Source organism: Tritonibacter horizontis (assembly GCF_001518015.1).
GTDB lineage: Bacteria > Pseudomonadota > Alphaproteobacteria > Rhodobacterales > Rhodobacteraceae > Epibacterium > Epibacterium horizontis.
Map to the genome: position 1 here is coordinate 56999 of NZ_LPUY01000065.1, position 56560 is coordinate 113558.

50 protein-coding genes and 7 pseudogenes (1 of these 57 only partly in view) are annotated in these 56560 nt (G+C 59.1%); 27 read left to right on the forward strand and 30 right to left on the reverse strand.

From position 1 onward, the window contains the following. The first annotated feature begins 87 nt into the window (after positions 1 to 87). The 7 genes from TRIHO_RS11410 (at position 88) to TRIHO_RS11440 (ending at position 7564) form a co-directional block, all read left to right on the forward strand. Positions 88 to 603 carry a DUF1643 domain-containing protein gene (locus TRIHO_RS11410; RefSeq protein ID WP_068243438.1) on the forward strand — a complete coding sequence of 172 codons (516 nt, stop codon included), beginning with the start codon at positions 88 to 90 and terminating at the stop codon, positions 601 to 603. A 107-nt stretch (positions 604 to 710) separates the two neighbouring features. Continuing rightward, positions 711 to 1796: a calcium-binding protein gene (locus tag TRIHO_RS11415; RefSeq protein WP_068243439.1), complete on the forward strand. Its 1086-nt coding sequence runs from the start codon at positions 711 to 713 to the stop codon at positions 1794 to 1796. Positions 1797 to 2201: 405 nt separating this feature from the next. Next, a complete protein-coding gene (rpsO, locus tag TRIHO_RS11420) occupies positions 2202 to 2471 on the forward strand; it encodes a 30S ribosomal protein S15 (RefSeq protein WP_068243441.1) in 270 nt (89 codons plus the stop codon). Positions 2472 to 2674: 203 nt separating this feature from the next. Beyond that, positions 2675 to 3889, forward strand: a complete 1215-nt coding sequence (locus TRIHO_RS11425) for a GTP-binding protein (protein ID WP_068243445.1) — start codon at positions 2675 to 2677, stop codon at positions 3887 to 3889. Positions 3890 to 3891: 2 nt separating this feature from the next. Beyond that, positions 3892 to 4185, forward strand: a complete 294-nt coding sequence (locus tag TRIHO_RS11430) for a DUF6525 family protein (RefSeq protein WP_232367772.1) — start codon at positions 3892 to 3894, stop codon at positions 4183 to 4185. Between the two features lie 171 nt (positions 4186 to 4356). Then, positions 4357 to 6498, forward strand: coding sequence for a polyribonucleotide nucleotidyltransferase (pnp, locus tag TRIHO_RS11435; protein WP_068243450.1), 2142 nt, complete (start codon positions 4357 to 4359; stop codon positions 6496 to 6498). A 154-nt stretch (positions 6499 to 6652) separates the two neighbouring features. Next, positions 6653 to 7564 carry a hypothetical protein gene (locus TRIHO_RS11440; protein ID WP_068243451.1) on the forward strand — a complete coding sequence of 304 codons (912 nt, stop codon included), beginning with the start codon at positions 6653 to 6655 and terminating at the stop codon, positions 7562 to 7564. On the opposite strand, the gene TRIHO_RS11445 is transcribed toward TRIHO_RS11440, so the two are convergent. Further along, the gene (locus TRIHO_RS11445; RefSeq protein WP_068243452.1) at positions 7561 to 8373 is read right to left on the reverse strand and encodes a polysaccharide pyruvyl transferase family protein; all 813 of its coding nucleotides are present in this window, start codon (positions 8371 to 8373) and stop codon (positions 7561 to 7563) included. The two genes, TRIHO_RS11440 and TRIHO_RS11445, sit on opposite strands and share 4 nt — an antisense overlap. Positions 8374 to 8506: 133 nt before the next feature. Between TRIHO_RS11445 and TRIHO_RS11450 the strand changes: the two genes are divergently transcribed. Continuing rightward, positions 8507 to 9253 carry a hypothetical protein gene (locus TRIHO_RS11450; RefSeq protein ID WP_068243455.1) on the forward strand — a complete coding sequence of 249 codons (747 nt, stop codon included), beginning with the start codon at positions 8507 to 8509 and terminating at the stop codon, positions 9251 to 9253. A gap of 7 nt (positions 9254 to 9260) precedes the next feature. Here TRIHO_RS11450 and TRIHO_RS11455 read toward each other — a convergent pair whose 3' ends face one another. Beyond that, entirely contained in the window at positions 9261 to 10040 is a 780-nt protein-coding gene (locus tag TRIHO_RS11455) for a glycosyltransferase family 25 protein (protein ID WP_082705116.1), read from the reverse strand. Positions 10041 to 10229: 189 nt separating this feature from the next. Beyond that, complete coding sequence (locus tag TRIHO_RS11460) at positions 10230 to 10880, reverse strand: peroxiredoxin (protein ID WP_068243458.1); 651 nt, start codon at positions 10878 to 10880, stop codon at positions 10230 to 10232. Positions 10881 to 11170: 290 nt separating this feature from the next. Between TRIHO_RS11460 and TRIHO_RS11465 the strand changes: the two genes are divergently transcribed. Then, positions 11171 to 12613, forward strand: coding sequence for an aldehyde dehydrogenase family protein (locus tag TRIHO_RS11465; protein WP_068243463.1), 1443 nt, complete (start codon positions 11171 to 11173; stop codon positions 12611 to 12613). 199 nt (positions 12614 to 12812) lie between these two features. Next, positions 12813 to 13550, forward strand: a complete 738-nt coding sequence (locus TRIHO_RS11470; RefSeq protein WP_068243466.1) for a helix-turn-helix transcriptional regulator — start codon at positions 12813 to 12815, stop codon at positions 13548 to 13550. Here TRIHO_RS11470 and TRIHO_RS11475 read toward each other — a convergent pair. From TRIHO_RS11475 to TRIHO_RS11515, 9 genes are all read right to left on the reverse strand, one after another. Then, positions 13534 to 14187 (reverse strand): RluA family pseudouridine synthase, encoded by a 654-nt coding sequence (locus TRIHO_RS11475; RefSeq protein WP_068243469.1) that lies wholly within the window; start codon positions 14185 to 14187, stop codon positions 13534 to 13536. The two genes, TRIHO_RS11470 and TRIHO_RS11475, sit on opposite strands and share 17 nt — an antisense overlap. 93 nt (positions 14188 to 14280) lie before the next feature. Next, positions 14281 to 15210, reverse strand: coding sequence for an EamA family transporter RarD (rarD, locus tag TRIHO_RS11480; RefSeq protein WP_068243472.1), 930 nt, complete (start codon positions 15208 to 15210; stop codon positions 14281 to 14283). A 124-nt stretch (positions 15211 to 15334) separates the two neighbouring features. After that, positions 15335 to 17788, reverse strand: a complete 2454-nt coding sequence (locus TRIHO_RS11485) for a GcvT family protein (protein ID WP_068243475.1) — start codon at positions 17786 to 17788, stop codon at positions 15335 to 15337. Then, complete coding sequence (locus TRIHO_RS11490) at positions 17785 to 20229, reverse strand: GcvT family protein (protein ID WP_068243483.1); 2445 nt, start codon at positions 20227 to 20229, stop codon at positions 17785 to 17787. The genes TRIHO_RS11485 and TRIHO_RS11490 overlap by 4 nt, the downstream gene beginning before the upstream one ends. Before the next feature lie 41 nt (positions 20230 to 20270). After that, positions 20271 to 20642: a GFA family protein gene (locus TRIHO_RS11495; protein ID WP_068243486.1), complete on the reverse strand. Its 372-nt coding sequence runs from the start codon at positions 20640 to 20642 to the stop codon at positions 20271 to 20273. Beyond that, on the reverse strand, positions 20639 to 21268 hold the full coding sequence (locus TRIHO_RS11500; protein ID WP_068243488.1) for a LysE family translocator: 630 nt from the start codon (positions 21266 to 21268) through the stop codon (positions 20639 to 20641). The genes TRIHO_RS11495 and TRIHO_RS11500 overlap by 4 nt, the downstream gene beginning before the upstream one ends. 9 nt (positions 21269 to 21277) lie before the next feature. After that, entirely contained in the window at positions 21278 to 21847 is a 570-nt protein-coding gene (locus TRIHO_RS11505; RefSeq protein ID WP_068243491.1) for a helix-turn-helix domain-containing protein, read from the reverse strand. 166 nt (positions 21848 to 22013) lie between these two features. Continuing rightward, positions 22014 to 22469 carry a GAF domain-containing protein gene (locus TRIHO_RS11510; RefSeq protein ID WP_068243493.1) on the reverse strand — a complete coding sequence of 152 codons (456 nt, stop codon included), beginning with the start codon at positions 22467 to 22469 and terminating at the stop codon, positions 22014 to 22016. Positions 22470 to 22557: 88 nt separating this feature from the next. Then, positions 22558 to 23730 (reverse strand): thiolase family protein, encoded by a 1173-nt coding sequence (locus TRIHO_RS11515; protein WP_068243495.1) that lies wholly within the window; start codon positions 23728 to 23730, stop codon positions 22558 to 22560. Positions 23731 to 23825: 95 nt separating this feature from the next. Between TRIHO_RS11515 and TRIHO_RS11520 the strand changes: the two genes are divergently transcribed. Beyond that, positions 23826 to 24170 (forward strand): STAS domain-containing protein, encoded by a 345-nt coding sequence (locus TRIHO_RS11520; RefSeq protein ID WP_068243496.1) that lies wholly within the window; start codon positions 23826 to 23828, stop codon positions 24168 to 24170. 33 nt (positions 24171 to 24203) lie between these two features. Beyond that, positions 24204 to 24662, forward strand: a complete 459-nt coding sequence (locus TRIHO_RS11525) for an ATP-binding protein (protein ID WP_068243499.1) — start codon at positions 24204 to 24206, stop codon at positions 24660 to 24662. Positions 24663 to 24752: 90 nt separating this feature from the next. Here TRIHO_RS11525 and TRIHO_RS11530 read toward each other — a convergent pair. Continuing rightward, positions 24753 to 25382: pseudogene (locus TRIHO_RS11530) on the reverse strand (IS3 family transposase); the annotation flags it as partial. Between the two features lie 91 nt (positions 25383 to 25473). Here TRIHO_RS11530 and TRIHO_RS11535 point away from each other — a divergent pair. The 4 genes and pseudogenes from TRIHO_RS11535 to TRIHO_RS11550 form a co-directional block, all read left to right on the forward strand. Continuing rightward, positions 25474 to 25858, forward strand: a pseudogene (locus TRIHO_RS11535) (transposase); the annotation flags it as partial. A gap of 306 nt (positions 25859 to 26164) precedes the next feature. Beyond that, the gene (locus TRIHO_RS24205; RefSeq protein ID WP_232367776.1) at positions 26165 to 26356 is read left to right on the forward strand and encodes an NUDIX domain-containing protein; all 192 of its coding nucleotides are present in this window, start codon (positions 26165 to 26167) and stop codon (positions 26354 to 26356) included. A 400-nt stretch (positions 26357 to 26756) separates the two neighbouring features. Beyond that, on the forward strand, positions 26757 to 27008 hold the full coding sequence (locus TRIHO_RS11545; protein ID WP_068243505.1) for a GlsB/YeaQ/YmgE family stress response membrane protein: 252 nt from the start codon (positions 26757 to 26759) through the stop codon (positions 27006 to 27008). Between the two features lie 82 nt (positions 27009 to 27090). Beyond that, positions 27091 to 28536 (forward strand): phospholipase D-like domain-containing protein, encoded by a 1446-nt coding sequence (locus tag TRIHO_RS11550; RefSeq protein ID WP_068243507.1) that lies wholly within the window; start codon positions 27091 to 27093, stop codon positions 28534 to 28536. Positions 28537 to 28632: 96 nt separating this feature from the next. On the opposite strand, the gene TRIHO_RS23905 is transcribed toward TRIHO_RS11550, so the two are convergent. The 6 genes from TRIHO_RS23905 to TRIHO_RS11575 all read right to left on the reverse strand — a co-directional run bounded on the left by TRIHO_RS23905 (position 28633) and on the right by TRIHO_RS11575 (position 35150). Next, positions 28633 to 28875, reverse strand: coding sequence for a hypothetical protein (locus TRIHO_RS23905; protein WP_165595910.1), 243 nt, complete (start codon positions 28873 to 28875; stop codon positions 28633 to 28635). A 143-nt stretch (positions 28876 to 29018) separates the two neighbouring features. After that, positions 29019 to 29483, reverse strand: coding sequence for a pyridoxamine 5'-phosphate oxidase family protein (locus tag TRIHO_RS11555; protein WP_068243510.1), 465 nt, complete (start codon positions 29481 to 29483; stop codon positions 29019 to 29021). Between the two features lie 15 nt (positions 29484 to 29498). Next, the gene (locus TRIHO_RS11560; RefSeq protein ID WP_068243513.1) at positions 29499 to 30914 is read right to left on the reverse strand and encodes a UdgX family uracil-DNA binding protein; all 1416 of its coding nucleotides are present in this window, start codon (positions 30912 to 30914) and stop codon (positions 29499 to 29501) included. Beyond that, complete coding sequence (locus tag TRIHO_RS11565) at positions 30911 to 32143, reverse strand: putative DNA modification/repair radical SAM protein (RefSeq protein ID WP_068243516.1); 1233 nt, start codon at positions 32141 to 32143, stop codon at positions 30911 to 30913. Before TRIHO_RS11565 ends, TRIHO_RS11560 begins: the two co-directional genes overlap by 4 nt. A 48-nt stretch (positions 32144 to 32191) precedes the next feature. Further along, the gene (locus TRIHO_RS11570; RefSeq protein ID WP_068243519.1) at positions 32192 to 33511 is read right to left on the reverse strand and encodes a mechanosensitive ion channel family protein; all 1320 of its coding nucleotides are present in this window, start codon (positions 33509 to 33511) and stop codon (positions 32192 to 32194) included. 160 nt (positions 33512 to 33671) lie between these two features. After that, positions 33672 to 35150, reverse strand: coding sequence for an FAD/NAD(P)-binding protein (locus TRIHO_RS11575; RefSeq protein ID WP_082705118.1), 1479 nt, complete (start codon positions 35148 to 35150; stop codon positions 33672 to 33674). Positions 35151 to 35756: 606 nt separating this feature from the next. Here TRIHO_RS11575 and TRIHO_RS11580 point away from each other — a divergent pair. After that, positions 35757 to 35954, forward strand: a complete 198-nt coding sequence (locus TRIHO_RS11580) for a hypothetical protein (RefSeq protein ID WP_068243525.1) — start codon at positions 35757 to 35759, stop codon at positions 35952 to 35954. 38 nt (positions 35955 to 35992) lie between these two features. Here the strand turns inward: TRIHO_RS11580 and TRIHO_RS11585 are convergent, their stop codons facing one another. The 4 genes from TRIHO_RS11585 to TRIHO_RS11600 form a co-directional block, all read right to left on the reverse strand. Beyond that, positions 35993 to 37186, reverse strand: coding sequence for an NADH:flavin oxidoreductase/NADH oxidase family protein (locus TRIHO_RS11585; protein WP_068243528.1), 1194 nt, complete (start codon positions 37184 to 37186; stop codon positions 35993 to 35995). 214 nt (positions 37187 to 37400) lie between these two features. Further along, a complete protein-coding gene (locus TRIHO_RS11590) occupies positions 37401 to 37781 on the reverse strand; it encodes a hypothetical protein (protein ID WP_131811195.1) in 381 nt (126 codons plus the stop codon). Beyond that, positions 37754 to 38173 (reverse strand): hypothetical protein, encoded by a 420-nt coding sequence (locus tag TRIHO_RS11595; protein ID WP_131811196.1) that lies wholly within the window; start codon positions 38171 to 38173, stop codon positions 37754 to 37756. Before TRIHO_RS11595 ends, TRIHO_RS11590 begins: the two co-directional genes overlap by 28 nt. A 249-nt stretch (positions 38174 to 38422) precedes the next feature. Then, entirely contained in the window at positions 38423 to 39166 is a 744-nt protein-coding gene (locus TRIHO_RS11600; protein WP_131811197.1) for a hypothetical protein, read from the reverse strand. Positions 39167 to 39730: 564 nt separating this feature from the next. Between TRIHO_RS11600 and TRIHO_RS11605 the strand changes: the two genes are divergently transcribed. The 6 genes and pseudogenes from TRIHO_RS11605 to TRIHO_RS23565 all read left to right on the forward strand — a co-directional run. Beyond that, positions 39731 to 41014: a phage portal protein gene (locus TRIHO_RS11605; protein ID WP_068243538.1), complete on the forward strand. Its 1284-nt coding sequence runs from the start codon at positions 39731 to 39733 to the stop codon at positions 41012 to 41014. Further along, positions 40965 to 41372 carry a topoisomerase DNA-binding C4 zinc finger domain-containing protein gene (locus tag TRIHO_RS23295; protein ID WP_082705119.1) on the forward strand — a complete coding sequence of 136 codons (408 nt, stop codon included), beginning with the start codon at positions 40965 to 40967 and terminating at the stop codon, positions 41370 to 41372. Before TRIHO_RS11605 ends, TRIHO_RS23295 begins: the two co-directional genes overlap by 50 nt. A 177-nt stretch (positions 41373 to 41549) precedes the next feature. Continuing rightward, a complete protein-coding gene (locus TRIHO_RS11610) occupies positions 41550 to 42647 on the forward strand; it encodes an ATP-binding protein (RefSeq protein WP_082705120.1) in 1098 nt (365 codons plus the stop codon). Further along, a complete protein-coding gene (locus TRIHO_RS11615) occupies positions 42640 to 43284 on the forward strand; it encodes an HNH endonuclease (protein ID WP_131811198.1) in 645 nt (214 codons plus the stop codon). The genes TRIHO_RS11610 and TRIHO_RS11615 overlap by 8 nt, the downstream gene beginning before the upstream one ends. A gap of 127 nt (positions 43285 to 43411) precedes the next feature. Continuing rightward, positions 43412 to 44623, forward strand: coding sequence for a phage portal protein (locus TRIHO_RS11620; protein ID WP_082705121.1), 1212 nt, complete (start codon positions 43412 to 43414; stop codon positions 44621 to 44623). 440 nt (positions 44624 to 45063) lie between these two features. Next, positions 45064 to 45237 (forward strand): annotated as a pseudogene (locus TRIHO_RS23565) (Mu transposase domain-containing protein); the annotation flags it as partial. Position 45238: 1 nt separating this feature from the next. On the opposite strand, the pseudogene TRIHO_RS23305 reads toward TRIHO_RS23565, so the two are convergent. Next, positions 45239 to 45454: pseudogene (locus TRIHO_RS23305) on the reverse strand (transposase); the annotation flags it as partial. Between the two features lie 144 nt (positions 45455 to 45598). Next, positions 45599 to 46527, reverse strand: a pseudogene (istA, locus tag TRIHO_RS11630) (IS21 family transposase); the annotation flags it as partial. 723 nt (positions 46528 to 47250) lie between these two features. Between istA and TRIHO_RS11635 the strand changes: the two are divergent. Then, on the forward strand, positions 47251 to 47793 hold the full coding sequence (locus tag TRIHO_RS11635) for an RNA polymerase sigma factor (protein ID WP_232367773.1): 543 nt from the start codon (positions 47251 to 47253) through the stop codon (positions 47791 to 47793). A 15-nt stretch (positions 47794 to 47808) separates the two neighbouring features. Here the strand turns inward: TRIHO_RS11635 and TRIHO_RS11640 are convergent, their stop codons facing one another. Further along, positions 47809 to 48378, reverse strand: a complete 570-nt coding sequence (locus TRIHO_RS11640; RefSeq protein ID WP_068243554.1) for a hypothetical protein — start codon at positions 48376 to 48378, stop codon at positions 47809 to 47811. Between the two features lie 178 nt (positions 48379 to 48556). Here TRIHO_RS11640 and TRIHO_RS11645 point away from each other — a divergent pair, with 178 nt between their 5' ends. Further along, on the forward strand, positions 48557 to 49732 hold the full coding sequence (locus tag TRIHO_RS11645) for a S8 family serine peptidase (protein ID WP_106406185.1): 1176 nt from the start codon (positions 48557 to 48559) through the stop codon (positions 49730 to 49732). A gap of 215 nt (positions 49733 to 49947) precedes the next feature. Here the strand turns inward: TRIHO_RS11645 and TRIHO_RS11650 are convergent, their stop codons facing one another. Then, positions 49948 to 52461, reverse strand: coding sequence for a hypothetical protein (locus TRIHO_RS11650; RefSeq protein WP_068243555.1), 2514 nt, complete (start codon positions 52459 to 52461; stop codon positions 49948 to 49950). A gap of 187 nt (positions 52462 to 52648) precedes the next feature. Then, positions 52649 to 53042 (reverse strand): annotated as a pseudogene (locus TRIHO_RS11655) (IS6 family transposase); the annotation flags it as partial. Between the two features lie 121 nt (positions 53043 to 53163). On the opposite strand from TRIHO_RS11655, the gene TRIHO_RS11660 reads away from it, so the two are divergent. Next, the gene (locus tag TRIHO_RS11660; RefSeq protein WP_068243558.1) at positions 53164 to 54180 is read left to right on the forward strand and encodes an IS110 family RNA-guided transposase; all 1017 of its coding nucleotides are present in this window, start codon (positions 53164 to 53166) and stop codon (positions 54178 to 54180) included. A 231-nt stretch (positions 54181 to 54411) separates the two neighbouring features. Here TRIHO_RS11660 and TRIHO_RS23310 read toward each other — a convergent pair. Beyond that, a pseudogene (locus TRIHO_RS23310) lies at positions 54412 to 54534 on the reverse strand (transposase); the annotation flags it as partial. Between the two features lie 147 nt (positions 54535 to 54681). Beyond that, entirely contained in the window at positions 54682 to 55698 is a 1017-nt protein-coding gene (locus TRIHO_RS11670) for a substrate-binding domain-containing protein (RefSeq protein WP_068243564.1), read from the reverse strand. Between the two features lie 250 nt (positions 55699 to 55948). Between TRIHO_RS11670 and TRIHO_RS11675 the strand changes: the two genes are divergently transcribed. Next, positions 55949 to 56560, forward strand: the 5' portion of a protein-coding gene (locus tag TRIHO_RS11675) for a substrate-binding domain-containing protein (protein WP_068243569.1). Its footprint extends 426 nt past the window's final position; the window shows 612 of its 1038 coding nt (coding positions 1-612); its start codon is at positions 55949 to 55951; its stop codon lies off the right edge, out of view.

Sequence of the window (56560 nt, forward strand, 5' to 3'; positions counted from 1 at the left end):
CGCGAAATATAAGGTCAGAACTGCTGACCTAATCGCTGTCCCGCTGCCAAGATTGCACTTTGCCATCGCTTGGGTCAGATATTGGACATGATAACCCGCCATCACACCAAGGGCGATGCGCCCTCTGCCGCTGTCTATTCCGACTGCGAGACCTATCGCTACAGCCTGACCCGCACCTGGAACCCGGCCGGGCGGAAGGTGATGTTCGTGATGCTGAACCCCTCCAAAGCGACCGAAGTTCAGAATGATCCCACCATCGAACGCTGCGAACGCCGGGCGCGGGCCTTGGGGTTTGGCGGTTTTCGGGCCACCAATATCTTTGCCTATCGGGCGACAGACCCGCGCGACATGCGGGCCGCCGAGGATCCCGAAGGGGCGGACAATATGGCTGCCCTGCTGGCCGGCCAGACCTGGGCCGATACGGTGATCTGCGCCTGGGGCACCCACGGCGCCTATCGCAATCAGGGCGCGACCGTTGCGGCCCGGCTCCGGTCTGCCGGGACGGATCTGTTTCATCTCGGTCTCAGCAAGGCCGGGCACCCCAAGCATCCGCTCTATATTGCCTATGCGCAGGCCCCTGTTCTCTGGCGCCAGGACAGCTGATGGCCACGGCTGGTTAACCTTTGTTCCCGTTTTGTTTTGCCCTGTCGGCAAAATTGTGTCAGGGTTAAATTCGAGAAACTGTATGTGCGACGAAGTGGACGGTTTTTGTGTTGTGGTTAGCCAGCTTACTCGGGATGGTCGCTGTCGGCAGCGCCGTGCTGATTGATTTCGGATCGGACGAAGATCCGGAGTCCGAGGCTGACGAGTCTACAGGACAGACCGGCGACGACACCACATTGGTCTCGCCCGATGATTTCCTCTCGGGCGCAGGTGACCTTGCCGACGGCGACGGCGACTCACCTGCGGCAACCGACCCCGATGGGCAATCCGACGATCCGGGCAGCGACGCGTCCTCGGCGCCGGAGGGGCTCTCCCTGACCGGAACCGAGGCGCTCGACCAGATCTCTGGCGATGATCTGAACGACACGCTGCTTGGCCTTGGCGGGGACGATCAGCTGAACGGCGGCGCAGGCGACGACAGTCTCGACGGCGGCACCGGCAACGACGCGCTTTATGGCGCCGAGGGCAATGACACCCTTGCCGGTGGGGCGGGCGACGATCTTTTGCATGGCCAGGATGGCGCAGATGTCTTGACCGGCGCGGACGGCGCGGATGCGCTTTACGGTCATTTCGGTGCGGATACGCTGGACGGCGGCGACGGCGCGGATACGCTGCATGGCGGCGCGGACAACGACCATACCCAAGGCGGTGCCGGCGACGACGAGGTTCACGGCAATGCGGGCGATGACACTGTGTCTGGCGGCGCGGGCGCGGATGCGCTGTTTGGCGGCACCGGCGATGATGTCGTTACCGGCGCCGATGACGAGGCGACTGGCGACTTTGTAAACGGTGGCGACGGGGATGATACGCTGATTGCTGGCGCCTCTGACGTGGTCACTGGCGGTGCCGGTGCGGATCAGATCCTGCTAGGCGACTGGATTGCGCAGGGCACGGTCGATCTGGTCGATTTCGATCCCGCCGAAGACCGGCTGTTGCTGGTCTACGATGGATCTCAGGGCGTGCCGGACGTCGCACTCGAGACGGACCCGCAGACGCCCGAAGAAACCATCCTGCGGCTCGATGGGGTCGAAGCCATGCGCCTGACCGGGGCCGAGAGCCTGACGGTCGAGGATATCCTGCTGGTCGAGGCCGGGGATGAAGACGTCGCCTTCCTGCCGCTGCCGTCCAGATAGATCCACCGCCGCTTTCTCTGCCCCCATTCGATCACAGCCCGTTCGACCTTGCCGTTTTGCGATGCCGGTTCCACAGGTGTTTCGCATCGGGCCTTGCCCGATGCGACCGGCGCAGGCCCCATGGGGCCTGCGCCGCCACCGCCATACGACGGGCCTTTTCAGCTGGCGAGGCCTTTGCCAGGCTGCGGCCTTCGCAACGCAGGGGCGGCGTGGCCTTAGGTCGCCCCGGACGGGGAGGCGGACCCTGGCCGTTTTTCTTTGCAAACCCGCATCAAATCCAGTACCGACCTGCAATCCGTGCGTGGAATCACCTCTTGTTGGACCCCGCATGGATATCTCCATGGGCCTGCGCTGGACGACATCCCGGCCTGCGCCATCCACTTTAACCTCGCAAAGGAGACCCCGATGTCGATCACTGCAGAAGAAAAAAACCGCCTGATGAAAGAATTCGCGACCAAAGAGGGCGATACCGGTTCTCCGGAAGTCCAGGTTGCAATTCTGACCTCGCGTATCAACACGCTGACAGAGCACTTCAAGACCCACAAGAAAGACAACCACGGTCGCCGTGGCCTTTTGAAAATGGTTGCTCAGCGTCGGAAGCTGCTGGACTACACCAAAGGCAAAGACGAGGCCCGCTATCAGGACCTGATCAAGAAGCTGGGCATCCGCCGCTAAGCGACGCGCAGACCGAATTGACCACGATGCCCGTTCCGATCTGGAGCGGGCATTTTGCGTTTGACCTCCAGGGATCCTCCCGGCCTGGATCACGTCGACCTGCGCGCCTTGGGGCCTGCGCCTCCCCCGCCACCGATGGAGTGGCTTGAGCTTTACTGCATTTCATGATTGTTACGTTATAACACATTGTACAGGAGTCACGCATGTCCGATCCCCGCCTTCCCGTTACCGTGCTGTCCGGTTTTCTCGGCGCGGGCAAGACCACGCTGCTCAACCGGATCCTGAACAACCGCGAGGGGCGTCGGGTTGCGGTGATTGTCAACGACATGTCCGACGTCAACATCGACGCGGATCTGGTGCGGGCCGGCGGCGCGGACCTCAGCCAGACCGAGGAAACGCTGGTGGAAATGTCCAACGGCTGCATCTGCTGCACCCTGCGCGACGACCTTCTGGCAGAGGTCCGACGGCTGGCGCTGGCAGCCCGTTTTGACTACCTGCTTATCGAGTCGACCGGGATTTCGGAGCCGCTGCCAGTGGCGGCGACCTTTGATTTCCGCGACAGTGCAGGCGAGAGCCTGTCGGATGTGGCCCGGCTGGACACCATGGTCACCGTCGTGGACGCGGTGAATTTGCTGGCAGATTTCGCCAGCCATGACCGGCTCACCGACCGGGGCGAGGCCCTGGGCCAGGCGGATGACCGCACTTTGGTGCATTTGCTGACGGATCAGATCGAATTTGCCGACGTCGTGATCCTCAACAAGGTCAGCCGCGCCACAGTTGACCAGCGCGATGCGGCCCGCAAGATCATTCGCAGCCTCAACGCCGATGCTGAGATCATCGAAGCGGACTACAGCAATGTGCCAGCGGACAAGGTTCTCGACACCGGTTTGTTCGACTTTGAAAAGGCCCATGAACATCCGATGTGGGCCAAGGAGCTCTATGGCTTTGCCGATCACATTCCCGAAACGGAGGAATATGGCATTGCCTCTTTCACCTACCGCGCCCCGGCCCCCTTTGACCCGCAGAAGATCCATGCCGTCCTGAATGACACCCTGCCCGGCGTGATCCGCGCCAAGGGGCATTTCTGGATCGCAACGCGCCCGGATTGGGTGGCGGAGTTTTCGCTGGCCGGGGCCCTGTCCAGCGTGGCGCCGCTCGGGACCTGGTGGGCCGCCGTGCCGCGCGACCGCTGGCCAACGCATGATCAGGCGCAGGCCTATATTCAGCGTCACTGGCAAGAACCGTTCGGGGATCGTCGCCAGGAACTGGTTTTCATCGGGGCCGGGATCGACTGGCCGCTGCTGAAGTCCAGGCTGGATGACTGCCTGGTCGCAGGGGCGAACCGGGACACACTTTCCCGGTATGAAGGCGCGCCGGACCCGTTCCCGGTCTGGCGGCGACAGCCCGCAGCGCAGTGACCATGGGCGCGCGGCATCGAAACGGCAACCGGGGCGCGGTGGCACTGCCCCTGCGGCGGCGACAAGAGGACCCGATGCAGGCCTATGACCGCCTGCCCGCCGCCCTGCGCGCCTGGATTCAAGGCGCGCGTCTGCCCTGGTCGGCGCAATCCTGTCACCGCATCTGGCAGGCCGCGCGCCGCGACGGGTTGGACCCCGAGGCCGCATTGGACCGGCTGGAGGCCGCCGAACAAAGGACCCTCCAGGCGATCCGGCAGCGGCAGCAGGCCCCCAAGCCCGGCGTCCCCCGAAGCTGAGCGAGCTCTTTCTTTCTGCGCCAAAGTCATGTAAGGGCGGACTATCTGAGACGATGTGCCAGGACCCCGGTACGCGAAAGCAAGATAAGAAGGGGTCGGCGGCAATGGGGCCGCTACGCAATATGGAGACCCGGGATACGCCTGGGAGCGCTCCGACTTAGGATACGACAGATGTTCAATGTGACGACAAAGACAATGCAGTGGGGCGAAGAAACGCTCACGCTGGAAACGGGTAAGGTTGCGCGCCAGGCAGATGGCACCGTGATCGCGACCCTGGGCGAAACCTCGGTCATGGCCAACGTGACCTACGCCCGCGCCCAGAAGCCCGGTCAGGATTTCTTTCCGCTGACCGTGCACTACCAGGAAAAATACTATGCCGCCGGTAAAATTCCGGGCGGCTTTTTCAAACGCGAAGCGCGTCCGACCGAAAAGGAAACGCTGACAGCCCGTTTGATCGACCGACCGATCCGCCCGCTGTTCGTCCCCGGCTTCAAAAACGAAGTTCTGGTGATGTGCACGGTGCTGTCCCACGATCTGGTCAATGACCCCGATATCGTCGCGATGATCGCAGCCTCTGCAGCGCTGACCATTTCCGGCGTGCCGTTCATGGGCCCGATCGCCTGCTGCCGCGTTGGCTATGAGGGCGGCGATTACGTCCTGAACCCGACCGTGGATGACATGCAGGACCTGCGCCTGAACCCCGATCAGCGCCTCGACCTGGTTGTGGCCGGCACCAAAGACGCCGTCATGATGGTGGAATCCGAAGCTTACGAGCTGACCGAAGAAGAAATGCTGGGTGCGGTGAATTTTGCCCACGAGCAGATCCAGCCGGTTATCGACCTGATCATTGATCTGGCCGAAGAAACCGCCAAGGAACCCTTCGATTTTGTTGCGCCGGATTATTCCGAACTGTTCGCCGTGGTCAAAGCCGCCGGCGAAGAGAAAATGCGCGCGGCCTATGCGATCTCTGACAAGCAGGAGCGCGTTGCCGCTGTTGCCGCCGTCAAGACGGAGATCATCGAAGGTCTGAGCGACGAGCAAAAAGAAGACGCCAACCTCGGCTCCGCGCTGAAAAAGCTCGAGTCCGGCGTTCTGCGCGGTGACGTGGTCAAGAACGGCCGCCGCATCGACGGTCGCGCCCTGGATGAGGTCCGCCCGATCCAGTCCGAAACCGGCCTGCTGCCGCGGACCCACGGCTCTGCCCTGTTCACCCGCGGTGAAACGCAGGGTCTGGTTGTGACCACGCTGGGCACCGGCGACGACGAGCAGTTCATCGACGCGCTGCACGGCAATTTCAAATCCAACTTCCTGCTGCATTACAACTTCCCGCCCTACTCGGTGGGTGAAGTTGGCCGCGTTGGCTCCCCCGGTCGCCGTGAAATCGGCCACGGCAAGCTGGCATGGCGCGCGTTGCAGGCGGTTCTGCCGGCCCCGACCGACTTCCCCTACACCATCCGCGTGGTCTCCGAGATCACCGAATCCAACGGCTCCTCTTCGATGGCGTCCGTTTGCGGTGGCTCCCTGTCCATGATGGACGCGGGCGTTCCGCTGAAAGCACCGGTTGCCGGTGTTGCGATGGGTCTGGTTCTGGAAGAGGACGGCTCCTACGGCATCCTGACCGATATCCTCGGCGACGAAGATCACCTCGGCGACATGGATTTCAAGGTTGCGGGCACCGAAGCGGGCATCACCAGCCTGCAGATGGACATCAAGGTCGCAGGCATCACGCCTGACATCATGAAGTCCGCACTGGCGCAGGCGAAAGCCGGCCGTCTGCACATCCTGGGTGAAATGGCCAAGGCGCTGACCGAAGCCTCCGAATTCTCCGAGCACGCACCGCGTATCGAGACCATGACCGTGCCCACCGACAAGATCCGTGAAGTGATCGGTTCCGGCGGCAAGGTCATCCGCGAGATCGTCGAAGTCTCTGGTGCCAAGGTCGACATCAACGACGACGGTGTCATCAAGATCGCATCTGCCAATGGCGAGGCCATCAAGAAGGCCTATGACATGATCTATTCGATCGTGGCGGAGCCGGAAGAAGGCGCGGTCTACACCGGTAAAGTCGTGAAGATCGTCGATTTCGGCGCCTTCGTGAACTTCTTCGGCAAGCGCGACGGCCTTGTGCACGTCAGCCAGATCGAAAACCGCCGCCTGAACCACCCCAGCGATGTGCTGAAGGAAGGTCAGGAAGTGAAAGTCAAGCTTCTGGGCTTTGACGATCGCGGCAAGGTGCGCCTGTCCATGAAGATCGTGGACCAGGAAACCGGCGAAGAGATCGTGGCCGAGAAAAAAGAAGACACCGCCGACTAAGTCGCGGTGCGCGCCGGGACAGTGTCGCCCTGTCCCGGCGCGTCTTCTCTCAAGACCCGCTTTCCGCCGCAATGCCTGCGGCGGGGCCATACCATCCCAGGGCACGGCAAGGGCCCCGTCCCTCAGCAACCGACACAAGAGTTGGAGACCGGCTGTGCCTTCGGAACCAATCCAGACATTTCTATCCGCCGCCGCGCCACGCTGGGCGCAGACTGGCAGCGCCGCACCCGCCGGGCGGGTCATTGCGCATCTCCGCGACCCCAAGGGGACGGACCACACAGCCCATGCGGATCTGGCGCAAGAGATCGCGTTTCTGTCCCAGCCCCGCGCGCAAACACCGCTTTTTGTCAGTTATTACACCAAGGACACCCCCTATGAGGCCCTAGCCGACCGGCTGCGGACCTCGCTTGATGCGCTGGGTCTGCCCCATCGGATCGAACCTATTGCGACACGCGGCAGCTGGGTGGCAAACACCGGCCTGAAAGCCGGGTTCATCGAAGAGATGTGGCAGGACTCCGACGGTCCGATCTGCTGGATCGACGCCGATGCCGAACTTCTGCGTGCGCCCTATATGGTCTACGATAACCCGTTTGATTTCGCGATTGTGCGACGCCACGGCTGGTATGACATTTCAAGCTTTGTCTACTTTGGGAAATCGCCAGCCGCCGGGCAGCTGATCGCGGATTGGGCGCAACTGTGCCGCGACACCCCCCATGTCTGGGATCAGGCGCTGCTGACCCTGGCCTGGTATCGCACCGCCCGCGACAACGCGCTGGCGTCGCTTTGGCTGAACGATGGCATCTTTCGCTTCCCCCGCCCCTGGGTGCGCGACCTGCGGGACCAGCTGCTGTATTATCCGTTCAAGCGGAAAATCCGGCCCTATGTGAGCCAGAAACAGGCATCGCGGGAGCTGAAGACATTTATGGATGCCAGCAAACGCGACACCACGGAACTGGGGTCGGATGATATCTGCCCGGCCTTTCGGACGGCGCTGCAATCCGGTCGGTTTGACCTGGCTGATAGCCTGGACGCGATGTTCAGCCGCGCCCCGTCAGAAAACGCCTAGACCGCCCGCTGCAAGGCCCGTTCAAGCGCCTCTGCTACCTTCGGAATCGCCTCGAAATACGACAGGTCCGCATCCTCGGGTTTGTAGATCGCATCCAGGCTGCCATGGTCCGGCGCCTGGATCGCTGCGATGTCCGGCCGTCCAATCGCGGCGGCATAGTCCAAGAATTTTGAATTGGTCGGGTCGAGATGCTTTTCCACCCGCAGCCGCACATTGGGAATTCCATAGCAATCGGCGGCGATCAGCCCATGCAAACTGGACGACGCGATACACTCGCACTCCCCGATCAGCCGGAGCGTTTCCATCGGCGGCGCATTGACCGGAATATTGACCACACCCGGAGTTGTCTCCAGCATCTGGCGCAGCACCGGCGAGTCGACATCTGTGTAATGCAGCACGATGCCCCATTTGTAGGTCTTTTCCCGCTTGGGAGTATGAAGGCGGTCGAACAGCAGCCCCGGATCGCCCAGCGGCACATCGTGGCGATCGCCCAGCCTTGCGCGGGTCACCGGGCCGCGCAGCGCAATCGGATCCAGCAGGAAGGACGACACCTGTCCTTCTCCGGTCAGGCAACCGGATCCCCAGACCCGGACCGGATCGAACCGGAACTTGCGCAGCCGCTTGAGCCGGCGATCGACAAGCATTTCCAGAAGGCTGCCCACCGCTGCGAAATCGCAGTTGGACACCCGCGCGTGACAGACGCTTTGGCCAGTAATCGCCTCGAACAACATCGGCGAGATATCATCGCCAAAGTTGATTTCGCCATTGCGTCTGCGGCTGTAGAAAAGCCGGATATCACGTTTGCCCATGTGCTCTCTTTCGTCTGCGAACTTCCCTGCGCGCCCTGAATGCTATATCCGCTGTTGAACTGAATTGCGAACGGACAATTCCGGCAGGGCTGGATGGCCGCGACGATCTCAAAACCGACATGCGGGTAGCGGAATGAAACGCAAGAAATCCAGATTCGAACAGATGTTCTCGCTCTCGCGGCATCGCAAGCGCTGGGGCGCTGCCGCACATGCGGCCGCGAACGCAGAGCTGTCCACGATGAAGACCACATTGATCGACGCCGGCGCGCCTGTGCAGACACGCGGCGCCGCGAAATCGCTGGATGCCCATATCGAAAACCTGCGGGTCGAGTTTTCAGGCCGCCCAGAGCTTCTGTGGCACCACGCAAAGCTGATCGTGTTGATCCGGCGCGATTTCCGCCTCCAGGAAACCTATGCCCAGTTTCGCGCACTGTGGGATCAGGAGGGCGATTTTCTCTGCGCCAACCTCAACATCCGCTGGCTGATCTCGGCGACGGATACGCTGGCAGATCATGACCCCGACCCGCAGGTGCGCGCGGTTGCGATGATGGCCTCGTTGCTAGTCAATGCGGTCAAGGTTCAGGAGAGCGAGCGGTTCATCTGTGACACAGGCAGCGCCGTGCCGAACCCGGCGCATATTGAACGTTTGCAGACCGATCTGGTGCCGCTGTTCGAAGGCATGTCCTGTTTTACCATCGGCACCGACGACACCCTGCGCAACATGTATTGGCGGCTGGAACCCTTTATGGAGACCCCGCCCGCCGGGGCGATCCTGCGCGCGATCTGGGACAGGTTTCAGGTGGAAGATACCGTATTTGCCCGCCTGCGCGCCCTGCATACGCGCGACAAAACAGGCTGGTGGCGCGACACACCCGACTGACCTGCCGTCAGGGCTGAAAATCGTCAGGCTTGAGGTCAATCTCGCGCCGGTCCGCGCGCCCCAGCTGACCAAGCGCCCGCAGCCCCATACGCAGCTGCGCCGCAATCCGCCGGGCGCGGAACCTCGGGCCGGGTTTGCGATCCACGGCTGCGCCCGCATCAATCGAGGACACCGGCGCAAACGGCGTCGCGATTCCGTGGGACGCGCAGCGATCCAGTTGCAGGGCACAGGCCGGTTCGACCTGATAGGAGGTCATCCCATAGGCGCGACACAAGACAGCATCGGCCAAACCCGGTGTCTGCCGGGTATCCTCAAGCAGGTATCGCGCGCCGTCAGGCCACAGCACATAGGCAGCGGCACCCGACCGGTCCTGATAAAGTCGGCGGATCACCAGGCCGGGCACCAGGGCGCTGGCCCGCTTCGCCACCAGTTTGCGCCGTCCGCGGACTTCCAACGTCACATGCTGCGCGTTTTGAATATTTTCCAGGGCGGCAAGGACCTCTGGCACCCGGCGGGACAACATCGCGTCATCTTCGAGCACAAGCGTCGGCCGTCCCGTCGCAATGATCCGCTCCCAGGCAGCGATATGGCTGAGCAGGCAGGCCTTTTCGGTGGTTTTCAACGGGCGTTCCCAGCGCTCCCAATAGGGCGCGCGCGACTGGGCCGCAGGATCTGACGCTGAAATTGCGTCAAGCCGTTCATAGGCCAGCCCCAACCGCTGAAGCTGCGCCGCCATAAAGGTCATGCGCTCGGTCGCGCTTGGGAGATTTATGACGAGAATATCCATTTGGCTCCTGTGCCCCCCTGCTGAACCTCTGCGGCACGGATCGGGTCTGATACCAGCACCCGCTTGACCGGCAACCGGTCGGTGGTCAGCGACGGGTGGCTTTGCCTTTGGCAATGACGCGGCCATGGCCTGGGCAACCGTCCGACCAGACGGCCCCCCAGGCCTGCATGCGGCAGAAATGCCGGAGGTTTATTGCGGCGCCTTGGTTTTCCGCAGGTAGGGGAAGATGGTTTCAAATTCACCGAACTTCGCCTTGGCATCCTCGTTGGACACCGACGGTGGGATGATCACATCCTCGCCCGGCACCCAGTTGGCAGGTGTGGCGACGCCTTTTGCGGACATCTGCAACCCGTCCAACGCGCGCAGAACCTCGGCAAAGTTGCGCCCGACCGTCATCGGATAGGTCATCGACAGCTTGAGCTGCTTGTCCGGGCCGATGATAAAGACAGACCGCACGGTGGCGCTGTCGGCGGGGGTGCGCCCATCGGGCAGATAGGCCTCTGCCGGCAGCATGTCAAAGGCCTTGGACACGGCCAGACCGACATCCGCGATGATCGGGAAGCCTGCCGGGGATTTGGCGTAGGTTTCAATATCGCCTTTCCACTTGCGATGGTCCTCGGCGCTGTCCACCGAGACGCCAATCACCTTTGTGTTGCGGGCGGCCCATTCGTCCGCCAGCTGCGCGACGGCAGAAAACTCGGTCGTGCAGACCGGGGTGAAATCCTTGGGATGCGAGAACAAAATCGCCCAGTTGTCGCCAATCCAATCGTGGAAATTGATGGTGCCCTGATCTGTTTCAGCCGTAAAATTCGGCACCACATCGTTGATACGCAAACCCATGTGATCGCTCCTTTTTGCAATGGACGTGTGAATCGCTCTTGCGCAACCTACCGCCTTTCGGCGCAGGTTACAGCAGATTGCCAGTAAGCGTCCGAAATTGTCGCAGATCGCCGCGCATGACACCCGGCTTCGCGGTTCTATCGACTCAAAGCCGATCAGCGCATGAGCGGAGAACCTCGGGTTTCGGAATTTGATCAAAAATCCGGCTTGAAGAGGCTCCCGGTCGCTGACACACTGCCTGCAACGCTGGCTATGACCAGAGTCGCACATATAGAAAAGGGAGCGGATCCATGATTGAGAAACGCGATTTTTACATTAACGGTCAGTGGGTTGCTCCCTCTGCCCCAAATGACTGCCAGGTCATCGACCCCTCGACCGAGGAAGCCTGCGCGGTGATCACACTTGGCGCGGCTGCGGATACTGATGCGGCGGTTGCCGCGGCCAAGGCGGCGCTGCCCGGTTGGATGGCGACCCCTCCGGCTGAGCGGATTGCGCTCGTTGAAAAGCTGCTGACGGTCTATAACAGTCGCGCCGAAGATCTGGCGCAAGCCATGTCAGTCGAAATGGGCGCCCCCATCGATATGTCACGTACCAGCCAGGTCGGCGCGGGCAGCTGGCATCTGGACGGGTTCCTGGCGGCGGCAAAAACCTTTGCGTTCGACCGCCCCCTTGGCGACCACGCCCCGAACGACCGGATCATCTACGAGGCGGTTGGCGTCGCGGCGCTGATCACCCCGTGGAACTGGCCGATGAACCAGATCACGTTGAAATTTGGCGCCGCTGCGATTGCGGGCTGCACAATGGTGTTGAAACCCTCCGAGCAAAGCCCGCTCAACGCGATGATCTTTGCCGAGATCGTGCATGAGGCCGGCTTCCCTGCCGGTGTATTCAACCTGGTGAACGGCGATGGCCCCGGCGTCGGCACGCAGCTGTCATCGCATCCCGACGTGGACATGGTGTCATTCACCGGCTCGACCCGCGCGGGCACCGCAATCTCCAAGGCCGCAGCCGATACGCTGAAAAAGGTCCATCTGGAACTCGGCGGCAAGGGCGCCAATGTGCTCTTTGAGGATGCCGACGACAAGGCTGTCAAACGCGGCGTCCTGCACATGATGCAGAACACCGGCCAGAGCTGCAACGCGCCCTCCCGGATGCTGGTGCAGCAGTCGATCTATGACCGGGTGGTCGAGGAAGCCGCAGCCGTCGCGGCCAAGGTCGAAGTCGGCCCCGCCTCGGCCGAGGGACGCCACATCGGCCCTGTCGTGAACGAACTGCAATGGAACAAGATCCAGGATCTGATCCAGAAGGGGATCGACGAGGGCGCGCGGCTGGTGGCCGGTGGCACAGGGCGGCCGGATGGGCTGAACAAGGGCTACTATGTAAAGCCGACCGTCTTTGCCGATGTGAACAACCAGATGACCATCGCGCGCGAGGAAATCTTTGGCCCTGTGCTGACGATCCTGCCCTTCGAAACCGAAGAAGAAGCGATCGAGATTGCCAATGACACGCCCTATGGCCTGACCAACTACGTGCAGACCCAAGACGGCGCCCGTGCCAACCGCATGGCGCGTGCGCTCCGGTCCGGCATGGTTGAAATGAATGGCAAATCCCGCAGCGCCGGGTCCCCATTTGGCGGCATGAAACAATCCGGCAACGGCCGCGAAGGCGGGATTTGGGGGCTGGAAGATTTCCTTGAGGTCAAGGCCATCGGCGGCTGGACCCCGGAAGACTAATCCGGTCCTCTTGCAGTGCACACAGGCGCCGCCCCCACCGGGCGGCGCTTTTGCGTTGGCGGCAGAGAATAGCACTGGCGTCGTGAAAAATTCACGCAACTTTGAGAGTTATCCAGCAGTGTCGCGGCGTAGGCTTGGCGTCTTGTTTCAAGTTCCGATTCTGCGCTGTGCTCGGCTGCTGATACCAAGGAGGTGCGCAATGGACTTTTACGTTGCCCTGGGGCTGCCCTCCGCAGACCTCGACCCGGAGACCGCGATCCTCCCGGCGCTGGCCAGCAGCCGCGCACCGGTCGTGGCGACGGTGATTGCGGTCCCGGACCCTGTTGTGATCTGCGAAAAGCTGCTGCGGCTGGACCGCTATTGTGCGACGGGCGTCCAGTTGCGGCTGGAAGAATCGACCTCTGCCTCCTTGCGATTGCACGCGGCCAAAATGCCGGACGACACCCGATTGGCGCATCGGTTTGCCATCCTGAAAGGCCTGTTGCTGCGGGCCGGGTTTACCGGGGTCACGGTCCTGAACACCGACCCATCCAGCGCGATCCTGCGCTGGGAGACGGCACCGGCACTGCCCCCACTGGAGACCGGAGGCTCGGTACAGCTGACCGATCACGTGCACCGGCTGATTGCCTCTGATCCGGCGCGGGCCTGGCGGATTGAAGACATCGCCCAGCATCTGGGCCTCTCCAGCCGCAGCCTGCAGCGCTACCTTCTGGCCGAAGGCGGTACATTTTCAGTCGCCTTGCGTCTGGCCCGGACAGAGGTCGCAACCAACTTGCTGCGCAAAAATGCACTCAGCCTGGCGGAAATCGGGTTCTGCTGTGGATATGCCGATCAGGCCCATTTCCAGCGCGAGTTTCGCAAAGTCGCCGGCCTGACCCCACGCCAGTACAGAAATGGCGGCGGAAATGTTCAAAAAACCGTCAGAATGGTGCCTTAGCGCGAAACTTTTGCGACGCGCCGCCATCGGGATGTTTCAACCGCAGTTCCTCGGAATGCAGCATCATCCGCGGATGCTCCCGTGCCGCACCGCTGGCGTAAAGCGGGTCGCCCAGGATCGGATGGCCCAGCGACAGCATGTGCACCCTGAGCTGATGGGAACGACCGGTGCGCGGCATCAGCCGCACCCGCGTTTCATCCGCCCCATGGCTGAGCACTTTCCACTCCGTTTCGGCGGGTTTGCCGGTCTCGTGGCAGACCTTCTGCAAAGGCCGGTTCGGCCAATCGACGATCAGGGGCAGATCAACGGTGCCTGCGCGGGGCTGCAGCTGGCCATCGAGCCGCGCAAGATAGGTCTTCTTCGTCATCCGTTTTTCGAATTGCAGGCCAAGGTGACGTTGCGCATGCGGTGTCATCGCAAAGACCATCACGCCAGAGGTGTCCCGGTCCAGCCGATGGACCAGAAGCGCCTCGGGAAAGGCCGCCTGCAGACGCGCCAACAGACAGTCCGACAGGTGATCCCCCTTGCCCGGAACCGACAGCAGCCCGGCCGGTTTATTGACCACCAAGAGCTGTGCATCGTGATGCAGGATATCGAGCGGATCGCTCGGCGGGGTATATTCACTGGAGACACTCATGCCCGTTGCCTAGCGATCAGATGCAGACAAGACAAGTCCGTCAGCCGGGCCAGACCTGCCGGGCGACCCCTGTCAGCGGGGCGACTGCGCCTGTCACCCAGCTTCTTCTGTCGGGGGCACGACCTGCGTCAGCGACCGACGCATCCCGCGAAAGAGCGAGATCGAGTAGATCACAAGCGCGATCCAGATCAGCGGAAAGGCGATCAGACGGGCCCCGCCAAAGGGTTCCTTGAACACCAGGACCGCCACCAGAAAGATCAGGGTTGGCGCGATATATTGCAGGATGGCAATCGTCGAAAGCTTCAGCAGTTTTGCCCCGTTGGCATAGACGATCAATGGCAGCGCCGTCACCGCCCCGGTGCCAAGCAGCAGCAGCGTGTCGTATTGGGTGACCGCAAAATGCCCCTGCCCTGTCAGCGCCAGATAGCAAAGATAGCCGAGCGCCGGTGGTGTCAGGATCAGAACCTCCAGCAGGAACCCCTGGTTCGGGCCAATCGGGAGCCATTTCTTGAAGAACGCGTAGGCGCCCCAGGACAGCGTCAGACCCAGCGCGGCCAGGGGCAGGCGCCCGGCCTCCACCGTCAGGATCACCACCGCAAGCGCAGCCAGACCCACCGCAACAAATTGCGCCCGGCTCAGGCGTTCGCCAAGCACCGCCGCGCCCAGCGCGATGGAAAACAACGGGTTGATGTAATACCCCAACGCCGCCTCCAATGCGTGGCCGGATGCGACAGCCCAGACGTAAATGCCCCAATTGACCGATACAAAGGCCGCTGTGACACAGCCCATCAAGAGCATTTTCGGGTTTTTCAATGCGGCCTGCAACTCATTGAACCGACCAAGGAAAATCAGCAAAGCGCCGGCGATCGGCACCGACCAGATCACCCGATGCGCCACCACTTCGGCGGGCGGGATATGTGCGAGCAATTTCATGAAAAGCGGCAGGAAACCCCAGAAAACATAGGCCGACAGGGCGAAGGCCAGACCCTGGGGCGTGTCGATGTTTTCGGGTCTTTCGCTCATATTCAGGTCTTTCCGCCGCTCAGCCGCCTGCCCGACAGCTTGTCGGTCTCTGCGTAACAAATCGCTAAGATCGCAAAACTGCCTGCAAAACAGGCAGTGCGACACGGCGGACCTAGCAGACCCTTCAGCGTTTTACACGCTCCGATTTCGGATCATACATCGGCCGGAGCGAGACCTCGGCCCGCACCCGCGTTCCGCAGACATCTATCTGGTAATCCGAGGCGAGCACATCGGCGGCGTTTTCCCCGTCGCAGGCCACATAGCCCAGCCCGATTGCCCCGCCCAGCGTATGCCCGTAGCCACCAGACGACAGGTAGCCGACATATTCGCCGTTCCGCAGAATTGGCTCGTTGTGAAACAGCAGCGGCTCCGAATCGGTCAGGCGAAACTGCAACAACCGCTTTTTCGGCCCCGTCATCTTGCGTTCGATCACCGCCTCACGTCCGATAAAATCGCATCCCTTGTCGACTTTGACCGCAAAGCCCAGCCCGGCATCCACCACGTGATCCTCACAGGTAATGTCGTGACCAAAATGGCGAAACCCTTTTTCAAGTCGGCAGGACTCCATCATGTGCAGGCCGCAAAGCGTCAGCCCCAGATCCTGCCCCGCCTCATAAAGCGTGTCGAACACATGCGCAGCCATGTCGCAGGACACATAGATTTCCCAGCCGAGCTCTCCCACATAGGTGACCCGATGCGCCCGGGCGAGGCCCATGCCGATCTCGATCTCCTGGGCGGTGCCAAAGGGGTTTGTCGCATTGGTGAAATCATTGGGGGAGACACGCTCCATCAATTTGCGCGCATTGGGGCCCATGACCGCCAGCACCCCCTCAGCCGCGGTCAAATCCAGGAGGACCACGTTGTGATTGCCTTTGTGCCGTTCCATCCAGGTCTGGTCTGCCAGCCGGGTCGCGGCGGGGGTGACCACCAGATAGGAGGTCTCGCTCAGTCGGGTAACGGTCACATCAGCCTCGATGCCACCGCGGGAGTTGAGGAACTGCGTATAGACGATCTTGCCCACGGGCACCGAAAAATCGCCGCCGCCGATCTGGTTCAGAAACGCCTCTGCGTCGGGGCCCTCAACGCGGATTTTGCCAAAAGACGACATGTCGTAGAGGCCGACATTCTCACGCACGGCGCGGTGTTCGGCGGCAGAGTTTTCAAACCAGTTCTGTCGTTTCCAGCTGTAGTGATAGGATGGGTCCTGCCCGGCTGTTGCAAACCAGTTGGCCCGTTCCCATCCCGCGACCTCGCCAAACACCGCCCCCCGTTCTGCCAACAGATGATGAAACGGGCTTCGACGTATCCCGCGCGCCGTTGCTTTCTGGCGATAGGGGAAATGATCCGCATAGAGCAGGCCCAGCGTTTCCTTTGAGCGTTCGAACAGGTAGTGTTTATTGCCCTGAAATGGCTGCATGCGCGAAATATCGACATCACCCAGATCAAAGGGCTTGGCGCCGTCCTGCATCCATTGCGCCAAGGCCATGCCAGCGCCCCCGGCCGACTGGATCCCGATGGAGTTGAACCCCGCTGCGACCCAGACATTGTCCATCTCGGGTGCAAGCCCAAGGTGATAGGCGTCATCCGGGGTAAAACTCTCTGGCCCGTTAAAAAACGTATGGATGCCCGCCTCCGCCAGCATCGGCATTCGATGGACCGCCGTTTCCAGGATCGGCTCGAAATGATCGAAATCCTCGGGCAACTGGTCGAACTCGAAACTGTCGGGGATGCCGCTCATGCCCCACGGCTTTGCATTGGGTTCAAAGGCGCCAAGCAGGATCTTGCCGGCGTCTTCCTTGAAGTAGGCGCATTCATCGGGCACCCGCAGCACCGGCATCTGGGTCAGGTCCGGGATCGCTTCGGTGACGATGTAGAAATGTTCACAGGCGTGAAGCGGCACGTTGACACCCGCCATGCGGCCCACCTCGCGCCCCCACATGCCGGCGCAGTTGACGATCATGTCACAGGCGATATGGCCTTGCTCTGCGCCGTCATCGGATTGCCAGTCAACACCTGTGACCCGGCGCCCCTGCCGTGTCAGGCCGGTGACCTTTGTCCGTTCCTGTATGATTGCGCCACGTTGGCGCGCGCCCTTGGCAAGCGCCAGCGCGATATTGGCCGGGTCCCCCTGCCCGTCTTTCGGCAACCAGACGCCAGCCGTCACCCCGTCGATGTTCAGGTGCGGGTAGCGGGCTTTCACCTCGGTCGGGTCGATTTCCTCGATTTCGACACCAAAGGCGCGGGCCATGGCGGCCTGACGAAAGATCTCTTCGCGCCGTTCTTCGGTCAGGGCCACCGTGATGGAGCCGCAGCGTTTGAACCCGGTCGCAACCCCGGTTTCCGCCTCCAGCGCGCCGTACAGTTCCTGACTGTATTTGGCGAGCCTGGTCATATTCGCCGTGGCCCGCAGTTGCGCGATCAGCCCTGCCGCGTGCCAGGTGGTGCCCGAGGTCAGCTGCTTGCGCTCCAGCAGGACCACATCTGTCCAACCCAGTTTGGTCAGATGGTAGGCGACCGAACAGCCCACCACACCACCGCCGATAATGACGACACGCGCCGTTTGCGGACGTTCAGTCATGCACGCAACCTTTCATTTTTCGGATCCCAAAGCGGCTGATCGGGCTGGACCACGGCGCGGTACATCTGGCCGTAGATTTCGACCTCCAGTTCGGTGCCCGGCTGGGCGTGATCGCGGCGCACCATGCCCAGCGCGATGGAGGCCCCGACCCGATAGCCCCACCCGCCAGAGGTGGTCTCGCCGACGATGTCGCCATCCTTGTAGAGACAGGACATATAGGGCGCGTCGGCCTCTGCCGCATCGACGATCAGGGTAACAAACCGTTTGGCCACCCCGCGCTGTGCCTCGGCCTGCAAAGCGGCCTTACCGGGAAAGTCTTGCGGCTTGTCCAGCTTGACGAAACGCTCCAACCCGGCTTCGAGCAAACTATAGTCGGTTGACAGGTCGCCCTTCCAGGCGCGGTAGCCTTTTTCCATCCGCAAACTATTCAGCGCATACATGCCAAAGGGCGTCGCCCCGCCGGCAAGGATCGCCGCATAGATGTCCGGCATATCGGCATTGAGGGCGTGGATCTCCCAGCCCAGTTCCCCGGCGAACGAGACCCGGACCAGATGCGCGGGCCGGCCCGCGACGGTGGCGGCCTGATGGGTCAGCCAACCAAGGCTGAGGTCGCCGTCGGTCAGCGGCGTCAGGACCTGGCGCGCCTTTGGACCCGTGACGATCAGGGTGTCGCGGGTCCTGGTCAGATCCTCGACGCGGACGTCGGCAGGCATGGCAGCGCGCAGGATGTCGCCGTCGTGCCATTGCGCCGCTGCGGCCGTGATCAGGATGAACTCATCCGCGTCCAAACGCAGGCAGGACATTTCTGTCAGAAGTCGGCCACGGCGGTCGGCAATATAGACCAGGTTCATGCGGCCGACCTTGGGCAACCCGCCCGCAATCAGCCCGCGCAAGGCCTCTGCCGTCCCGACGCCGGACAGCCGGAACCGCGAAAATCCGGGCAGATCCAGCACCCCGCAATGGTCGCGCACCGCCTCGCATTCCGCGCGAATACGGACCTGCCAGGGGCCTGCGCGCCCCCAGGTCTGGGTCGCCTCCTCAGAGGTGTCGTCGCCGGGTTTGGCAAACCAGTTCGCCCGCTCCCACCCGTTATAGGCGCCCATGACACCGCCATTGGCCTTCACCACCGCATGCACCGGCGACAGTTTGCGGTCCCGTCCGGCGGGCCATTCGTGATGGGGGAAATGCATGGCGTATTCGTGGCCGTAGGTCTCCATCCCCTTTTGCACGCAATAGTCCGGGTCGGTATAATCGGTAAAGCGGCGAGGATCGCAGGACCACATGTCCCATTCGGTCTGCCCGTCGATGATCCATTCCGCCAGCACCTTGCCCGCGCCACCGCCCTGAGCAATCCCGAAGGTAAACACGCAGGCCTCGAAGGCTTGTCTGACACCCGGCATCGGGCCAAGCAGCGGCAAGCCATCAGGCGCATAGGGAATGGGGCCGTTGATGACGCGCGAGACCCCAGAGGTTGCCATCAAGGGCACCCGCGCCATGGCATCGGTCACGATATCCTCGATCCGGTCCAGATCATCAGACCAGAGCTGAAACGAAAAATCATCCGGCATCGGATCGTCTGGCGTCGCCCAATGGGCCCGGCAGTTGGGTTCATAGGGGCCAAGGTTATAGCCGTGTTTCTCTTGCCGCAGGTAGTAAGAGACATCCACGTCCCGCAGCAGCGGCAATTTGCGCCCGGTCTTTTGGGACCAGGCCTCGATCTCGGGGATCTCTTTTGTCAGCAGGTACTGATGGCTCATCACCATCATCGGCACAGTACGCCCACCGTAGGGTTTGAACCATTCCCCCACCCGCTGCGCGTAGTAACCGGCCGCGTTCACCACGTAGTCGCAGGCAATATCGCCCTTGTCGGTATGCACCATCCAGCCCTCTGCGGTCTGGGTGACGCCCGTGGCGGGGCAGAAGCGCAGAATGCGCTGTCCCATATCGCGGGCGCCCTTGGCCAGCGCCTGGGTCACCTGCGCCGGGTCAATGTCGCCATCATGGGGATCAAAAAGCGCCCCGGCCAAATCGTGGGTTTCAATAAAAGGATAGATTTCTTTCACCTCAGCGGGCGTCAGGATCTTGATATCCATCCCTTGATAGCGCCCCATCGCCGCCGCGCGCGCGAACTCCTGCATGCGCTCCGCGGAATGGGCCAGCCGGATGGAGCCGGTCTGGTGATAGTTCATCGGATAGTCGACCTCTGCCCCGAGGCGGGCATAAAGCTCGGTCGAATAACGTTGCATGTTCATGATCGACCAGGAGGTCGAAAACGTCGGCACATTGCCCGCCGCATGCCAGGTCGAGCCTGCAGTCAATTCGTTCTTTTCCAACAGGACACAGTCGGCCCAGCCCTTCTTGGCCAGATGATACAGCGCAGAACAGCCGACAACGCCGCCGCCGATAATGACCACTCTGGCCCGTGTTGGAAAATCTGCCATTTTCGGCTCCCTCAAGAGGTTGTGCGACCGGTCCGCGGCGGTCAGTCTTTCTGCGGTAATCCGTCGGTGATCTCGTAGTAGTCGCCCTTGGCCGCGACGAAGATGTGCTTTTCCAGGGTCACGCCGGTTGGGGCGACCACCGCGCCCAGGGCAAAGCTGATGGTGTCTTCGTCATGGGCCTTCCAGAACAGAAAGGAGCCGCATTGCGCACAAAACCCGCGCTTGGCGGCCGCGCTGGAGGCAAACCAGCTGACCTTGCCGGTGATGGTCAGATCCGTCTCGGCCACATAGGCAGACGACCAGATGCCGCCCGACTGTCGCCGACACTGGCCGCAATGGCACATCGACGCCCCCAACGGCGCGGCGTTGGTTTCAAAATGGATTGCGCCGCACAGGCAATGCCCCCGGATCATGACGCGGCCTCCAGATTGGGCGTACTGCTGGCTCCCAGAAGCAGCCCGTAGACGATAAAGCAGATCGCCAAGAGGCGGCGGATCCACACGTTGAATGCCGCCGCAAGCGCCGCCCGCCCCATGCTGACTCCCAGCAGGGTAAACCCCGTATAGCTGATCGTGGTCAGCACCAGCGCGGTCGGTACGATCACTGCCATCTGCGACCAGATCGCCACATCCGGCTGCACAAACTGCGAAAAGGCGGCCAGATAACCTGCGACGCTCTTGGGGTTGATGGTCGCCACCGCCAGCGCATGCAGATAGACATGCCGCGCCGGACGCTCGGACGTGGGCACGGGTTTCGTTGCATTCCGCCAACCGCGAATGCCCAGAAAGACCAAAAAGCCCGCGCCAACCAGTTTCGCGATAAAAAACCCGGTGGGCGAGGCCGCGATCAGCGCCGTCACCCCCAGCGCCGACAACAGCAAAAAGATCGTCGCCTGCGTCAGGATGGCGAGCACCCCCAGCATGGCCTTGCCAAACCCCAGGTTCATGCCGTTGGAGATGCAGTTCACCGCGTTGGGTCCCGGCGTGGTGACAAAGGCGGCCCAGAACAGGGCAAAGATGATCCAGGCGTCAAAGCTCATACAGGGACCTCAATAGACGGGCGGTGCGATGACCCAGACCGCGACACAGGGGCAGTCATAGGGGTTCGACCACAAAAAGGGTTCGTTGCGGATGCGGAAGCTGTCGCCTGCCCCGACGGTAAAGTGACGCGCGCCGATCTGCAGGTCGAGGCGGCCAGAGATCACATAGGCGACCTCCTGTGTCGGACGGTGGGCGGCGGATTGCATCCGCGCCTGCGGCGCAAAGGTGGAATGCACCATCTCGAAATCATCGGTCAGGTCGGGCGACAGGAGTTCCTCGATCAACCCTTCCTCGCCCGACCCCATCGGGCGCCGGGCGCCGGAGCGTACGATATAGCCCTGTTCCTCGACCGGGGCGGAGGCGTGGGCGAAAAGCATCGACATCGGCACATCGAGGCATTTTGCCAGCCCGCGCAGGTCTGAGATCGAGGGCTCGGACATGTCCCGCTCAACCTGGCTGATCCAGCCAACAGAGCGCCCCATACGCGCGGCAAGCTCCGCGATGGTGATGCCCCGCGCCCGGCGCAACGCCCTGAGATCGGCGCCCAGGGTGGTATGTGTTGGCGATTGGGAATTCACTGGCACCGTCCAAGTTCGTGAAATTTTGCAGGCAATTTTCACCCTCTGTGATTCTCGTGAAAAATGAAAGAGAAATTTCACGAACAAAAAACCCGACACTTCGCAGCGTCGGGCCGGGTGTTCGGATCCGCTTGGGGTAACGCGGGACGGTCAGCCCCGCCCCTGCTCAGAGCCTGCCAAAGACCGAATGCAGGATTGCGGCCAGCTGCTCGGCATCTTCCGTGGTGAAAGCGCCGGGTTGGTCGCTGTCGATGTCCAGCACCGCGATCAGTCGGCCGGAGGCCGCGCGCACCGGCAGCACGATCTCGGATCGGGTGGAGGAGGCACAGGCGATGTGGCCGGGAAAGGCGTCCACATCGTCCACCAGCTGCACCTCGCCGGTCCGGGCCGCCGCCCCGCAGACGCCGCGCGAGAAAGGGATCACCAGACATCCATGTCCGCCCTGGTAGGGGCCGATCTTCAACACCTCGGGCGCGGTCACGCGGTAAAACCCGGTCCAATCGAACCGGTCATCGGCGTGATGCAATTCGCAGGCGAGAGTCGCCATCAGGGCCACCTCGTCGGTTTCCCCCTCGGTCAGTGCGGCCACGGTTTTGGCCAGATCGTCGTAGTCTACCCGCATCAAAGTTTTGCCTTTTACAAATATGAGCGGACGAGCCCCCCCGTCCGCCTGCATGTCATGAGGCGCATAATCGCCAGCACGGCGAAGGTCAAACCCGCTCGATTGCGATCGCTGTTCCCTCGCCCCCACCGATGCAAATTGCTGCAACGCCGCGCTGCAATCCGCGTTTTTCCAGGGCGTTGAGAAGCGTCACCATGATGCGTGCGCCAGAGGCACCGATCGGATGTCCCAACGCGCAAGCCCCGCCATTTACATTGACCTTCTCTCTCGGGATTCCCATCTCGCGCATGAAGGCCATCGGGACCACCGCGAAGGCTTCGTTCACCTCCCAAAGGTCAACATCCTCCACGTCCCAGCCGATCCGTGTCAGCAGTTTTCGCGCCGCGGGAACAGGCGCCGTGGTGAACCATCCCGGTGCCTGCGCATGGCTGGCATGACCCAGAATATACCCCCGCACCGGCAGCCCGCGCGCTGCTGCGGCTTCCTCGTTTGCAAGGACCAGCGCCGCCGCACCGTCCGAGATCGAAGAAGCGTTTGCCGCCGTGACCGTCCCACCCTCGCGAAACGCAGGTTTGAGGGTCGGGATCTTTTCAGGGCGAGCCGTGCCGGGTTGTTCGTCGCGGTCTGTCACCACCTCGCCTTTTCGGGTTTTCACAATGACTTCAGTTATTTCGTCCGCAAATGCGCCGCTTTCCTGCGCCGCCAGAGCGTTCGAGAGCGACCCAAGCGCAAAGGCGTCCTGCTCCTCCCGGCTGAACTGATAATGCTCGGCGCAGTCCTCGGCAAAGGTGCCCATGAGACGGCCCTTGTCATAGGCATCTTCCAACCCGTCGAGGAACATATGATCGACAACCTGACCGTGGCCAATCCGCGCCCCGCCGCGCATTTTCGCCAGCAGGTAGGGGGCGTTGGTCATGCTTTCCATGCCCCCCGCCACCATCACATCCGCGCCGCCTGTCGCCAACCGATCGCATGCCATCATTGCGGCCGTCATCCCGGAGCCACACATCTTGTTCAAGGTGGTCGCGGGGACGTCCTCGCCAAGCCCGGCGGCGAACCCGGCCTGCCGCGCCGGAGCCTGCCCCTGACCGGCAGAGAGCACGCAGCCCATCAGGACTTCGTCCACCGCAGTGGCCCCTGAACGCTGCAATGCAGCTTTGATCGCGGCCCCGCCGAGTTCGGCTGCCGTGACACCGTCATACATGCCTTGGAATCCACCCATCGGCGTCCGGGCTGCCCCGGAGATTACAATCCTGGCCATTTCAACTCTTCTCCAATTTTCTCAACTATCCATACTGAATGATAACACTTAGGGTCTAGGGTACGTGCCAAGTAAGACGAGCCGAGGAACACTCAATGAGCCTAACGAGCACGGTAGCAGACGACGCGCAGGTGGTAACCGTAAACGCCCAACGCATAGATGCAGCCATGGCAATCCAGTTCAAGGAAGACATGCGCACGGAAACCGATGCCGGTCCCCAGCGTGTGATTCTAGACTTGTCCAGCGTCGAATTCATCGATTCCAGCGGTCTGGGCGCCATAGTCGCTGCTATGAAACAGCTTGGCAAGGATCGTCGGCTGGACCTGGCCGGGTTGACCCCCATGGTCGACAAGGTCTTTCGACTGACCCGTATGGATACCGTCTTCAACCTATTCGATACGCTTCAGGACGCTCTGGACCCTGAACACGTCGAACATTGATCCCGACGCAACCGTTTGTGGAGCCCGAACTCTATGGTTGAAACCTTCGCCTGCTCCTTCAGGGCGACCGAGCTTGATGCCCGAAGGGGTATCGTTTCGGTGGTGGACCGCCTGAAAAACATGGGTATTCCGGATACCCGGGTCGACGAGGTGCAGATTGCCCTTGCCGAGGCAGTCAACAACGTCGTCGAACATGCCTATGCCGAGACAGCGGCAGGGGATGTCCTGATCCGCTGCAACCTGCATCCGGACCGGCTGTGGGTCGAGATCCGCGACGCCGGCGTTCCCTTTCCAAATGCCAAGCTGCCCGACGGCAATACGGTCAAGGTTGACGCAGATACACCGCTAGAAGACCTGCCCGAAGGCGGCTTTGGCTGGTTCCTGATCCGTGAACTGGCCAGCGACATCCAGTATCAGCGAAATCTGGACAACAATCAGCTCTCCTTGTGTTTCGAAATTCAGCTGACCTCCGAGCCACAACAATCGAGCTAGGTGTTTGATCCCACGGTTTGATGGTGTGATCCTTTCGAAGGAATGGAAGGTCAGCCACGTTGGCCTGTTGCGGGTTTCGTGGATGGCAGTTTAAGCTTTCATAGCTCTCTCCTCGAACGTGATAGGGCTTAGATACCCGATGGTCGAGTACCGCCGCTTCGGATTGTAGAACCGCTCAATATAATCGAATACATCTGCGCGTGCCTGTTTTCTTGTACGGTAGGTTTTCCGCCTGACCCGTTCGGTTTTTTTCAGCGATGAGAAGAAGCTCTCCATCGCAGGGTTATCCCAGACATTTCCGGACCGGTTCATCGAACAGGTGATACCGTGATCGGCCATCAGCCTTTGGAACGGTTCACTGGTATACTGGCTGCCCTGATCGGAATGATGCAGCAGCTCCCTTGGTCGACCTCTGTGCCAGATCGCCATGATCAAGGCGTCCGTGACCATCTGGGACGTCATCTGGTCGCTCATGGACCACCCGACCACACGCCGCGAGAAGAGATCAATGACGGCGGCGACATAGAGCCAGCCTTCCACTGTCCAGATGTAGGTGAAGTCTGCCACCCATTTCTGGTTCGGGCCATCCGCATCGAACTCACGTTCAAGCACGTTGGCCACGATGATCGACCTCGTGCCCTCGTCTTTTGGTGGTTGCCGGCGCTTTGGGCGGGCTCTGAAGGCCGCCTGCCGCATCAACCGCTCGACGTAATGCAACCCTCAGGAATAGCCGTTTAAACCTCAAGTTGGCTCTGTTGCACAAATCCTGTGAGGGATTCATCTCGTGAATTCAGCATGGTAGCTGGGACGCATGAGCAGACCTACATCCCCAAGCTACAAGACTAAAAACTGTCCAGCCTACAATGAAGCGCTCAAGCGCCGGGGCTCGCTGACCATCTGGTCCGATCCCGAGATCGATCTGGGAGGCTGCGCCGACAGGCAAGCGTGGTCGCCAGCAGGCTTACAACAATTCTGCCATTCAGACTTGCGTGACAATGAAGGTGTTGTTTGGCATGGCGCTGCGGCAGACGACCGGGTTCGGCGAAAGCTTGTTGCGCCTGGTCGGCCTTGACTGGTCGGTGCCCGACTTCAGCACGCTGAGCCGCCGCCAGAAGACCCTCGCCGTCAACATCCCTTATGGTGGCTCCAAAGGGCCGTTGCACCTGCTAATCGACAGCACTGGCATCAAGGTTGAGGACGGCAGCTCTGCGCAGATAGTGACCTCTGTAAACTCGGCCTTACTTCTGCCTACTGCGGCCACGGTCGCTGCTATACAGCATTCCGAAACCGCCATTCGCTGCAGTTGCAACATCGGCCCGCTGTCGATAGGTGGCTCGGTGGACAAAGCGGACGAGGTGGCTGGCTCATGCTCCAATGGCGTCGAATGCGCCAAAGTGCAATTATCAATGACTGATAGAAAAGGAGCCACCCACAGATGCCATTGGGAAAACAGAAGTCTGGCGCTACTGAGACCTGAAGCGCCAATCATGAGGAGCGCCATTATGGAGATTTGCATAGCCGCTGCTGCCATTCTTCGGGAAGATGGAGCAATCTTGCTTGTCCGGAAACGTGGAACGTCCGCATTCATGCAGCCCGGTGGGAAAATCGACGGCCTTGAAACGCCCGTGAACGCTCTTCGCCGTGAACTTTTCGAAGAACTCGCACTAGATCTTCAACCCAAGGAGGCCGAATAACTCGGTCAATTTTCGGCCTCCGCGGCGAATGAGCCCGGCTGCCTCGTTACGGCCGAAATGTTTCGCATTCATCTCAAAGATCATGTCGAAGCGCGAGCAGAGATCGAAGAGATTCGATGGGTGTATCCGAACTCGCAAGACAAACTTGATCTCGCGTCTTTGACGCGGGACATGGTTCTCCCTGCGATTTGGCGCTAGTAGCCCGGCGCAATGGGTCTGCTCATGCAAAACAGCTATTGCGCTGGTTTCACAAGATATGTCCCGCATCATGCCTTCGCGCAACAAAGCCAGGCGAGATGATATCACAACCATTGAGAACGTTTAGAAGACGATTAAACCTGTCATACGCCTTCGGATAAGGTCGGGTTCAATGAGATTAGTTCTGTGGGAGGGAGCCATCATGGAAGATGCAGGAATTGGCTGGATTGCAGCCATTATCGTTGGAGGGCTGGCCGGTTGGATTGCCTCTGCGGTGATGAAGGCAGACACTGGCATATTTTTGAATATCATCCTTGGAATTGTCGGCGCAGCCGTAGCGAGTTTTTTGTTTGGCCTATTGGGCGTGTCCTTTGGGGGTGTGCTAGGGTATCTGGTCGCTGGGGTTGCAGGGGCCTGCATTCTTGTCGGCGGAGCACGCGCACTGAAGCGCTGACCGCCCTGTGGCGACTTGTGGTGCGCAACGCGGGTGTGGATCTTGATGAGGTGCTGACGATATTACAGCAGGATACAGGCGCATGAAGTTGGAACCGGGACGGAATTGCTGGCGTCTTGAGCAAGCCGATAGGTTCGCTTTCATCGTAGACGCTGAAAATTACTTTGTCGCTGTTCGCGCTGCGATGCTTAGAGCGCGGCATAGTATTATGCTGATTGGTTGGGATTTTGATGCCCGCATCAGTTTGGGAGAAGGCGAAGGACCGGAGCAGCTTGGCGATTTCATGTTATGGCTTGCTGACAGATCGCCGGCACTTCAAATTCGACTGTTGCGCTGGGACACGGGCGCCTTTCAGGCCATGTTTCGTGGCAACACGCTCTCTACGATATTGCGCTGGAAGTGGCACAAACAAATCATGCTGAAGCTTGACGGTGCCCATCCGTTTGCCAGTTCGCACCACCAAAAAATCGTGGTGATTGATGATTGCATCGCATTTTGCGGTGGTATTGATATGACTGTTGGACGTTGGGATCGGCGTGACCATGAAGATAACGATCCCGGCCGCATTGACCCGGATGGTAAACCCTATGGGCCATGGCATGACGCCACCAGCGCATTTGACGGAGCAGCGGCACGCGCGATGGGCGATCTGGCCCGCAAACGATGGAAGATCGCAACGGGTGAAACACTGAAGCCAGCAGGTGACAACCATGAGTGCTGGCCGCCTGCGCTTGAAGCAAATTTCAAAAATGTGGAACTGGCCATAGCGCGCACGCAACCGGAGATGTCGGATGTCGCGCCACTGCATGAAATCGAGGATATGTATCTCGACCTCATCGCGAGTGCCAAGCGTTGGATTTACGCCGAAAGCCAGTATTTTGCATCGCGTCGTATCGCCCATGCTGTGGCCAAGCGACTGGTTGAGGTGGACGGCCCGGAGATCGTCATCGTTAACCCAATTTCCGCCGAAGGATGGCTCGAGCCTATAGCAATGGACAGCGCGCGAGCGCGGCTACTTGAGGCCCTGCGTCGGATTGACAAGCATGACCGGTTTCGCCTCTATCATCCTGTGACCGCACAAGGTGCCGAGATCTACGTGCATGCAAAGGTGATGGTTGTAGACAACCAGTTTCTGCGTGTCGGGTCTTCGAATTTCAATAACCGCTCACTGCGGCTTGATACGGAATGTGATGTAGTCCTCAGTGGAGTAGGTCCAGAAAATGCAGAGCTGTGCGAGGAGATTGCACTGCTGCGGAACGATCTGATCGCGGAACATCTTGCGACGACACCGGACGAGGTCGCACGCCGACTGAAGAGCTCGGGATCGCTGATTGCTGTGATCGAGGCTTTGCGTGGTGAGACGAGCGGGCGAACACTGCAGGCATTCGAAATACCAGAGTTGAGCGACATTGAAGAATGGTTGGCCGACAATGAAATTCTCGATCCTGAAGGGCCGGATGCGCTGTTCGAACCGCTAAGTAAGCGCGGGTTGTTTTATGGGTGGCGCAAGCGATTACGACCGCATTGATCGCATTGATGGCTTGTATATCCCTAAACTGCCATTCTGCCGCCACAGAATTTGTGCGCTAAAATGTTGGCCGGCAGCTTTGCGCGACGAACGATATTACGGATGTACATGCGCGCCTCGGCGGGCAGTGGTTGCGATGCGCGAGAAACCTTCTCTTTTTACTTCGAGCTTAACCGTCTCAGTGGTGCTGACATCGGACAAGCTCGGCACATCACCTGCAGGGTGAAAGGACAGTGTAACGCCGCCGACGTCATGCGGGCTCTGCGCCACTTGTCGCGCCCCGGCAAAGCCCTCTTCACAGCGGATCGACATGATATCAGGGGTTTGCGCAGCCGCCATCACCACGCCATGTACCGCGCGGGCGTGATGGGTATGGCCATGGGGAATGCGCACAGGGGGCGCTGGATGGATGGGGTCTACACAGAAAACGCCCGAAGGGCAGTGAAGCCCCTCGGGTCGGTTTATGAGGATCTCCGCTGGGTTCAAAATGTCACCGTGACATGACGGCCCACGTCGGGCTGCGTATCAGTCAGATTGGCCTTCAGAGTTTCATAGAGAAACACCATGCCGCTTTTGGGGCTGAGCCACAATTCGGAGGTCTTGGGCGTCATCCGGACCAGAGCTAAATCAGGATCATTCTTTCCACCCTCGAACCAAGAGGCGGCGACGAAATTCCAGACCTCGGACAGTTTTTCGCGATCTTCCGACAGCTGTAGCGTGCCGTTGACAACGCCATGCAGCCCTGCGTCCGTATCGCAAATGGCAAAGCGGATCTCTTTCCCGGATTGCGCAGCGTTGGCTGCGTCGGTGCCGCGCGCGGTCAGGAACCAGATGCACCCATCCTCGGGGGCGCAGTTTGGCGACATGGGAATGAGGCGGCCATTCACCTCCATCAGTCCTGCGCGCACATTGGCGAGGCGGTCCCAGAATTCTTGTGTGTCGGTCATGAGGTTTCCCCTTTGTTAAAGGCTTGTCGCACCTCTAACGCCCTGCGCGGCCATTCGTTCCTTCGCAAGCCCCGCAGCGCGGCTCAGATCGGCTGCCAGTTCGGCGCGCATCTCCTCGCTACGTGATCGCGCGCGCAGGATTGCTGCGGGATGCCAGGTAATGAGGACGTCACCGCCTCGGATTGCCGGCTCCAGTGTCCCACGTCGCGACGTCAGCGCCGCGCGACGCCCGGTCAGTGCAAATGCGGCGCTCACGCCAAGCGCGACGGTTAGCCGAGGCCGGATCAGCCGACGTTCCTGGTCCAGCCACCAGCGGCAATGGTCTATCTCGCCGCGCGTCGGGCTTTGGTGCAGCCGTTGCTTGCCACGCTGACTAAACTTAAAATGTTTCACGGCGTTGGTCAGATAAGCGGGCGGGCATCCCGCCTCTGCCATCGCGGCGCGCAACAGCTGGCCAGCCGGGCCGACAAAAGGCCGGGCTTGCTGGTCCTCGTGATCGCCGGGTGCTTCCCCGACGATCATCAGGGGCGCGTCGGTGGGCCCTTCACCCCAGACCATCCGTCGCGGAGCGCAAAGGTCACAGCCCGAACAAGTCTCGGCCACCGCACGCGTCTGATCGAGCGTGGCAGGCATTGCCGCGATCCGCGCCGCGCGTTTGGGAGGTTCTGTCGGCAGCGCGTCCCGCATCCGCTGCACGCGCGCTTCGGCGTCTTGCAACATAGCCGGGATCGAGCGGGTCTCGGGGAGGTTTTTCCAGTACTTCACCGGCATTTCGGATTTCATTGCCCCGACCTTCACCCGCGCAGGGTTGAATATATGGGTGAAATAGGTGGTCCAAAGCACCTCTGACGCGTCCTCCGGCAGGTCCGGGCGCGGCCCCGGCAGATCAAAATCAAGCTGACCGTCTGAAAACCGCGCCGTTCCGAAAGGGGTCGCAATGATCCAGTCCATATCGGCGAAGCGGCGCGCGAAGAAGGGAGTAGCGGCCTCCACAATGCGGTGGTCTGGCTCAAACCACGCGGCAAAGCGGCGGCGCGCGCCGTCCGTGGGAAATTCGCGAAACCGGACGAAGGCGTGCATCTTGTGAATGTCGCGTCCCACGGCCTTTGCCAGCCGGTCAAGCCGACGGGTCAGAGGATCGGCGGGATTTCCGAGCGAACGCCGGTCATTCTGATGCCGCCAAAGCGCCTGATACAGCAAGGCAGGCGCCTCCGGGTCGGTATGGCAGATGACGCTGCCCGACAGTTGAACAAAGCTTTTGGGCACACGAAGATCGCGCGGGCCGTCCGCATCGGGAATAGGGTCACCGCCAAAGAGGGTGCCGCCCTGCCAGTCAACCTCCTCCGGCGCAATCCCGTGGCTGGCGAGACACCGGGCGGCCTCGCGCCACGCCTTTGCGCGCCCCAGAACGGGCAGATCGATCTGGATCATGCGAACAGGCTGAGTTGCTCGGGCGGTGGCGCGTAGCGCGCGCGCAGTCCGGCGCTGTCGGTCAAAGCGCCAGGCGACCAGTCGGGCAGCGTGATGAACGGCTCGGCCTGTTTCACCCGCGCGCCGATGCGGATCAGATCCGCGTAGCGCAGCGGCCCGGAACGCCGCGCGGCAAGGATACGTTGCACGGTGCGTGTTCCAAACCCCGGAATGCGCAGTAGCAATTCGCGCGGCGCGCGGGCCACATCCACGGGAAACTGTGCGCGATGCTCCAGCGCCCAGGCGAGCTTTGGGTCGATCTCCAGATCCAGATTACCGCCCTTGGTAGAGGACGTGATCTCCGCCGCATCAAATCCGTAAAATCGCATCAGCCAATCGGCCTGATAAAGCCGGTGTTCCCGGATCAACGGCGGCCGGATCAGCGGCAGCATTGCGGAGCTGTCGGGGATCGGGGAAAAGGCCGAATAGTAGACCCGCTTTAGCTTGTAGCCCTGATAAAGCCGTGTGGACGTGCCCAGAATATCGCGGTCCGACGTGCCGTCTGCCCCAACGATCATCTGGGTCGACTGCCCGGCGGGGGCAAAGCGCGCCGGACGCTTGCCGCGATGACTGGCCACTTTGCTGGCGGCGCGTGTTTCACGCACGTGGCTCATGGCGGCGCGGATACCCTTGGGCTGTTTCTGCGGCGCAAGCCTGGCGACACTGTCGTCTTTGGGAAGTTCCACGTTGATCGACAAACGATCAGCATAGCGTCCGGCTTCGGTAATCAACTCCGGCGCGGCCTCAGGGATCGTCTTGAGGTGGATGTAGCCCTTAAAGCCATGCTCCTCGCGCAGCATTCGCGCGATGCGGACCATATCCGTCATCGTATCGTCCGGGCTGCGAATGATGCCCGACGACAAAAACAGCCCCTCAATGTAGTTGCGCCGATAAAATTCCAACGTCAGCGTTACAACTTCTTCGGGGGTGAAGCGCGCCCGCTCCACCCGACTTGAAACGCGATTGACGCAATAGACGCAGTCATAAATGCAGAAATTGGTCATCAGGATCTTCAGCAGGCTGATGCAGCGCCCATCAGGCGTGTAGGCGTGGCAGATCCCGCTGCCCCCGGCACTGCCGATTCCACCCGCGCGGGAATCCCGCCGTGTGGTTCCGGAACTCGCGCAGGAGGCATCGTATTTGGCAGCATCCGACAGGATCGCCAGCTTTTCTTGGAGTGTGCGCCTCATGAGAACATATGTAGAACACAGATGAGCTCTGCGCAAGACCAGCCGCTCTCAGCGCAGCAAATCGGTCTCGTTTGATCCTTCGATTGGTACCTGCAGTTGCTCTTCAAGATCGTCCTCCGTGCTAAGGTCGTCATCCATCTCAGATCGACCCTCCTTGGGCGCGGGTATGGTTTCGGGCGTTGTTCCAGACCCCTGTTGCAGTGGGATGCCTTCGGGGAAGATAATCTCGCGCGCTTCATCAGGCATGGAGATGCCTGCATCCATCAAAGTCTGTTTGATTTGCCGGACCAGCGCGCTGCGTAACTTGAGCGGTGAAATCTGAGCGCCATCAAACCAGTAGTAGATCTTGACGTTCACGGTTGAAGCGCCAAGCGTGTCAGCCAGCACCATCGGCTCGGGGTGCTTCAGCACCCCCGGTTCGGCACTGAGCACGACATTGACGATCCGCTGCACGTCGCTGATCGCCGCGTCATAGCCGATGCCCAGATCCAGCTCTCCGCGGCGGCGGGGTACTGCGGTTAGGTTTTCTATAATCGACTTGAAGACGGTCGCATTGGGGATTTGGATGTGATTGCCCTCGACTGACACCAGCACCGTGCTGCGTGTGTTCATGCTGTGAACTACTCCGGATTGCCCAGCCACGTTGATGAGATCGCCCCGCGCAAAGGGTTGGCGCAGGCTGAGCAGCAGTGAAGCGAGGAAGTTCTCGGCAATGTCGCGAAAGGCAAAGCCAATGACGATCCCCAGAACCCCGGCGCCGCCCACCACCGATAGCGCCAGCTGGGTTAGCCCCGCAATCTGAAGCACGAGGTAGAGCCCTAGCAACAGCACCGGAAGCGCACCAAGCCGTGCCAGAATGTCGGCGATGAAAGGCGATCGCGTGCGCCCCCGCAACGACCAACTCAACAAGCGGCGCACCACGCGCGCGGTGAACCACGCCAGCGGCAGGATCAGCAGGGCCAGTGCGATGGAGGGCAGCGCCGCTAGCAACTGATCTTTGAGCACGCGCACCTCGCGCACGGCGGGGTCGATGGTCAGCTCGACCGCTTGTTCCACCTCGATCCTGTTGACCACGGCGACAACCCCCGTTGTCTTGGCGGCCAGATCGCGCGCCCAAGTCTTGCGCTCGGTCGTCGTTGTAGTGCCGTCGAGAAACGCGATGCTGTCATCCACGCGCACAGATGCGTCCGAATACCACCCCGTAGCATCAAGTATCTGCGCGATCCGCTCCGCGATGCGGGTATCCGCAAGCCCCGGCTCTACATCCACCACCTGATCGGTAGAGGTCACCTCACCGCCCGCGTCCGCAGGCGTCTGGGCCGACACGGGTGCGGTCGTCAAAAGCAACAAGATCAAAATGATGCGCATGGCGGCCTCGGCCTGGATAGGTGCGAAGTTTGGGCCAAGGGGAGCCCGATACATATGGAAGCGTAGGTGCCGACATAGGCCCGGAACAAGCTTGGCAGCATCAGAAACGGTTTGCCATGCCTCTATTCTCTGCGCCTTCCTGTGTCGTGCCTGTGAAAGCTCAAACCTTTTTTGAGTTACCGACAGATTTTCTGGCCCACTCAACGGTCACGTCGCCAAAACAGTCGATGAGCGAATCCGTTGCCCACCTTTGACCTTCGGTCGTACGGCCGAGCACGGAGAGCCCAGCCGTCACCGGTTTCAGTCCGCAGTCGACTTTTAGGTGTCCAGCGTGGAGCAAACCGCGCACCAAGGGATCGGTGATATCGTCGGGCGATGGACCAGGAAGAACGCAATCGATCATCACGTCGGCAAGGATCTTGTCATCCAGCCGCCACCCACCACGCTCCAGTACGATCGACGGGTCCTCCGCAACGGCCAGACGGACCAGGCCCTTGTTGATCAGGGCCCGAAGCAGGCGGGCGCTGCGTACGGGCGGGCCGTAGGAATAGCGCTTGAGCCCATTTTCAAAAGCGACCAGCGCGGAGCGGGTCTCGCAACTGCCGCCGCACGCCGCAAACGGACCCCGCACATCCTGTTGTAGTTTTCGCCAAATCTGCCCGACGGCATAACCGACTGAGGGCGCGCGCTGCCCTTCCGCCATCGAGAGGCCGATCTCGAGCGCGGACGCCGGGTCAGCGCCTTCTTGCGCGCCGGGCGCGTCGCGCTCAGCGGCGAGCCACGGCTGGGGATCGGTGCTGGTGATGCGCGCGACGATCGGCGCAAGGGCATCGGTCAGGCACTGGACCGCAGCATCCGGCGAAAGCGTCAGTGCCCGCGTGACCGCGCTGATGACAGCGCGCCGCTCGGTTGGGAGCGGATCAAAGAGGGCGTCGATATCGGCATTGGCTGGTTTCGGAAAAGGAGGCATCCCGTCAAGGGAGAACGGCACGATGAGCTTCGGTTCCCGCCCCGAGGCACGATAGCTGTCGCCATCCATTCTGCCGCCTTGCCCCAGCGTGAGCAGGGCGATCACATCCAGCGCCGAGAGTGCGAGCCCGCGCAGCGCCGCGACCCGCCCGCTCCAATCGATGGAGCGGATCGCCGTTGTCGGGTAGGCGTCGAGGAAGGTCAGCCTTTGCGCGGCGGCATGCGCGCTCCAGCGGGCGGCCTGCGCATCTCGCGTCACCGGGGGCTGGCCTTGCGTCAGAAGCAGGTTGTCAAACGGCCCGCGGCCATCGACGATCCAGCCGCGATCATAATGCGCTGACACGGCGGTGGCGGGGACATGTTCAACGTGTGGTCGCAGTCTATGCCAGCGCTCCGTCAGGTAGCGGCCCACCTCTGCCCTTGGCGGGTAGGCCTCGGGCGCGCCCCCCAACCAGTCGGCAAAACGCGGCGCACCAAGATCAAGCTCGCGAACCGGCAGGTTCAACAGGCACTCGGGCGCTTCGTCTGGACGAAAGTTTGGTCCGACGCCCGGGTACGGGCCTGGCTCAAAAATGCAGAGGCGCAGGTCAGGAGCAACCGCCAGCGCCGCCTCGGCGGCGGCCAGCCCCCTGGGGCCGAGCCCGATGATTGCTAGCTTCTTCAAAGACACGAGAGGCGGCGTAGCTCAGCCGCAGTGGAAAGTAAAGCGCACGGTTTTCTGGACTTGCGTCGAAAAACTGCCAAGCGCATCAGAGCATGATCGCGACCAACGGAACAATCGATGCCGGCGAAATGGACGCGGGACTTCAAGCCAAATGCTGTTCCCATGGGCAGCCAACGACCGAATGGAACTTAGCCTCGCAATCCACGCCTTGCGAATGGCGATCAATCCGGGCCTGCCAGCCCACAAGGCTGCATTCCAAACACGGATCGCGGACCGCACTATTGGTCATACGACGATCACAAAGATCCTTTGAAAGCAACATTTCAAAGATTGTCAAATTTCGTCCTATGCGAATGTGGCTGCTTCCTGGATACGATACAGATGGCATGTCAGAACCTGTGAGCGTAGCCAAGTGGGGCAATGGAGCGCCAAGCCAGAAGTGCTTTTTAAATCCGACTTGTAGAAACACGCGGAGTGGTGGACCGGTGTCGGAAAGGTTGAAGTTGAGCAGATCTATTGCGGACAGACTTTTGTTCAAGGTAAAACCTGTCTTTGTAGTGCGGCACTGCGGTATAGGCGCGGTGGCCGTGATGAATTATGATAAGATCCGGAATGACCAAAGATATTGAAAGCTGCCTTGTCAGCCGCCTTTCCCGTTTCGTTGACCTGACTGAGCGTGAACGTGACTTCATCGCTGAAATGGAAAAGGATGAACGACCTTGCCGTAAAGGAAGAACGGTCGTCGGCGACCGGTCGGATGAAGGTCGGCAGGGCGGACAAAGCACCCTTTCGTGGTCCGGTATCGAATGACTGGTATCGCTTAGTCGCTCATTGATCTCAATGGCAGATCACTCCCAAGCGCGTTCCTTCCAAATGCCGCTCCTAACCTCGTCACGAGCCTCGTAGGTCCGGACAGCCTCGTGCAGATCCCCGACTTTCGCTTCTTCGCGATCTTCGCCGATCTCCGTCAGTCGCATCGTATACCACGCGGTAATTCCGCCCTCTGGTGGGTCTTGGAATCGTGGAAAGTCTGGATCATCCACTGCGCCAGATTGCCATTTGCTCGGAAGGGACGGGTCGAGCACAAGCGCGCGCGCGAGGCCAATCATGTCAATGCCCCGATCAAGGGCACCCGTCACCTGCCTTAAGGTCTTGAACCCGCCCGTTACCATGAGCGGTTTGTCGGTCAGAGGGCGGGCCTGTTCGGCGAAGTCGAAAAAGTAGGGGCCACTGCCTGCGCTGTCTGAGGCGGACTTGGCACCTGGGAAATATGTCCCGCCGCTGACGTCGATCAGGTCGATCCCCGTTTCGTCCAGAGCCGCGACCACAGCGAGGGCATCATCCTCGTGAAAGCCACCCTCCAACTGGTCGGTCGCGTTCAGCTTGACCGCGATCGGGAAGCTTGGCCCGACCGCAGTGCGGACCTCATGCGCAACCTCCAGCAACAACCGCATGCGGTTTGTGACGGACCCACCATATTTGTCGTCTCGCCGGTTGAACAACGGCGACAGGAATTGAGACAGCAGGAAGCCATGGGCCGCATGAATCTGCACGCCGCCGAAGCCCAGCTTCTTCGCCATGTGGGCGGTTCGGGCGAACTCTGACGGCAGGTCACGGACCTCTTTCAGAGTCAGCGCCGAGCAAGTCAGGCCGGGGATGTCGAGCGCGCTTGGCCCCTTGGGATCGCTGATCGGAGGATGAGCCATTGCACCGGCGTGGCCGAGCTGTAGCCAAAGCTGCGCCCCGTTTATAGAACCAGCACGGGCGAGCGCCCTGAACCTCTCAACATCGGAAGCTGGCCCGAGGACGAGGTTTCCAGGCTTCTCCGCGAAATGCGGGTTGCCCTGCACCTCACCGACGATCGAGACGGCAAGCCCGCCTTCCGCCCAACGTTCGTAAAGCCGGATTTGTGCATCGGTCGGATCGCCGCGCCCGTCGCCAAGCGAGTCCGACATCGCCGACTTGCCGATGCGGTTCTTCAAAATCACCCCACAGGGCAGTTCAAGCGGCTGAAACAGACTGGCTTTGTGATGAGTATCCATAAATCCGGCCTTACACTACTGACGCCGCCTTGTCTCCACTGCGGCCATTCGTGCGTCACGCAGCATGGGTCGAAGAGGGCTCAAAGCCGCCGTTCTCCGCACCAGCACACCAAACTGGTACTGATGCGGGAGGTCAAGGTCGACAGAGCGGACAAAGTGTGAATTTGCTGCACTTGCGCCAATGTAAGCATTAAAAAATTCTGAGCACATTCGCCTATTTTTCGATCAATGTAGTAAGTTCGGTAGCTTGCGAAAAAATTGACATCGAAATTTCCAACATCAGCGTGAAAGCGCAAACCCATGTAGCAACATTAAGGGCCTCTTTACATTTGGCATAATCATTAAGTCTCTTGAATGAATTTGTGTGAAACTTCTCGGGATCAACACTACCTTTTTTAGCACTACCTTTTTTAGGTTTGTCTTGGATCAGTGTCTCTTGGCTTCCACCCTTAGAGGTTCGGACGGTGTTACCGTCAGGAATATAGATACCCGTCTCGCTCTCCACTTCCATAGTGGTTGCGATTGCCTTTCCGTACTCGATCTCAAGTATTGCGCCTGATAAGCGCTCTATTTCTTGAGCAATAAAATTCTCCATACTAGCTCGTTTTTTTTCAAAACCATGGAGCTCCACTGAGAATGCTGCGCAAGTGCTTCGTACTCCTTCCACTTCGAAGAGAAGGCACTGATCTCAATAGCTCCCCGCAATTTTTTATAATGGGAGCCAAGAAATCCCTCATTTTTGCTTTCCTGCCCAACAATGAATAGAATAAGTTCCCCAAACATCCAGCTCGGTATCTTTCCGCCGTTGTACATAAGATGTGGATGTTCTTTAACTATTGCTTCGATTATAAATGCCAACTGCAGGGGGAACGGAAGTTCCTTGTGCGGAAGTTGATGTTGAAACTTCTCAAGCAAAATGCACAGCGGGCGAAAGCTCGAATATGATTCGTTCACCATTTCGTCTTGGATTTCTACAAAAGCTACCATCTTAAACTCCGAATAAATCTTTCGCGCGAAGGTCCACATTGCCTAAGTCGTCGCTCTCAACCCTCTACATAACGAACAGCTTTCTAGTCAATGTCAATGACCGCAGGAGCTTAGCGGACATTCAGAAGCTATGCGGCATTTAGTAGTATGGGCTCGAAGCGGACTTGCGGCGGTGCAGAGCGAAGTTTTTCGGGGCCTACGACCGTTAAGCGGGACTTTGCTGCCGTTCATGACGTCGCCGTCCGAAGGTCAGCTTTCGGACTTCAACACCCAATCTTGTGCTTTGATTTCGAGGGTTTCATCTTTCAAATAGAAATGAAAATGCTTTGCCCCGACGCCTTCCATCTTAATCCAAGGCGTAGAGTTCATGTTGTCTTGGACGTTGCCTGATATTTCGTAGAACTCACCCCATTCTGGCGCAAGCCCACCGAAGCGGCACTGGCCTGAATACCAGCCTTCGTCGTTTACTGAAGTCACGCGATATTTGGAGCAGTTTACGAAGCTGACAGCGATTTCGGGGATGTTCTCATATTGGCGATAAGCGTAAGGATTTGGTTTCACGCGGGCAATCAACTCATCTCCGCGCTCTTCAAGCCTGAGACCCGCATCATTCGGATGAGCGTTCCAGTCTTCATTCAGTCGGATGAACTTGGGGAGGTCGTCAGTCTCAAAATGCCACGGCAAATCCGCTTTTGGTTTCCAAGTTACCCAAAGACGGTCTGGATGCCTTGCTAAGGGTTTCAATTCCTCCGTTGGCTCGTTGACCAATACTGCGATACTGCCAAGGCCAATCAGCGGCCAACCTGTAAGGCAGCTTCGCATCCGCTGCCTATCAACTTGTGCAATCGACAAGTTACGATCTGCCACCTGAAGCACATCCCCAATCACGGGAACGTGGGTAAGTTGATCAAGCATAAGAACCGACTGAGGTTGCCCAGAACCATCGTTGGGAAGGCTGAATATGTCGGTCAGACGACCCTTCGGTTCGTGCATCCTCGACCCCTTGGAAATTTCTACTGCCAACCACGAAAAAAGACAGTTTTTCTATTTTTTCATCATAGCAGACCTTTGTGCGCCGCGCAGCATCGGTCAACTTGGGCTCGAAGCTCCCGTTAGCCGCAAGATACGCCAATGTCGGCTCTGGGCCGCTCTGCCGGGCAGCCAAACTCACCTCGGCGGCCAGTACGCCGCACCGATGCTACCAGTTACATGACTGTCGGCTTCGGTAGGTCGATCGCCAAATGCGGCACAACACTTTAAGTGCAGAACGGAACTCACGACGCTGCAAATCCGCATGCGCTATGCGCGCGCAACACCTTTCAGAACACGTCTTCTAGCCTTTGCCATGGCCATAGCACGGTCGCGAGTTGCACGATCCCGGCTGCTCGCAACTAACCGCCATTATAAGGGTAGGCTGCGCTCGACGGCCCCGGACGCTATTAAGGAAGCCGAGCGCATTTCCGAGTAGCAACGGTCAGGTCCACTCTGGCATCACCACATCGGGGTCCCCATGCGGAATGCCGCCGCCCGCCGCCTGCGCATTCTGGAGTTGCTGAAATGAGCCTAATTTCCCGTTTCCTTGGGCGTGAAAAGCGCGAGGCCGTCACGACCTCAGATCCGGCCCTTGCCGAGTTTCTGGGTCAGCGCGCAAACGGTGCGGGTTTTGTGGACCCCTCCCGCGCCTCTGGCCTGGCCGTGGCACAGGCCTGCATTTCCGTTATCAGCCAGAACCTCGCCGCGATGCCGATGAATATCTATGAGCGCAGCGCCAACGGCAGGCGTGAACGCGCAACGAGCCACCCTCTGCATGGCGTTTTGCACGATCAATTTAATCCGCAGATGACCGCTTTTGAGGGGCGTGAGTTCTTGCTTGTGTCCCTGCTGACCATGGGCAATGCCTTCGCCCGGATCGAAACGAACATGCGCGGCCAGGTCATCGGGCTCTACCCACTGCACCCGTCCACCGTCACTGTGGAGAAGCTGGACACTGGCCGCTTGCGGTATCGTGTCACCGATGCGCGCGGCACCTCCAAGGTGTTGATCCAAGAGGAAGTGCTGCACCTGAAATATCGCCTGTCCCAAGATGGTGTCATGGGCGTCTCACCGATCCAATTGGCCCGCGAAACCTTCTCTCTGGCGTTGACCCAACAGGATCAGGCCGCACGTCAGGCAAGCCGCGCGTTTCGCGCCGAGGGCGCACTGGTGTTCCCGCAGAAGATCAACAGCGACAGCAAGGCTGATGCGCTCCAAAAGATGCGCGATCGCGTGGAAGGTCAGGCCGAGACCTCTGGCATTCTGGTACTGGATGGTGGCCTTGATTGGAAAAGCCTCAGCATTTCCGCCAAGGACGCCGAGTTTCTAGACAGTCGCAAGCTCTCCAATATGGATGTGGCCCGCACGTTCAGCGTCCCGCCGACCGTTGTAGGGATCACCGACAACGCCACCTATTCGAATGTGGACGGTGAGAGCCGGGCGCTGGTGGTGCGTTGTCTGGCACCCATGGCGCGCCGCGTCGAACAAGTGATGAACGTGGCCCTGCTGACCTCTGAGGGGCGCAAGCGATACTTTGTGGAGCATGATCTGGCGGGCCTGATGCGCGGCGATATGAAAGCGCGCTATGAGGCCTATCGCATCGGCCGCGAATGGGGCTGGCTCAGCCCAAACGACATTCGCGCATGGGAAAACCTGAAGGGCATCAAGGGCGGCGAGGAATACCTTTCGCCGCTCAATATGACAGTGCTGGGCGACCGGAAGGACCGAGAAGACACGCGCCCGAAAATCCGTGACTCTAATGGGTTCAGCTTCAAAGCAATCAGCCTTCGTTTCCGAGTTGTTGGATGATCCTGAGTACGGGACAACCGGCGCGGACGACCAAGTAGAATTCAACCATACTTGCGGCGAATGTGGTGGGCATCTGATACCTGTCCCGACCAAAGATGGCCGGACATGGTACAGGTGTGAACATGCCACGCACTGCGGACATTCTTTGAACGCTTGTTCTTCCTGCGGCATTGGCCTGCCAGTTCGGAACAAACGAACCGGTCTAAGCAAATGCTCTTGCGGTGCCGAATACCAGAGTTGCCCCAGCTGCCAAGATGGATGGCTGGTCGAGCGGAGGGGGCGATATGGTCCGTTTCTTGGATGTGTCAGCTACCCACGCTGTAGGGGTAAGGCGAAGGTCTCGAAGTCTCAGAGATGAACTCAGCAACAAGTCCGCTGCTAGATAAGCAGCCAATGAAGCGCAATCCACCAACCCAATTGTATTCCGTAGGAGCAGCCCGTTTAGAAGCTGGCACTCAACACAAAAATGTGTTCCGCTGCACTTGGGTGACGTCTGCATCCAAGAACCTTGGAAAACTATTACTTTGACAAAAGCATGACACGTATATCCTTCTTTGTCGGCCCAAACGGGTGTGGAAAAACCAGAAGGCTAGTGAAAGTAGCGCGTTCTATTGGGAGATGGCCCGAACGGACTGCAGCCGTTGCAAATACGCCGTTTGTGCGATTTGAGCGAAGCAGCAAGAATCGAAAGGTTTTTCGAGTATCCCCCACCGGAATTACCAAGGTAGTCTCGGAAAACCTCAGAAACTTCTTTGATTCTGATGGTCGAGATACATTTGACGTTTCAGACTTGCTCGAAGCCATTGGATTTCACCCGGTAGTTGAGCTTGAGGTTAAACTGAGCCGGATTAAGGATTTCGATCTTGGACAAATTACTTCTGATCCGTTTGAGGTCGAAGCCATCAGCTCGGCGTTGGACGTTCTACGCCCAGAGGGAGGTGGTCAGTTCGAGCTATCTAGGTACTCAGATTCCTTCACGCGCAGCCTGCGTGGAAGGAACAGAATTCTTTTCAAATACATCCAAGAATTGAAGCGGGTAAAACTTGTTTCTTTCTATTCTCTTATCTTCCACCATCGTGAGCGTGGTCCCCAGATTTTTGCTGAGTTAAGCTCTGGCGAGCAAACGCTCATATCAACTTTTCTCTTTATACGCTCGGCCTTACCAGATTTGGGAGCGCTCTTCGTTGATGAGCCCGAGAACAGCCTACATCCGGAATGGCAACGGCGATATCTGGAAATGCTGCACATGGCATTGGGATACCACGAAGCAAAGATTTATTTGGCTACACACTCTCCTGTTTTGGTTTCCGGAGCACTGTCCAGCTACGGCAATGATGTTAAGGTGATTAGAGTTGATGGCGATAAAGAGCATCTAGTTGAAATCAGCCGAAAATCTGGGCCTGAAAGTGTCGAAGAAATTCTTTGGGAAGCATTCGAAACGATTACTCCCGTGAGCCATTTTCTCAGTATTGAATTGTCACGTATCCTGCAAAACTTGACGGATGGCCGCATCACTCGACAGGAAGCGGAAGAAGAGATCGCACGTTTCAAAAGTCGCTCGTATGAGCGAACGCAACAAGAATTGCTTAACCGCGTGACGCGAAACCTAGAGAAGTTCCTGCCTAATGCCTGAAATGACCGAGCAAGAAGCGCAATACTTCGTTGAACAGGTTTTGGATCAAGATGAGCGCAGCGCCATAAACGTTGCACTAGCTTCTCAAAATCCATGGAAACATGAAAGCTTTAATGACCCGGTTAAAACCAACCTAGGAACAGTAAAGGTCAAAATCAAAAACTTTCACTTTGAACGTGTTTCAAGGAAATGCTGCTATTGTCGCCGCTCTCTCGAGGATGCATCGATTGAAACTGACAGGGAGCACATCGTTCCCAAGGGCAAGAAGAAATCCTTGTCATATGACATTTTTAATTTGTCGCTCGCCTGCAAGCGCTGCAATATGACATACAAAGGCGAGAAGGTCGATCATATTGTAGATGTTGATACTATCGAATCTGACCTTCGGAACCCTGACCGATACCTCATTCCTCATCCGAACATTCATTCATATGAAGACCATTTAATCAGGATTTCGGTTCAATATGGCGCACAACAATTCACTTCATATAGACGCATAACGCCACAAGGTCAGTTTTTGTATGATTTTGTAAGGCTAGACAAGCTTTGCGTCGATGAACTCGACATTGCCCAAGGCGGCAAGAAGGTTGACGAAGTCGTTGCCCAAATTCTTGATTTACCGTTAGACGGGATCTGAAGCTGGACATCTTTTTGCGTTGGCGCCATGGCCAAGATTGCATTTGGACTCATTGCTTCCAAACTATCTCCATGCCGTCCCAAACCATACCCTGACACGCGGATTCTGGGTGTCTTAAGCTGTCTGCATGAAACAGATGCTGACAACCAAATCACTCGACGCGATGCCTCCGGCGACTGCCAAACGGTACGAGGTGCGCGACCAGAAAGTAAACGGCCTGCACGTGCGTGTGTCGACCACAGGTGCCAAGGTATTCTACACGATGGTCCGCCCGAACGGTTCGCGCAGGCGCGTCAAAATCGGCCCTTACCCTGTGGTCTCCCTTGCCGACGCCAGACGCCGCGCGATGGAAATCGCCCGTGATGTCGAGTTGGGCGAGTTCGAAAAGACCCCTGAGGTTCCCGAGGCATCGACTGACACATTGGGTGAGATGATCCCCAAGTTCATCGAGCTTCACGCCAAGCCCAATACCAAGGACTGGAAGCGCACCGAAAGCGTTCTGCACAAGTTCGATGGATTGAAAGATCGGCCTATCGACCTGATCAGACGGCAGGATGTTAGCAAGGTGCTAGACGGCATCATCGCCAACGGTACGCCGACGCGGGCAAACCGGGCGCTCTCAGCGATCAAAAAGCTAATGAACTGGTGCGTCATGCGTGAACGCGCAACGAGCCACCCTCTGCATGGCGTTTTGCACGATCAATTTAATCCGCAGATGACCGCTTTTGAGGGGCGCGAGTTCTTGCTTGTGTCCCTCCTGACCATGGGCAACGCCTTCGCCCGGATCGAAACGAACATGCGCGGCCAGGTCATCGGGCTCTACCCACTGCACCCGTCCACCGTCACTGTGGAGAAGCTGGACACTGGCCGCTTGCGGTATCGTCTCACCGACCCCTCAGACGCTCTCAAGCTGACCCGAAACCAAATCGAAGGCGATACGATTTGGGGCGTTCGCGGAAAGACTGAACATGAAGTCGCAATTCCAATCGGCCCGACGTTGCAAGCGGCCCTGGACGCAGCGCCCGCCCATGATGCGGTAACGATTCTGGCAACGTCCACCGGCACACCGTGGACCTACAATGGCTTTTCGACCGTTTGGCATCGCTTCAAGAAAAAGCTGGAAGCCGAAGGCATTGTGGAACCCGGCCTGACACTCAAGGGGCTGCGGCACACCGTGGCGACCACATTGCGCGAAGCAGGGCTGGAAGAGCGCCAGATTGCCGATCTGCTGGGACAGAAAACCCCGTCCATGGCTCGCCACTATTCCCGCTCTGCAAACCTCGCAGATCGAAACCGGATCACGATGGAAACGCTGGAACAAGAAAACGAACGGCGATAACAAGTTGTCAAACCATTCGCCAATACCGTCAAACCATGAAAGGCTCGAAGATGATTAACCAACAAAATCAGGGTTTTGAATGGTGCCGGGGGCGGCTCCGCAAAGAAGCGGTAACAGATTGATATGTTTTGATAAAATTAATGTGATTTTCTCACGTACCCCAGAAGCTACCCCACATCAGAGTTTTGCCCTCGGTTCGATGCCTTTTAGTGGCACTTTCGTCGTCCGCGCGCCTGATTTGATCGCTGAAGCCAATCTACCATCACGCATAATGTGTTGCAATCTGTCGCGTCGCTCAAAGCTCCTGACGCACGAACAGGCGCGCGCTGCGAACGGTGTGTGCGCAATTCGAAAATTACGCCATAGCGTAAAATGCCGCTAATTACGTTGCGGCGTAACTTCCCTTCATTTACTCTGCGCCGTAAAGGGAGAAGCCCACGCTCATGGCACGACCCCCGGCCTTTGATGGGTTTGTAGAGCACAGCAAGAAGGTATCGCCGACGTGTCTGATCACCTTCGAGCGCAATCGCTACAGTGTCCCCGCCAGCTTTGCGAACCGCCGGGTTAGCCTGCACGTCTACCCTGAACGGCTGGTCGTGGTGGCGGAGGGCCAAACCGTTTGAGCGCCATGCCGAACAGCACCTTCATTGGGAGACAGGTCTGGATCGCGGCATCGCTGTAGGTCTGCCGACGGCCACGTCTGCCTGATGGCGCGGCCTCCCAGGTCATCTCGGGGTCAAACCAGATCGTCAGCGAGCCGCGGCGCTTGAGCGCTTCATTGTAGGCTGGCCAGTTCCTGGTCTTGTAGGGTGGGTGTGTGGGTCTGCTCATGCACCCCAGCTACCACGCTGGATTCATGACATGAATCCCTCACGGGTTTTGTGCAACAGAGTCGTCCAGCCGCGCGCTTTAAGCGTCCGGCGGAGCGCCTCGCCGATCTGCTCGGCCGTTCGTGCTGCGAGGTCTATGATGTGGCTCGGCTTCCCACACATCAGCGATCATGCCGGGCAGGTCCCGGTGCTTCGTCTCGGCCCACAAGGCAATACAGCGATCTTCCAGCCACTGGTTCAACCCGGCCAGATCGCTGAAGACCGGCATAACCTGCCACAGGCGATTGCGTGCATCCTGTACGTTCTTCTCGACCTGTCCCTTCTCCCAGCCTGCGGCCGGATTGCAGAACTCTGGTTCAAAGACGTAATGGCTGGCCATGGATTTGAAGCGGGCATTGATGTCACGCTGTTTGCCTTTTCCAACACGATCCACGGCCGTCTTCGTGTCCATTGTCCTCGGACCAATGGCGGACAATTCCCGCTGTCATAGATCCCACGGCCGGGCACGCCGCCGAAGACGCGGAACGCATGCCAATGGGCATCGAACAGCATCTCATGGGTTTGCAGCGGGTAGGCCCGTACGAGGAATGCCCGGCTGTGTGACAGCTTGATATGAGCCACCTGGAGCTTGACCCGTTCGCCGCCGATATTGGCCCAGTCTTCGCTCCAATCGAACTGGAATGCCTCGCCAGGCTGGAACACTAGGGGCACGTAGGTTCCGCGCCCTGTCGTTTGCTCCGCGCAGTGCCGATCGGCACGCCACGCGCGGGCAAATGCCGCCACACGCCCGTAGGACCCGTCGTAACCCAACTTCACCAGATCGGCATGCATCTGCTTCACGGTGCGGCGTTCTTTGCGTGGCTTGCGCGTCTGCGCCAGCAGCCAGGCAGACAGCCGGTCCGCGAATGGATCAAGTTTGCTCGCCCGGGATGGCGTCTTGAACTTCGGCTCGGCCGCGCCTTCGCGCAGGTACTTTCTGATGGTGTTGCGAGACAGGCCCGTGCGCCGGGCAATCTCGCGGATTGGCATTTTGTCACGCAATGCCCAGCGTCGGATAACACTTAAAAATCCCATGTCGATCACTCCAATTCTCCCTGACCAAATCCGTCAGGGAAACGTGTTCACATGGGTCAATTCTCAGTGAAAATTATCTGGCCTACCGGGTCACTTCTCAGCGGAAATCAACAGTGCCGTAAGCTGACGACAGAAACCAGCCCTTGGCTGACGTCATCCAAAACTCATTGAGCATCTATTCGCATCTCAAGGAACCTCTCGATTTAGCTGGGTGCATTTGCACTCGCAAGGACGTCTGCGATCACCTTCTGACAGCAATAAGTCAGAAGGAATCTCAGATGACAAAATGCGACCTATGCCCGAGGCAGATCGTGGAAAGTGGACATTGGCAGTCTCTTGAAGAGGTGGGAATACATATGTGCCATCGTTGCGTAAGGAGTGCGTATGGTGAGGGTTTTACGCCAAAGCAGGAGCGATTTGTCCGAGAACGGTACGAGCAGGCAGGTTGATCCTGCCCCTTGATCAAAAACGCGAACGGCTTCGCTATAATGCCCCAAACAATCGTGAAGATCAAAAGCCCAGATGGGTAGGCCTTCAGGGGAAGGCTGCAAGAGTTTTCAACGATCAACGTTGGTTGATACGCTAATGCGGCCCAATGTTGTTCAGGTGTCCCGCAGGTAGGCTTTGTGGTTAGGGCCGTCGCATATAGTGATGGTTTGGCTTGAATTGACCGCCAGGCAGTGCGACCTTTCATCCGGAACATCACGAAGAACTGGGACCGCTATGATGACCGATCCGGCGCAAGACAAAGGCGTGTTGCGCCGGATCGGTTCGGGAGATCGAGCCGCGATGAAGGCGTTTTACATGGCCTATCAGCGCACCGTCATCGCCTTTGCCCGATCCCGAGGGATGGATGAGGCGACCTCTTCGGATGTGGTGCAAGATGTGATGCTCGATGTTTGGCGCACAGCGCACAAGTACCGTGGAGAGGCCTCTGCCAAAAGTTGGCTGTTGACCATCGCGCGTAATAAAATCGTGGACCGTGTCCGCAAAGGCGCGCGCGTCGAGTATGTCGACGAAGTGCCGGAGGCCATCGACGATACTCCCAACCCTGAGGCGATTACGATATCGGTGTCCGAAGCCGGTCGCGTGCGTGCCTGTCTCGACCGCCTCAAGGCGGCCCACCGAACCGTCATGCGCCTCGCCTTTTACGAAGACCTCACCTACGATGAAATTGCTGACATCGAGGGCGTGCCCAGCGGGACCATCAAGACCCGTGTGTTTCACGCCAAGAAGCTACTGCTACGCTGCCTCGGGACGCGCTGACGACGCGGTGCAGGGTTACTCCACGGTTACTAAGTCAATCAAATCGCGACGCCCTTCCAAAACCGCACGCGCAACTTCCATCCGGTTGGAACTCTCAAAGGCAATGCGATAAAGGCCAAGCGCGCCGGGACCTTCGACAACGGTGCCGCCAATAACGCGCAACAGTGCTGTGACCTCCGCGACGCTCGCCGTGGCGGAAAACATAACTTGCAACACGGCTCCCCTGGTGGCTTCGCTGACCGCCTCATAACCGGGTGCGCGCTGTGGTTGCGTAAACGGGACGACCGCAACCTGCCACAACACCAGCGACGCCGCGATCAACGCGCCTGTCTGCCACAGCGATAGCCGCAGTGGCCGGTTGTCATTTGCGGGAATAGTGGCGTTGATCGTCGCTTCCAATCGAGACCATCCGGCGTCAGCTTCTACTTGATCATCCTCCTGCGCGAACTCCGAGCGAGCCGCGCGCAAGGCCAGAAGCTCGGCTGCCATGTTCGCGTCCTGCTCAAGATCCTGCTCAAATGCAGTCGAGTCTGCATCGCTCAGTTTTCCCTGAACATAAGCCAGTATGAGGTCGTCGCGGTCCATCTCGTCCCTTTTTGCGCCTGCGTTTTGTCCGGTGGAGCAACGCATTTACGGAGCGAAGCAATGCGTCTACAGGTATGTGTCGCATAGCTCCGCCAGAAGGTTCAAAATAAAACCCGCACTTGAGGTGTTATAACTGTGCACTCCCCCGGGTATCGTCAACACAGCAAGGAGCACACAGATGTCCGACACACGCCACTGCAGGACACAGACTGTCCGCAACGCTCCTCTCAAGACATTGGCAGCAATATGCAGCGGCTTTCTGCTGTTCGCTTGCGCTGCGGTGGACGTGTCGACGACGCGGCCCGACGTGGCCTCTCGCGATGTCATCGCTATTCTGGACGCCAATGCCCCGACGAACAGGATCAAGGCTGCCGCGCAAGCACGTGATTATCGGTTGCTGCGCACAACACCGCTGCCCGCATTTGACAAGGTTTTGCTGACATTCCAGACGCCAGCCAATGTCAACGGGCAAGAGGCAATCGCTTATCTCGAAGCGGCTGAACCAGCAGCGGCAGTCGGGGTCAACCACGCCTATCGACTGCAGATGGACGCACCGTCGCCTGACCCGAGGACGTATGCACAGACCCTGATGGGATGGCCGGTAGAGAGCTGTTCGGCACGAGTCCCGGTGGGGTTGGTCGACACGGTGGTTGATCAAAGTGCTCCGGCATTGAACGGCGTAAGGGTCATTTCACGCGTGTTCTCTGAAGCAGATTCAGGCGCTGGACGACATGGGACGGACGTCGCCAGTGTATTGGCAGGGCCGGGACGGCTCGACGGTCTGACCATTTATAACGCCGGCGTGATGACCCGCACGGCGGGCGGAGATCTGGTTGCAGGTGCTGATGCACTCATCCGCGCGCTGGAGTGGCTGGCCAGTCAAAACGTACGCGTGGTCAACATGTCTTTGGCTGGACCGCCCAATAAAATCCTTAGGATCACGATTGATGCCGCTGCGAACCGTGGCATGATCCTAGTGGCCTCGGTGGGCAATTTCGGACCGGATGCGGGGGCGTTCTACCCTGCTGCATTTGATCAGGTAATCGCGGCCACGGCGGTGGACGCAGAGGCGCACATTTATCGTCGGGCTGTTCGCGGTCCATTCGTGGATGTCGCTGCCCCTGGCGTCGACATTTTTGTACCCACGGATCAGGGCGGGCGATTTGTTACCGGTACGTCCTTTGCTGCCGCGTTCGTCACGGCAAAGATAGCGGCGGATCCCCGCATATCTGGCGCGGCAACCTCTGCCGACGTGCGCACCCTTCTGGCCAGCACAAGTGAAGATCTGGGCCCCAAAGGTGTTGACAGAACATACGGCTCCGGACTGCTCAAAGGACCACGGGATTGCGAATGATCTTGCGCCCGGACGGTTAGATGGGCGTAAGCCGGTTTGGTAGAGAGGGTGCACTGCTTTTGTTTCTTGGATACGAAAAGGGATCGAGTGCGGGATTTTCACCCTTGTCGCGGAAATGACTACGTCTCGATTTCAATCACAGCACAAGGGTCGCAAGGCAGTCGCCAAGGTGCGGCGGGACCGCAACCTTGGCTTTGGGGCGCATTGGAAATGCCTCAGACTGATACGTCGTCACTCATATCTTCGGGAAGATCCGCGAACTTCAGAGGCTTAACGACCTTTTTGCCCTCGGTCTTCTTAACCATTGCATCCTCGATGGCGGCCACGAAGTGTTTGTGGTTCTTCACTTTGGTGCCTTTGACCTTCTTTTTCGAGCGGCTCAGAAGGTCCTTGGCGGACTTCAGGGCACTGGGCGCCTCCAGGCCCTTCTTGACGATGTGCTTGGCTACATCCGCCGCCGCATCGCCTTCTTCTGGGTCTATGCCGTAAACAGTTAGCATGGCTTGCCAATCAACCCTTTTGATTGTGCTCATGTCATATTTGGGCTGGCCTTCGGTGCCCCCTGAGTTCTTTTCGACAGCCGCACTATTCGCTGCACTGTCATCCTCGTCAGTGTCACCGTCAAAGCGGCTGTCAGATGACGCCTTCGCGCTGCCGTCCTGTTCTCTTTTGGCGTCCAAACGCGCGGCGTCGATGATAGCCTTCAACATTTCGGGCATGGTTACGTTCGTCTTGTAAAGTTTCAGGATATGCGTAGAGAGCGCCTGGGCCAGCTTGTTCACAGTGTCTTTGTCACGGCTTCTCATCGCGCGGACGAGGTGTTCATAGATCTTGACGCTTTTGTTGTCCTTTCTGAGCGCCACCGACAGGAACCATCCGGCGGGGTCAGCCGCGTCGTCACTGTCAGTCCGTCCGTTCGCGGCGATTGCGCGCGCGTCCTTTGCCTTTTTGTCTTCCTTGATCACATGTTTCAGGACCATCGCTTCATCGATTTTAGCGAATTGCCCGCCAAAGGCGCGCAAGGTTTTGGCGAGTTCCACGGCCACAGCACGGGCTTCAGACGGACTGCCTTCGGCCAACAGGAACGAAATGTGCTGCAACTCTGCACGGTAATCCGACAACCGAGGGGCGTCTGTGGGCGGTTGCGCCTGTGTTTCGCCGGTTTCGGGTGTCGGAGGCGTGGCTCCGGCGACCTTTGCATCCCGTTTGGCTTTCATCGCCTTTTCGGCGGCAGCCCTATCCTTGCGTTCGTATTCACCCACCGCCGCGTTGAAGATTTGGGCACGGGCCAGTAGGTCGTCAATCATGTCCGCTTCGGAAACAGGCAGAGTGCCCTCGTCACGCGCTAGTCCTGCGATTTGGGCGGCAACCTGTCGTGCTTCTTTCTCGCCGTTTTCTTTGAGGGCCACAGCGACTTTCTGGACTTCCAGATCAGTGGTCTTGGCCGGGTCGGGGTTTTCGTCTGCGGTCCCTTCGGTTGGCGTTGGATCGGCTCGATTTCTTCGCGGATCCTGGCCCACGTTGTCCTCCGGCTGATCGGGCGCCGCCTGTGCTGCGTCAGGTGCGGCCGCGACCTCGGCCTCCCGGCGCATCTGCTCTCGGATCTCTGCGTGTGCCTCAAGTTCGAGCTGGGGCAACTGGACCTCGTGCTGGCGCGTCACCTCGGCTGCCTCTTGTACGATCTGGAGGGTCAATGCTTCGGCCGAGATCGCCTCAGTGCCACCTTGCCCCATGCGTTGCACTGCGACTTCAGCGGCGAACGCTTCGATGTTTTGCCTCGCTGCGGTGGCCGCCGCGATCCCGTCGGACGTCGTGGGCCCCTGCAAATACCCGAATTCGCGCATCAACTGGATGAACCGCCGGGTCAGCGCGGCATCGTTGGCATTGGCAAGGTCCAGACCCAGATTTGCAATCAGCCCATCAGCGCGCGTGGCGATGTTATCGAACTGGGCGCGTTCTCGTCGTGTGTATTCCTGATAGGTGCGCTTTTGGGCTTCGCGTGCCAGACGTTCTTCTTCTATCTTGAGCGACAGGTCGATTTCAACATCCGCCTGCGCAGATCCATCCGCATCGTTGGTTGGGTTGTAGAAGTCTTCATTGCCCTCGGCATCGCCATATTTGTCAATACTCCTTTCGGCCACACTGACGGTAACCATAATCTGTTCGAGCATTTCGGCACGGGCCGCATCGGTGTCTTCAATTATCTCATCTGCCACCAGAAGCCCGATCAAGCCGCCTGCCTCCCGTTCCGCCGCCTTGTAACCACCTGTGGCAACGGCGTTCCCAATCCGCCGGAACCACTCTTTGATCAATGGATCTTTGGGCAGATTGGCGAATCCAACAATGCGGTTCAACATTTCGTCGCTGTAGATTTCGCTCGAGCTCTCCTCGGGGTCTGCAGCCTGGAGCGTGATCTGCATGTTCTCGTACAGGTTCAGCGTATCGCTGACCAGTTTGGCAACGGGCTGCTTGCGGTCTAGCGCGTTGTAGTTGTGCTCGACCCGGCCATCGTCATCTTCCGGCGTAAACGGGGAGGCAAGGAACAGGCCCATTAATTCCTGCGCACGTGCTTCCGCCTCGGCGCGATTGCCACGACGCATGGCAAAGTCGATGGCAAAGGCGAGGCTGACAGTCTCGCCGTTCACAGGAATCCCGAGCCTCTTCAGAAATCCTTCGAGGTCTTTGCTGCTGAATGCGTGCTGCGCGTCGCTATTTTGTTCAATATTCATTGGGGTCTCCACCTTTGCATGAGTGCGTCTGCTAATGAGGTCGCGCTGAGTGCCGGTACGGTTCAAAAAAATCTTGGAATGTTGTAGAGCTGGTCCTGAGTTTTCGACCAGTATTCCGCCGGGGTAAGCTATAGGGTTCCGTCGCAAACTATGTCGAGTGTTGGCATCGCCTTATCTGCGGACAGAATTACGCTACTAGCGCCGCGAAGGTCTGGAAAGCAATGGTCCCATTGGCGGGGATCTGCCCCTTGCGGATCATGTGGGCGGTCTCGATCCCGGCGAGGGTAGCAGAGGCCGAATGGAAGGCCTTGAAACCCATCATCGGGCTAGTGATCCGCTTCATAAAACGATGATCCTGCTCAAGGATATTGTTCAGATATTTGACCTGCCGGATCTCGACTGTGCGGCCACCGCCAGTAAATTTCAGGATCGCGTTCACCGCCTGCAAACCGGCCAGGTTTGCGCCACTCTTGTCGATGACAACCCGGTCGGGCACGCCGTTCGAACCAATCGCCCGCTTGAAGAAGCGCCGGGGCGGCAGCCAAGTCCCGGCGCTCGGACAGCATGAAATCCAGAGTTTGCCGTAGCCTCGCAGCCTCGGACACCTCCATGCCGCCATACTTGGCCTTCAATTTAATGGGATGGATGTCTCTCCCGCCATCGGTAACGCTGCGGGTGTGACGCAACAGAATGGAGAGAGAAATGACAGTCGCATTCCTTGGAATTGATTTGGCTAAGAACGTTTTCCAGTTGCACGGAGTCAGCGCTGACGGGCAGGCCGTATTGAAGCGGCGTATACGCCAAGAAGGACTCTTGGCCGAGATCGCTAAGCTTGAACCTTGTGTGATTGGCGTCGAAGCCTGCACAGGCGCATTCTACTGGCAGCGGCAGTTCGAAGCGCTTGGGCATTCTGTCAAGGTGATCGCACCGCAGTATGTGAAACCGTTCGTCAAGCATCAGAAGAACGATCAGAACGATGCTGAGGCGATCTGCACTGCCTTGATGCTACCGAACATGAAGTTCGTGCCGACCAAGTCAGAAGAGCAGCAGGATATTCAGGCCCTGCATCGGGCGCGACGCCGCCTCGTCAATCACAGGACTGCACTGGTGAGCCAGATGCGAGGCCTGCTATTGGACCGCGGCATACCGATCGCCTTGTCAATCGGTCGGGCGCGGCGCGCCATCCCGGAGATCTTGGAGGACCAGGCCAATGGGCTGAGCGCGATGAGCAGGGAAATTATCGGCGACCTGTTCGACTTCATGGGGCAGATCGATGCGCGCATCATAGCCTTCGACCGCCGGATCGATGCGGTCTTCAAGTCCAATGAGGATTGTCGCCGGATCGCAAGGATCTGTGGTGTCGGCCCGAAGACGGCGACAGCTGTTGTTGCCGCAGTGGGCGACGGTCGAGAGTTCAAGAACGGCCGGCATCTGGCGGCGTGGATGGGGCTGGTTCCACGACAGCATTCCAGTGGCGACAAGAGGCTACTCATGGGGATCAGCAAGCGCGGAGACAGGCATTTGCGAACCCTGCTGGTTCACGGAGCCAGATCCGTGGTCCGAGTGGCTCAGCGCAAGACCGACCCCTTCAGTCAATGGGTCAACAGCCTTCGCGAACGACGTGGCATGAACCGCGCCATCGTCGCGGTGGCCAACAAGAACGCCCGGATCATCTGGGCCATGCTGAACAGAAACGAGGAGTTCCGCGCCGCCATTTAAGCGCGCAACGAGGATTGCAAGACGATCAAAGAAATGAACCGACCGGCAAACTCCGGTGTGTGAGGAACCTGGCTTTTATAATGGCCTGCCGAGGCCGACCATTTGTTGAGGCTCACCACGCGGAATTCCCATTTGGGCGCACCATCAACCGGTGACGCCGGATAGATGTTTGCAACCTGGGACCTGGCCGCGGAACAGATCAACGAAAATCTTGCAAAGGGAGAGACATCCATAGTTGTAAAAGCTGGCGCTGCTCATCCCGTGCTCCCGGCACAGCTCCGAGACCGGTACGCCGCCCTCCGCCTGCTTCAAGACAGCCATGATCTGCGCGTCGCTAAATCGTCCGTTCTTCATCGTAAATCTCCTCAGATATCTTGCCGAGAAAATTCCACTTTTGAACACCACTAATTTTAGGGGGGATTACCAACCCAAGCGAGGTTAGCGCACCGGAACGTAGTAGCTTTCCAACTTCAAAAATGGAGAGATCAGTAGGCGATTGAGTCATATTTCCAAATTGATAGGGAAGGCTCTGAGCCGACAGGGAACCAAGATTGGTTCAGTTGGTGCGTCAACCTTTCCAATCACCTCAAATGCTTTATTGAGCATCATGGTGACATCCTGTTCAACCATGCCGACATTGCCTGGCAGGAAAGTTCCGAAAGGATCCCAGTCAAAGCAACCGTATCTTACCAACTCTGCGCCACTATGAAGTTGGCTATACCATCGAACGACCCCCTCAAGCGAAATTGTCGAGTTCACAAAAAGACCGGTCGGCTCATCGGGCCGTAACGAATCCAAAGCTGTGGCCGCTTTCCCGGCAGAGTAGCCTGTCGCCATGATGTAGGAGTCCGGCACGGCAATCCCACGATCACTGTGTTCGGACAAAAATCCTTCAAGTCGTGCCGCTGTGTTGTGGTCCGCAAGGCGCCCGCCAACAAACCGCAGGGGGCCACTCCAGCTGAGTTCTTCTTCACATCGGTCGAGAATTAGTTTCGTAAGGTCTTTGGCTGCAGAGTAGTTGTCAGAGATCACCGACGGTGCGTTTTTCCCGGGCAGGTCGAGATTGATCGACTGAACGCCCGATGCACTGCAAAAGGCCGATATCCGGTCTGGGTCAGTTGCTCCGGTCGAGATCAGGCATTCGGCCTGATAGGAGATCAGTTCTTTGGCGGCTTCGAACTCAAGCTCAGGGTCGCGCTGTGTGCAGGTGACGACAGGAAAGAAACCCTTTGCGCGGGCCATCACCTCGAACTGTTCTGCTATCTCGCCAAAATATCGGTTGTCGTATTTCGGGACGATCATGCCGACAATGTTTGACCGTTCGCGGCGCAGAAGGCTGGCTTGTACGTTGACCGCGTAGCCTTGCTCTTCCGCAATTTTCATCACCCGAGCGGCCAGCTTTTTGCTGATTCGACGCTTTTCCCACGTCCCATTAAGGACTGAACTCACCGCGCTTGGCGATGCGTCGGCAAGTTTGGCAAGGTCGTAGATCGTTGTTCTCTTTGTCCCTTTCTCCATATTTTGTCAGGACTCCAGATAGTCAATGCAAATTTGTCAAAGCACATTGACTCAAAACAATCGATGGAGCAATGATGCACAATCGATGGAGCAAATTGCACTATCGGTTGCGCATTCAGTGTGATGCGTTGGGAGAAGTTCAATTCGGACCTTGGCACCCCGATCTGTGGGGAGCTTGCGGATCCGCATTTTCGTTCCAACGTCACATTCCGTGGGAGCGGGCGCAAAATTGACATGGAGGAGGTAACACATGAAATCGACCACATCACTTGCGGCCGCATCTACGCTGGTCGCCACACTTTTCGCTACCGCGGCAACCGCAGAAACCGTGGCATTCCTGATGCCGGATCAGGCGTCCACACGTTATGAAGAACATGACTGGCCCGGTTTCCAAGCCGCAATGGGCGAGCTGTGTGCGGACTGCACCCTGATCTACCAAAACGGCAACGGCGACGTGGCCCTGCAGCAGCAGCAGTTTAATTCGGTTATTGCCCAAGGCGCGACAGTCGTGGTTCTAGACCCCGTCGATTCCGCCGCGGCCGCTGGCCTCGTCGAGATTGCGCGTTCGCAGGATGTGAAGATCATTGCGTATGACCGTCCGATCCCGGATTCGCCCGCTGATTTCTATGTGTCTTTTGACAACGAGGGCATCGGCTTCGCCATCGCTCAGTCGCTGGTAGAGCATTTGCAGGCCGAAGGCGTTCCGGACGGCGCTGGCGTTCTTCAGATCAACGGCTCGCCCACCGATGCAGCCGCAGGCCTAATCCGCGACGGTATTGATCGCGCGCTGGATGCGTCGCCCTACGTAACCCTGTCGGAGTTCGACACACCTGACTGGGCTCCACCAAAGGCACAGGAATGG

What these genes read in the sequence shown, in the direction of transcription:
- TRIHO_RS11500 (WP_068243488.1), bottom strand. Translation starts at nt 21,268, where the DNA reads ATGAGCTTTGACGCCTGGATCATCTTTGCCCTGTTCTGGGCCGCCTTT.
- TRIHO_RS23295 (WP_082705119.1), top strand. Translation starts at nt 40,965, where the DNA reads ATGGGTTCAGCTTCAAAGCAATCAGCCTTCGTTTCCGAGTTGTTGGAT.
- TRIHO_RS24205 (WP_232367776.1), top strand. Translation starts at nt 26,165, where the DNA reads ATGGAGATTTGCATAGCCGCTGCTGCCATTCTTCGGGAAGATGGAGCA.
- TRIHO_RS11470 (WP_068243466.1), top strand. Translation starts at nt 12,813, where the DNA reads ATGGACTTTTACGTTGCCCTGGGGCTGCCCTCCGCAGACCTCGACCCG.
- TRIHO_RS11645 (WP_106406185.1), top strand. Translation starts at nt 48,557, where the DNA reads ATGTCCGACACACGCCACTGCAGGACACAGACTGTCCGCAACGCTCCT.
- TRIHO_RS11550 (WP_068243507.1), top strand. Translation starts at nt 27,091, where the DNA reads ATGAAGTTGGAACCGGGACGGAATTGCTGGCGTCTTGAGCAAGCCGAT.
- TRIHO_RS11510 (WP_068243493.1), bottom strand. Translation starts at nt 22,469, where the DNA reads ATGCGGGTAGACTACGACGATCTGGCCAAAACCGTGGCCGCACTGACC.
- TRIHO_RS11615 (WP_131811198.1), top strand. Translation starts at nt 42,640, where the DNA reads ATGCCTGAAATGACCGAGCAAGAAGCGCAATACTTCGTTGAACAGGTT.
- TRIHO_RS11580 (WP_068243525.1), top strand. Translation starts at nt 35,757, where the DNA reads ATGACCAAAGATATTGAAAGCTGCCTTGTCAGCCGCCTTTCCCGTTTC.
- TRIHO_RS11525 (WP_068243499.1), top strand. Translation starts at nt 24,204, where the DNA reads ATGGTTGAAACCTTCGCCTGCTCCTTCAGGGCGACCGAGCTTGATGCC.
- TRIHO_RS11460 (WP_068243458.1), bottom strand. Translation starts at nt 10,880, where the DNA reads ATGGGTTTGCGTATCAACGATGTGGTGCCGAATTTTACGGCTGAAACA.
- TRIHO_RS11425 (WP_068243445.1), top strand. Translation starts at nt 2,675, where the DNA reads ATGTCCGATCCCCGCCTTCCCGTTACCGTGCTGTCCGGTTTTCTCGGC.
- TRIHO_RS11495 (WP_068243486.1), bottom strand. Translation starts at nt 20,642, where the DNA reads ATGATCCGGGGGCATTGCCTGTGCGGCGCAATCCATTTTGAAACCAAC.
- TRIHO_RS11485 (WP_068243475.1), bottom strand. Translation starts at nt 17,788, where the DNA reads ATGACTGAACGTCCGCAAACGGCGCGTGTCGTCATTATCGGCGGTGGT.
- TRIHO_RS11660 (WP_068243558.1), top strand. Translation starts at nt 53,164, where the DNA reads ATGACAGTCGCATTCCTTGGAATTGATTTGGCTAAGAACGTTTTCCAG.
- TRIHO_RS11515 (WP_068243495.1), bottom strand. Translation starts at nt 23,730, where the DNA reads ATGGCCAGGATTGTAATCTCCGGGGCAGCCCGGACGCCGATGGGTGGA.
- TRIHO_RS11520 (WP_068243496.1), top strand. Translation starts at nt 23,826, where the DNA reads ATGAGCCTAACGAGCACGGTAGCAGACGACGCGCAGGTGGTAACCGTA.
- pnp (WP_068243450.1), top strand. Translation starts at nt 4,357, where the DNA reads ATGTTCAATGTGACGACAAAGACAATGCAGTGGGGCGAAGAAACGCTC.
- TRIHO_RS11590 (WP_131811195.1), bottom strand. Translation starts at nt 37,781, where the DNA reads ATGGAGAATTTTATTGCTCAAGAAATAGAGCGCTTATCAGGCGCAATA.
- TRIHO_RS11640 (WP_068243554.1), bottom strand. Translation starts at nt 48,378, where the DNA reads ATGGACCGCGACGACCTCATACTGGCTTATGTTCAGGGAAAACTGAGC.
- TRIHO_RS11490 (WP_068243483.1), bottom strand. Translation starts at nt 20,229, where the DNA reads ATGGCAGATTTTCCAACACGGGCCAGAGTGGTCATTATCGGCGGCGGC.
- TRIHO_RS11450 (WP_068243455.1), top strand. Translation starts at nt 8,507, where the DNA reads ATGAAACGCAAGAAATCCAGATTCGAACAGATGTTCTCGCTCTCGCGG.
- TRIHO_RS11570 (WP_068243519.1), bottom strand. Translation starts at nt 33,511, where the DNA reads ATGCGCATCATTTTGATCTTGTTGCTTTTGACGACCGCACCCGTGTCG.
- TRIHO_RS23905 (WP_165595910.1), bottom strand. Translation starts at nt 28,875, where the DNA reads ATGGCGGCTGCGCAAACCCCTGATATCATGTCGATCCGCTGTGAAGAG.
- TRIHO_RS11635 (WP_232367773.1), top strand. Translation starts at nt 47,251, where the DNA reads ATGATGACCGATCCGGCGCAAGACAAAGGCGTGTTGCGCCGGATCGGT.
- TRIHO_RS11475 (WP_068243469.1), bottom strand. Translation starts at nt 14,187, where the DNA reads ATGAGTGTCTCCAGTGAATATACCCCGCCGAGCGATCCGCTCGATATC.
- TRIHO_RS11620 (WP_082705121.1), top strand. Translation starts at nt 43,412, where the DNA reads ATGAAACAGATGCTGACAACCAAATCACTCGACGCGATGCCTCCGGCG.
- TRIHO_RS11430 (WP_232367772.1), top strand. Translation starts at nt 3,892, where the DNA reads ATGGGCGCGCGGCATCGAAACGGCAACCGGGGCGCGGTGGCACTGCCC.
- TRIHO_RS11445 (WP_068243452.1), bottom strand. Translation starts at nt 8,373, where the DNA reads ATGGGCAAACGTGATATCCGGCTTTTCTACAGCCGCAGACGCAATGGC.
- TRIHO_RS11610 (WP_082705120.1), top strand. Translation starts at nt 41,550, where the DNA reads ATGACACGTATATCCTTCTTTGTCGGCCCAAACGGGTGTGGAAAAACC.
- TRIHO_RS11605 (WP_068243538.1), top strand. Translation starts at nt 39,731, where the DNA reads ATGAGCCTAATTTCCCGTTTCCTTGGGCGTGAAAAGCGCGAGGCCGTC.
- TRIHO_RS11585 (WP_068243528.1), bottom strand. Translation starts at nt 37,186, where the DNA reads ATGGATACTCATCACAAAGCCAGTCTGTTTCAGCCGCTTGAACTGCCC.
- TRIHO_RS11455 (WP_082705116.1), bottom strand. Translation starts at nt 10,040, where the DNA reads ATGGATATTCTCGTCATAAATCTCCCAAGCGCGACCGAGCGCATGACC.
- TRIHO_RS11545 (WP_068243505.1), top strand. Translation starts at nt 26,757, where the DNA reads ATGGAAGATGCAGGAATTGGCTGGATTGCAGCCATTATCGTTGGAGGG.
- TRIHO_RS11560 (WP_068243513.1), bottom strand. Translation starts at nt 30,914, where the DNA reads ATGATCCAGATCGATCTGCCCGTTCTGGGGCGCGCAAAGGCGTGGCGC.
- TRIHO_RS11465 (WP_068243463.1), top strand. Translation starts at nt 11,171, where the DNA reads ATGATTGAGAAACGCGATTTTTACATTAACGGTCAGTGGGTTGCTCCC.
- rpsO (WP_068243441.1), top strand. Translation starts at nt 2,202, where the DNA reads ATGTCGATCACTGCAGAAGAAAAAAACCGCCTGATGAAAGAATTCGCG.
- TRIHO_RS11600 (WP_131811197.1), bottom strand. Translation starts at nt 39,166, where the DNA reads ATGCACGAACCGAAGGGTCGTCTGACCGACATATTCAGCCTTCCCAAC.
- TRIHO_RS11410 (WP_068243438.1), top strand. Translation starts at nt 88, where the DNA reads ATGATAACCCGCCATCACACCAAGGGCGATGCGCCCTCTGCCGCTGTC.
- TRIHO_RS11595 (WP_131811196.1), bottom strand. Translation starts at nt 38,173, where the DNA reads ATGGTAGCTTTTGTAGAAATCCAAGACGAAATGGTGAACGAATCATAT.
- TRIHO_RS11670 (WP_068243564.1), bottom strand. Translation starts at nt 55,698, where the DNA reads ATGGAGAAAGGGACAAAGAGAACAACGATCTACGACCTTGCCAAACTT.
- TRIHO_RS11650 (WP_068243555.1), bottom strand. Translation starts at nt 52,461, where the DNA reads ATGAATATTGAACAAAATAGCGACGCGCAGCACGCATTCAGCAGCAAA.
- TRIHO_RS11555 (WP_068243510.1), bottom strand. Translation starts at nt 29,483, where the DNA reads ATGACCGACACACAAGAATTCTGGGACCGCCTCGCCAATGTGCGCGCA.
- TRIHO_RS11565 (WP_068243516.1), bottom strand. Translation starts at nt 32,143, where the DNA reads ATGAGGCGCACACTCCAAGAAAAGCTGGCGATCCTGTCGGATGCTGCC.
- rarD (WP_068243472.1), bottom strand. Translation starts at nt 15,210, where the DNA reads ATGAGCGAAAGACCCGAAAACATCGACACGCCCCAGGGTCTGGCCTTC.